Below are 47,261 nucleotides of genomic sequence, written 5' to 3'. Positions count from 1 at the left end.
GTTCACAATCTGTTGCGTTCACAATGTGAAGTCGGCCGGGTCGCAGAGACGTGCCCGGGCAAACTCGAAGAGGAGACGTCATGGCAAGGAAGCTGTGGGCCAAGCGCGGTCTGGCCGCGCTGGCAACGGGCGCGATGGCTGTTTCGCTCGCCGCATGCGGCGGCGAGGGTGCCGGCGGTGGCGCCGGTGGCGGTGGCGGGGACGGCGAGGAAGGCGGCCTCGTGGGTGTCGCCATGCCGACCCAGACCTACGAGCGCTGGATCGCTGACGGCGATGCCGTCAAGACGGGTCTCGAGGAGGCCGGGTACGACGTCGACCTGCAGTTCGCGGGCGACGACATCCCGACCCAGCAGTCGCAGATCGAGGCGATGATCAGCAAGGGCGCCGAGGCGCTCATCATCGCGTCCATCGACGGCACCGCGCTGGGCAGCCAGCTCGAGCAGGCTGCTGCCGCGGACATCCCCGTGATCTCGTACGACCGCCTCATCCGCGACTCGGAGAACGTCGACTTCTACGTCACGTTCGACAACTACGAGGTCGGCGTGCAGCAGGGCACCTCGCTGCTGACCGGGCTGGGCGTCCTGGACGAGAGCGGCGAGCCGGCCGCTGACGCGCCCGAGGGCCCGTTCAACATCGAGCTCTTCGCCGGTTCGCCCGACGACAACAACGCCGGGTTCTTCTTCGACGGCGCCATGTCCGTGCTCCAGCCGTACATCGACGACGAGACGCTTGTCGTGCCCTCGGAGCAGACCGAGTTCGGCACCGTCGCCATCCAGCGCTGGGAGCAGGAGGGCGCGCAGAGCCGCATGGAGGACCTGCTGACCTCCACGTACAGCGCGGGTGACACGAACGTCGACGGTGTGCTCGCGCCCGCCGACGTGCTGTCCCGCGGCATCATCACCGCGCTGGAGAACTCCGGCTACGGCAAGGGTGACCTGGACATGCCGATCATCACCGGCCAGGACGCCGAGGCGGCCTCGGCCAAGCTGATCGTGGACGGCAAGCAGTACTCGACGATCTTCAAGGACACCCGGCTCCTCGCCGAGCAGGCCGTCACCGCGGCGACGTCGTTCCTCGAGGGCAACGAGCCCGAGGCCAACGACACGGAGACGTACGAGAACGGCGTGAAGGTCGTGCCGTCGTACCTCCTCCCCACGGTGATCGTCACCGAGGACAACCTCGAGGCCGAGCTGGTCGAGTCCGGCTACCTCACCGAGGACGAGGTCGCTTCCGGCCAGGTCGACGAGTAGGACTGACCTGCTGACGAGACCGGTCCGACGTCGCTGACGTCACCGCGGTCAACCGGTGGTCGAGCGTGTGGGGACTCAGGTCCCGACACGCTCGACCACCGGTTGACCGCGGTGACCAGACCGGCGGCGTCGGTATCGGACACCCCGCAACATCACTATTGGCGACAAGTACGCGACAAGGACTGGCATGGCCGATTCGGCGCCGACCGACATCCTCGAGATGCGCGGCATCACCAAGACATTCCCTGGGGTCAAAGCGCTCCAGGACGTCAACCTCACTGTCCGTCGAGGCGAGATCCACGCGATCTGCGGCGAGAACGGGGCGGGCAAGTCCACCCTGATGAAGGTGCTGTCGGGGGTGTATCCGTTCGGCACCTATGACGGCGACATCGTGCTCGACGGCGAGAACGCCCAGTTCGGCAACATCAACGACTCCGAGGCACGGGGCGTCGTGATCATCCACCAGGAGCTCGCGCTCGTGCCTTACCTGTCGATCGCCGAGAACATCTTTCTCGGCAACGAGCGTCGCCGGCTCGGGGGCGCCATCGACTGGAACCGGACCAACGCCGAGGCCGCGGTGCTGCTCGAGCGGGTCGGGCTGAAGGAGTCGCCGACGACTCTTGTCTCCGCGCTCGGTGTGGGCAAGCAGCAGCTCCTGGAGATCGCCAAGGCGATCTCGAAGGACGTGCGCCTGCTCATCCTCGACGAGCCGACGGCGGCGCTGAACGACAACGACTCCGAGCACCTGCTCGACCTGCTCCGGCAGTTCAAGAGCCAGGGCATCACGTCGATCATGATCTCCCACAAGCTCGCCGAGATCGCCGAGATCGCCGACCGCACCACGATCATCCGGGACGGCCAGTCGATCGAGACGTTCGACATGGCCGAGGCGGGAGGTTCGTCCGAGGCGATCCAGAACCGCATCATCCGGGGCATGGTGGGCCGTGACCTCGACAACCGGTACCCCGACCGCGAGTCGCACCCGGGCGAGGAGGTGCTGCGCGTCGAGGACTGGACGGTGTACCACCCGACCCAGCCGGGGCGCGTCATCGTCGAGGGCGCGAACCTGAACGTCCGCGCCGGCGAGGTCGTCGGTATCGCCGGCCTCATGGGCGCCGGGCGCACGGAGCTCGCGATGTCGCTGTTCGGCCGCTCGTACGGCCGGGACATCTCCGGTACGGCCTACGTGCACGGTGAGGAGGTCGACGTCCACAGCGTGCCGGAGGCCATCAAGGCCGGTATCGCCTACGTGTCGGAGGACCGCAAGCAGTACGGGCTGAACCTCATCGAGGACATCCGGCGCAACATCTCGGCGGCGGGGCTCGGCAAGCTGTCGAAGCACGGCTTCGTGAACGAGAACGAGGAGCTCAAGGTCGCGGGCGAGTACCGCGAGTCGATGAACATCCGCACCCCCAACGTGCTCGTGGAGGTGGGCAAGCTCTCGGGCGGCAACCAGCAGAAGGTGGTGCTGTCCAAGTGGCTGTACACCGCGCCTGAGGTGCTGATCCTCGACGAGCCCACCCGGGGCATCGACGTCGGCGCCAAGTACGAGATCTACACCATCATCAACAAGCTGGTCGCGTCCGGGAAGGCCGTGCTGGTCATCTCCTCGGAGCTCCCCGAGCTCCTCGGGATCTGCGACCGCATCTACACCCTGGCCTTCGGCCGCATCACTGGCGAGGTCGACGTGGCCTCAGCCACCCAGGAAGGACTCATGGCTCTCATGACGCAGGAGACCGCACAGGAGACGAAGGCATGACCGGCATCGCCAACATCCGGGAGCTGTTCACCCGCAACATCCGCACCAGCGGCATCTACATCGCCTTCGTGCTGATCGTCGCGCTGTTCTCGGTGCTGACCAACGGACTGTTGCTCAGCGACCGGAACCTGACCACGCTCGTGCTGCAGTTCTCGTACATCCTCATCCTTGCCATCGGCATGGTGATCATCATCATCGGCGGGCACATCGACCTGTCGGTCGGGTCGGTGGTGGCGCTCACCGGCGCGGTCGCGGCAGTGCTCGTGATCCGGAACGGGATGCCCTGGTGGGTCGGCGTTCTCGCCGCCATCGGAACGGGCCTCCTGGTCGGGGCCTGGCAGGGGTTCTGGGTCGCGTACGTCGGTATCCCCGCGTTCATCGTGACGCTGGCGGGCATGCTGCTCTTCCGCGGCCTGACGCTCGAGGTGCTGAACAACGTCTCGCTCTCGCCGTTCCCCGCGGAGTACAGCTCGATCGCCACCGGATTCGTCCCCGCCCTCCTCGGCGGCTACGGCTACGACACGTTCACGCTCGTCATCTTCGCGATCGGCGTGCTGGGCTTCGCGTACAACTCGTGGCGTAACCGCCGTGCGCGCATCGCCTACAAGCAGACCGTCGAGGCGCCGGTGCTGTTCGTGCTGAAGCTCGTGGTGATCGCGTCCGTGGTCATGTGGTTCGCGTACAAGCTCGCCACGTACCGCGGCCTGCCTGCCGTGCTGATCATCCTGGCCGTACTGGTCATGGCGTACACCCTGGTCACCAAGCACAGCGTGTTCGGCCGGCACGTCTACGCCATCGGCGGCAACCTCGCCGCCGCGCAGCTGTCCGGTGTTCGCGTGAGGCGCGTGAACTTCTGGATGTTCGTGAACATGGGCTTCCTCGCCTCGATCGCGGGCATCGTGTTCTCCGCCCGGTCGAGCGCCGCGCAGCCCGCGGCGGGCAACATGTTCGAGCTCGACGCGATCGCGGCGTGCTTCATCGGTGGCGCCGCCGTGACCGGCGGCATCGGCACCGTGACCGGCGCGATGGTCGGTGGCCTGATCATGGCCGTCATGTCCAACGGCATGTCGCTCATGGGCATCGACCAGTCGACGCAGCAGATCGTCAAGGGCATCGTCCTGCTCCTGGCCGTCGCGTTCGACGTCTGGAACAAGAAGCGGGCCGCGGCCGCCCGCTGACCCGCCCGCCCCGCCGAGGTAGTCACTTGGCGAGGTAGTCACTTGGCGACGTAGACGTGCAGCGAGGTAGTCATCCAGTTCGCGCTGGACGACTACCTCGCTGCACGTCTACGTCGCCAGATGACTACCTCGGCGGGCTCGACCTGCGGAGCAGAGGGTTCAGCGGAGGCGGAGGGCCTTCGCGACGTCGCCCCAGTGGACGTACGAGAAGCCTGTGGCGTCCTCCTCGCGGTCCGGGTCCACGTCGGGGCCCGTCTCGGGCTCGTCATGGGTGACCAGCAGCCCTGACTCGTACTCGCCGACCGGCGCGTTGGAGACCGCGATCCCGTCCGACCCGTTGACGTCGTCCACGCCGTCCCCGGCCACCCGGAAGCTGCCGAGCGGGCGGTTGCGTCCGGTCAGGTCGTAGACGCCGTAGGTGTCGTCACCCTGGCTCGACACGAGCACGTAGCCGGTGCGTCCGGGCCCGTACCAGATGTCCACGCCCTCGGCGTCGGCCGTCAGGTTCCTGCCCCCGTACGACGGCGCCTCCAGGTCCACCGGGGCGCACTCCTCGGTCTCGGGGTCGTAGGCGTCATGCACGCCGAAGTCGGTGACCTTGTCGATCAGGCGCGGCGCGCCCGAACCCAGGGGGAGCGGCAACCGCCAGAGGCCGACGTCCTCCTGCGCCGCGTACAGCGTGCCGGTCCGCCGGTCCACGGCCAGGCCCTCCAGCTGCGGACCCACCCCGGGCTCCTCGCACGGCAGCCAGGTGGTGCCGTCGGGCAGGTTGAACTCGCTCGGCATCGCCAGGTGCTCGACGTCGGTGTATCCGACGCCGTCCGGGCCGGTCGTGAGCCGGGCGGTCGCGATGGTGGCGTTGCCCTCCTGCGTGACCACCGCGTAGGCCTCGTGATCGTTCGGCTGGTAGACCGCCAGGCCGTACACCGTCTGGTCCTCGGCAACCGTCTCCCGGTCCGGGCTGAACAGGAACTCCAGCTCGGGTACGGTGATCTCGGTCAGCGGTACGGCGGCGTCGGCCCCGGCCGGGTCGATGGCGAAGAAGCGGATCTGGTCGTTGTACCGGTCCGAGACGACGGCCACGTCCGTCGCCCTGCCGGCCACGTCCAGGCCGTAGGCGATGTCCACGTTGTTGTACCGGCCCGCGACGCCGTCCGCACGGGGTGCCGCCGTGGCCGCGACCGACTGCAGCTCGGTCGCGGCCACGGAGTAGACGCGCAGGCCACCCTCCTTGGCCGTGGCGACCACGAGCGACCGGCCGGAGTCCTCCGGGTGCACCCAGATGGCGGGGTCGTCGCCGGACGCGTTGCCGCCGGCCTCGTCGTCGTACAGCGGGGGCGTCTCCACCGACGTGGTGACGGTCGCCGGGCCGGGTGCCGGCCGACCGGGCCCGCCGCTCGCGGCGGCCGAGGCCGGGACCAGGGTGGACAGGAGCAGCAGGGCAGCCGGCAGGGCGGCGAAGCGACGTCGCATGGCCCAGAGATTCCCTGACGCGGATGTAACAGGGGTGAACGGAGCATGTACCCGCCAGGGTGATCGGTAGTCCGTCAGGTGGTCGGCATTCCGAGCTACCGACTACCTGACGAACTGCCGACCAGCCCGGGCCGGGGTCCCTCAATCCAGCAGCGGGTCCAGGCCCCAGTGGGGGAAGGCCGCCCTGCGGGTGGCCTGGACCGCGCGGTCCACGGCGTCCGCGGGGTCGTAGCCGTCGCGCCAGCTGCGGAACGGCACCTCACCGGAGCCGAGCGTCCGCGCCGCCTCCAGGCCCATCGCCTCGACCGCGGCGCGCCACTCCGCGGGCAGCTCGGAGCCCCGTTCCAGCGGCACGTGCGCCGCCTCGGCGACGAGGGCCGCCCAGGCGAGCGGGACGACGTCGGACACCGCGTACCCGCCACCGCCCAGGGCCAGCCAGCGGCCCTCGGCGTGCTCGTGCGCGAGGGCGTGCACCCACCGCTGCGCCGTCCACTGCGCGTCCACCGACACGTTCAGGTTCGAGAGGGGGTCGCGCCCATGAGCGTCGCAACCGTGCTGGGAGACGATCACCTGCGGCCGGTGCTCCCTGACCACCGCGGGGACGACCGCGTCGATCGCCCGCAGCCAGGCCGCGCCGGTGGTGCGCGCCGGTACCGGGATGTTGACGACGCTGCCCTCGGCGGCGCCCCGGCCGACGTCGGCGGACGCGCCCGTGCCCGGGAACAGGGTGCGGCCGTCCTCGTGGATCGAGACGGTGAGCACGCGGGGATCGTCCCAGAAGATCGCCTCGACACCGTCGCCGTGGTGGGCGTCGAGGTCCAGGTACGCCACTCGCTCCGCGCCCCGGTCCAGCAGGCGCCGGATCGCCGCCGCGGCGTCGTTGTAGACGCAGAAGCCTGACGCCGCCCCCGGCATCGCATGGTGCATACCGCCCGCGACGTTCACGCCGTGCGTGATCTCGCCGGTCCAGAGGGCGTCGGCGAGGTCGACGGATCCGCCGAGCTGCCGCGCGGCGGCCTCGTGCATCCCGGCGAACAGCGGGTCGTCGTCGGTGCCCAGCCCGCGCGCGACGTCGGGCTCCAGCGTGCTCCCGGCGTGCCGGACGGCGGCCACGTAGTCGGCGTCGTGCACCGTCTCGATCACGGCGTCGGAGGCCAGCTCGGCGTTCGCGAGCTCGAGCGTGGGCTGGTCCAGCAGGCCGAGCGCCTCGATGAGCCGCATCGTGAGGTCGAGCCGGGTCGGCGACATGGGATGCCCGGGTCCGAAGTCGTACTCGAGCAGTCGCGGACTCCAGACCAGCCGGGCGAGGTGCACCCGCCCACGGTAACGGACTGGCGGGCGCCCGAGGGTTTCTGCTCAGAACGGCCTCGGCGGCGTGGCAGAGTTAGGCGTCGATCGAAAGTCATCGTGGAGGGAGCAGGTCGGATGGCGCGGAGCTTGCGGCACCGGCTGTTCGGGCTCCGGGAGCTGGTCGATGACCTGGCCTTCCGGGCACCCGCGCGACTGGCCGTGACCGTCTTCGCCTGCGTGGTGGGGCTGTTCGCGCTGCTCCTGATGGTGCCCTTCGCGACGGCCGACGGTGAAGGCGCGCGCTTCGTCGACGCCCTGTTCACCGCGGTCTCCGCCGTGTGCGTGACGGGGCTCGTGGTCCAGGACACGGCCACCTACTGGTCCCTGTACGGGCAGATCGTCATCCTCACGGGCATCAAGGTGGGCGGCTTCGGCATCATGACCGTCGCCTCCCTGCTCGGCATGATCGTGTCGCGCAAGATCGGGCTGACGCAGAAGCTGCTCACGGCGTCCGAGACCAAGACGAGCCGGCTGGGCGACGTCGGCTCGCTGGTCCGGGTCATCATCATCACGGCGACCACGCTCGAGCTGTCGATCGCCCTGCTGATCTTCCCCCGGCTGGTGGTCATCGAGGACAACGTGGGTACGGCTGCCTGGCACGCGCTGTTCTACGGGATCTCCGCGTTCAACAACGCGGGGTTCGTGCCCACCGCCGAGGGCCTGATGCCGCACGTCGGCGACTGGACGCTCGTGCTGCCGATCGCCCTCGGCGTGTTCATCGGTGCGCTCGGCTTCCCGGTGATCCTCAACATCCAGCGGGCGCTGCCCCGCCCCGGCCAGCGGTGGCGCAACTGGACGAAGCGGCTGTCCCTGCACAGCAAGCTCACGCTGGTGACCAGCGGCGTGCTGTTCGTCGTCGGTGCGCTCCTGCTCCTGATCCTGGAGTGGTCCAACCCGGACACGTTCGGGCCGCTGAGCCTCGGCGACAAGGTGCTGGCGTCCGTCTTCGCCGGGATCATGCCGCGCTCCGGCGGGTTCAGCACCGTCGACGTCGGCGCCATGACCCAGTCGAGCTGGCTCATCCAGGACGCGCTGATGTTCGTGGGCGGCGGGTCCGCGTCGACCGCGGGCGGCATCAAGGTGACCACGCTCGCCGTCATGCTGCTCGCGATCGTGGCCGAGGCGCGCGGTGACCGCGACATCGAGGCGTTCGGCAGGCGTATCCCGCGTGACGTCCTCCGGCTCTCCATCGCAGTGGTGTTCACGGGGGCGAGCATCGTGCTCGTCTCGTGCATCGCACTGCTGGAGATCACGGACCTCCAGCTGTCCCAGGTGCTGTTCGAGGTGCTGTCGGCGTTCGCTACCGTCGGCCTGTCCACGGGGATCACACAGGGCCTGCCCGACTCCGGGAAGTACGTGCTGGCCCTCCTGATGTTCGTGGGGCGCACCGGAGCGGTGACGGTGGTGGCGGTGCTGGCGCTGCGCGACCGGCGGCGCATCGTACGCTTCCCCGAGGAACGACCCATCATCGGGTGAGGCTGGAGTGCAGTGCAGGGTGAGGGCCGAGGGACGAGGCGCTCGCCCGGAACGAAACGCAGGTCTCAGCCGACAGACAGCATCGAATGACGCACGTGCCGGACGTCAGGTCACTATCGTGACCCGTACGTCGGACGAGCAGCCAGAGAGGAATACCGTGCCGGAGAAGAAGCCCGAGCGGGATGCGGGTGTGCTGGTGATCGGCCTGGGCCGGTTCGGGTCGGCGATCGGCTCGACTCTTGATCGGCTGGGCCAGGACGTGCTCGCCGTCGAGCAGGACCCGGTGCTGGTGGCCCAGTGGTCCGGCCGGCTGCCGCTGGTCGAGGCCGACGCGTCCAACCCGGAGGCGCTGGAGCAGCTCGGTGCCAAGGACTTCGGCGTGGCGGTGGTCGGCGTCGGCTCGTCCCTCGAGGCGTCGGTGCTGATCACCGGCAACCTGGTCGACCTGGGTACGCCCCAGATCTGGGCCAAGGCGATCTCCGCGGAGCACGGGCGCATCCTGACCCGGATCGGCGCCCACCACGTCGTCTTCCCGGAGGCCGACGCCGGTTCGCGCGTGGCGCACCTGGTGAGCGGCAAGCTGCTCGACTACATCGAGGTCGAGGACGGGTTCACCATCGTCAAGATGCGCCCGCCCAAGGAGGCGCAGGGCTTCACGCTCGCGCAGTCGAACATCCGCAAGCGCTACGGCGTCACGGTGATCGGTGTGAAGTCCCCGGGCGTCGACTTCGTCTATGCGACGCCGGAGACCCGCGTCTCGGCCAACGACCTGCTCGTCTGCTCCGGTCACGCGGAGCTCCTGGAGCGGTTCGCCGCGCGGCCGTGACGTGGCCGTGACGCGGCCGCCAGGACCGGTTCGGCGCACCTCACACCGCCGTCGATTACGGGGCGCGCGTCAGACCAGGTAGCCTAGGGAGCGGACTCCCTTTCGTGTTGGTCGGCCATCGTCACTCTGGCGTCACTGTCCCGGACCAACCGTGGACCATTTCGCTGAGCGGCCCGTCGTCGGGCTGCCGCCGACCGATCGAACATTGCGAGGACCTATGGGCTCCGTCATCAAGAAGCGCCGCAAGCGTATGGCGAAGAAGAAGCACCGCAAGCTGCTTCGTAAGACGCGCCACCAGCGCCGCAACAAGAAGTGACGCCCGCGCCCTCTGGCGCGTGACGAGCAGGCCCGGCCCTTCGTGGGCCGGGCCTTCTTCGTGCCCGGGGTGGATCCGGCCGCCCCCTCTCCTTCGAGGTCTAACTTTCTCCTCTATGAATCGATTCAGAACAAAGAAACTTTGACCTCGAAGAAGATGGGGCCGGCTCCGGACGGGGCAGCCGGGGCAGCCCTGGCCCGAAGCGGCCGGGCTAGCGGCCCTGCAGCCGACGGCGCGCCGCCCGCAGCACCAGGCCCAGCACCCACGCGGCGCCGGCCCACGAGGCCGTCCGCACACTACGGCCCGCCGCACGCTGCGACCGCCCGCGGAACTCGCGGATGGGCCAGCCCACCTCCTGCGCGTGCCGGCGCAGCCGCAGGTCGGGGTTGATCGGGCAGGGGTGCCCCACCGCCCGCATCATCGGCAGGTCGTTCAGCGAGTCCCCGTACGCGTAGCTCTCGTCGAGGTCGATGTCGTTGATCTCCGCGAGCTCGACGATGGCGTCCGCCTTGGCCTGGCCGTGCATCAGGTCGCCGTTGAGCCGGCCCGTGTAGAAGCCGTCCTTGTGCTCCGCGATGGTGCCGAGCGCTCCCGTGGCACCCAGGCGGCGCGCGATGAGCTGCGCGATCTCCACCGGCGTGGCAGTGATGAGCCAGACCTGGTGGCCCGCCGCGATGTGCTCGTCGAGCAGGCGGCGCGTGCCCGGATAGATCCGCAGGGACAGCACGGCGTCCCACACCTCCTCGCCGAGTGTGGCGACCTCCGCGACGGTGCGGCCGGCGATGAGCGACAGGGCGCGGTTGCGCACCTCGTCGATCTGCTCCCGGTTCTCGCCCCACACCAGGTAGCGCGCCTGGATCAGGGCGAACCTCAGGATGTCCCGCGTGCCGAAGAACTTGCGCTGGTACGCGGACTTGGCCAGGTGAAAGGCGCTCGCACCGCGGATGATCGTGTTGTCGACGTCGAAGAACGCCGCGGTGGCGGACGAGGGGTGCGTCGACGGCATGGAGGTCACTCTATCCGCGTGCCACGTCGTGCAAGTCACACCAGGCACCCGGGGTCGGCCGGTGGTAGAACCAGGGCGTGACGCAAGAGAACAGCATGCGCGAGCGGGCCACCCTCGCACGATTCCTCCACCTGCTGGTGGCCGTGCTGGCACTCGGGGGCGTCGCCATCGAGCTCGTCACCGCTCTCGTCAGCGGCCCCGGCATCGCGCCGACGCACGCCGAGCGCATCGTCCGGCTCTTCAGCTACTTCACCATCGAGTCGAACCTGCTGATCGGCGGGGTCTCGCTCGCGCTCGCGGCCGACCCGCGCCGCGACGGCCCGGTCTTCCGCGTCCTGCGGCTGGACGCGCTGCTGTGCATCGCGGTCACCGGGATCGTCTACAACACGGTGCTGCGCGGTCTCACGACGCTGACGCCGTCGGGCGCCGTGGCGAACGCGATGCTGCACGACCTGGCGCCGCTCCTCGCCGTCGTCGTCTGGCTGTGGGTCGGACCGCGGCCTCGCGTGTCGGCGCGAACCGTGTGGTGGTCGGTCGTCTACCCGATCGCGTGGCTGGTCTACACCTTCCTCCGGGGCGCGGCCACCGGCTGGTACCCGTATCCGTTCCTCGACGTGAACGTGCTCGGCCTCGGCGGCGCGCTGCTGAACGCGACCCTCGTCGCCGTCGTCTTCCTCGTCCTGGCCTGGGGAGTGCGCTGGGCGGACGGACGGCTTCCGGACACCGGCCGTTCGGCAGCCCGCACGTGACGTAACCTCGGGTCGTGACAAGTCCTGCCGAAGCCCGGGTGGTCCTGTACACGCGCGCGGCGTGTCATCTGTGCGAGGACGCACGCGCCGTCGTCGTCCAGGTGTGTGCTGGTGCGGGAGCCGGATGGCGCGAGGTCGACATCGACAGCGCGCCCGCACTGCGGGAGAAGTACGGGGAGTACGTCCCCGTGCTCGAGGTGGACGGGGTCCAGCAAGGATTCTGGCGCGTGGACGGTGCGCGCCTGGCCCGCCTCCTGGCATGATCATCCCGGCAGTGTGTGCGTACGCCCGCGACACAGTGGTCGCGGGGAGGGGAGCAGCACGTGGTCGAACTCAGTGACGGGACAGTTCCGGCAGCAACCGTAGGGAGGTTGCCGTACTACCTGCGCGCCCTGCGGGACCTAGCGGCCGAGGGAGTCGCGCTGACCTCCTCGACGGAGCTCGCCGAACGGTCGGGCGTGAGCTCGGCGCAGCTGCGCAAGGATCTGTCGTACCTGGGTTCGTTCGGCACGCGCGGCGTGGGGTACGACGTCGAGTCGCTCGCCTCGTACATCACCGTCGCCCTGGGCCTCGAGACGGAGCACCGGCTCGCGATCGTCGGCATCGGCAACCTCGGGCACGCCCTGGCGAACTACTCCGGGTACGCGACGCGCGGCTTCCAGGTGGTCGCCCTGCTCGACGCCTCGCCCGACGTCGTGGGTACCCGTGTGGCCGGCGTGACCGTGGAGCACGTGCGCGGCGTTGCGGAGGTGATCCAGCGGGAGCGGGTCTCGATGGTGGTGCTCGCGCTGCCCGGTCACGTGGCCCAGGACGTCGCCGACGCCGTGGTGGCCACCGGGGTGCGCGAGATCCTCAGCTTTGCGCCCGTCGCGCTCCAGGTGCCCGACGACGTCGTGGTCCGCTCGGTCGACGTCGGCGGCGAGCTGCAGATCCTGGCTTTCCACGCGGCGACGCGAGCCGCGGCGCTCTGAGGTCTGCTGAGGCCTGCGCAGGTCTGCTGAGACAGGTTCAGCAGGCTCCAGGGTGCTGGAAGCCCCACGTGGGTGGTCTCCTGGAGCCTGCTGAACGAACGTCAGCCAGGGTCAGCCCTTGGCGATCGCGCTGACGTCGAGGGTGATCTTGACCTTCTCGCCCACCAGGAAGCCGCCGGTCTCCAGCGAGGCGTTCCAGGTCAGGCCGAACTCCTTGCGGTTGATCTCGAGCGAGGCCTCGAAACCGGCGCGGTCGTTGCCGAACGGGTCCTTGGCGGTGCCGGCGAACTCGGTCTCCAGCTCGACACCCTTGGTGACGCCGTTGATGGTCAGGTCGCCCGAGATGATGTAGGCGTCACCGTCGGGGCGGATCGCCGTGGACGAGAAGGTCCAGGCCGGGTTCTCGTCGGCGTGCCAGAAGTCGGCGCTCTTCAGGTGGCCGTCGCGACCGGCGTCGCCGGTGTTGACCGACTGCGCGTCCAGCTCGGCCGTGACGCTCGACGACTCGAGGTCATCGCCGACCGTGATGGTGCCGGAGGCGACGGCGATCGTGCCGCGCACCTTCGCGATGCCCGCGTGACGGACCGAGAAGGCGGCGGTGGTGTGCGAGGGGTCGATGTCGTAGGTGCCGGTGGTGAGTCCGGCGGGGAGCGGGGTGGCCATGAGAGAGGACTCCTTGTCGATACGGCGTTCAGGGCGGATAGTTGAGAGATCAACTAGTCACGGTCAGGTCCAACATAGCGGGTCCCGTAACGTATTCCCAGAGGTGTCGGAGCAGGCACGAAGGTGGTGGGCAGCATGGCAGTAGAGACGGTCGAGCAGCAGGACATCTGGTTGACCGAGGAGCAGCAGGGCTCATGGAGGCACTATCTGGAGGGCACCGCGCGCTTCGTGGAGGCGCTCGGCGCGGTTCACGACCGGACCCTCGACCTCTCCCTCGGCGAGTACAGCCTGCTGGTGCAGCTGTCGGAGGCGCCGGAGCTCACGATGCGGATGTCCACGCTCGCCGACGGCCTGGTGCTGTCGCGCAGCCGGCTCACCCACACCGTCGCGCGCATGGAGTCGCGCGGGCTGGTCGAACGCCGCGCCGCCGAGGGTGACCGGCGCGGAGTGAACTGCACGATGACCGACGCCGGCCGCGCGGCCCTGGAAGCCGCCGCACCCGGCCATGTCGCGGCGGTGCGCCGGATCATGGTCGAGGCGCTGGAGCCGGAGGAGTTCGCGGCACTCGGCCGCATCATGGCCAAGGTCGCGGAGTCCTCGAAGCTCTCGGGCGGCACGGAGGAGGGTCTGACGGCCCACTGCGACTGACGCCCGGGTCAGGTGGTGGCGACGCGGCCGAACATCGGTCGGTACGCGAGCCCGGCGAGCACGGCGCCGAGGATCGGGAACAGGATGAACACCCAGAGCTGGCCCCACGCCCAGCCGCCCGCGTAGATCGCCGTCGCCACGGAACGGGCCGGGTTCACCGAGGTGTTGGTCACAGGGATCGAGACCAGGTGGATCAGCGTCAGCGTGAGGCCGATCGCCAGCGGGGCGAACCCGGGGGCGGCGATCCGCGCCGTCGCGCCGAGGATGACGAAGAGGAACACGGCGGTCAGGACCGTCTCCACGAGGATCGCGGACCCCAGGCCGAACCCGTCCGGCGAGTGCTCGCCGAACCCGTTCGCGGCGAAGCCCGACTCGCGTGCGGCGTCGAAGTAGCCGCTCGGCCCGCCGAGCGCGATGAGCGCCAGCACGCTGGCGCCCAGCACGCCACCCACCAGCTGCGCCACGATGTATCCGCCCACGTCACCCCACGAGAACCGGCCTGCTGTCGCCAGTCCCAGGGTGACCGCGGGGTTGAAGTGGCCGCCCGAGATCGGGCCCAGGGCGAAGGCCGCGACGACCACGGTGAGCCCGAACGCCAGAGCGACACCGAGGAAACCCACACCGACGGTGTTGGTCTCGGCGTCGGGGAAGTTCGCGGCGAAGACCGCGGTGCCGCAGCCGCCCAGCACCAGCACGAAGGTGCCCAGTGTCTCGGCAAGCAGGCGGGCATACATGGCTGGGGATGCTTGCTCCGTCATGGTGGGGCTCCCTTGCTCAGTCCGAAAGTTTCCGGCGAGACCTCTCACCGACAGTAGGTCGGTGTCCCCGGATCGGCGCGAGATGACGTAATCCACACGCCCGAGGTCACGGGCACCCAGCCTCGGGTGCGAGACTGGGCGCCATGGTTTCCACGACGGTTCACCTGCTGCGTCACGGCGAGGTGTACAACCCCGACGGTGTCCTGTACGGGCGGCTGCCTGGCTACCGCCTCTCCGACCGTGGCCAGGCGATGGCCAAGATCGTCGCTGACCACCTCACCAGCACCGGCCGGGACGTGACCCGGGTGGTGGCCTCCCCGCTGCAGCGCGCGCAGGAGACCGCCGCCCCGGTGGCGCAGGCCTTCGGGCTGGAGCTCGCTACCGACGACCGCATCATCGAGGCAGGCAACCGGTTCGAGGGACTGCCCGTCGGCAACGGTGGCGGCGCGCTCAAGAGCCCGCGCAACTGGCCGTACATGTGGAACCCGTTCCGTCCCTCGTGGGGCGAGCCGTACACGCAGCAGGTCGAGCGCATGCGCGGCGCCGTCGAGGACGCACGCCGGGCGGCCGAGGGCCACGAGATCGTGCTGGTCAGCCACCAGCTCCCGGTGTGGCTCACGCGCCGGTCGTTCGAGGGCGGCCAGCTCTGGCACGACCCCCGCAACCGCCAGTGCAACCTCGCCTCCCTGACGTCCCTGCACTTCGAGGACGACCGGTTCGTCGGCCTCCACTACACGGAGCCCGCCGCGGAGCTCTATGACGGCGCGAGCAAGGTTGCCGGCGCGTGATGCGGGGTAAGACCTTCAGGGTCGTGCAGTGGGTAGTGGCAGTAGGCATCGTCATCGGCCTGGTGGCCGCCCTCGCCGGGTGCACACCTGAGGAGTCGGGGGCCGGCGACGTCGTCGGGCAGGGGTACGTCTCCGGCGACGGGTCGGTGCAGACGTACGACGTCGGTGAGCGCAAGGGTCCGGTGGCCATCGAGGGCACCGACTTCGAGGGCGAGGACGTCGACACCGCCGACTGGGCCGGTGACGTGGTCGTCGTGAACACCTGGTACGCCGCGTGCGCCCCGTGCCGCGCCGAGGCTCCCGACCTCGTGGACCTGGCCGGCGCCAAGGACGGCGTGCGGTTCGTCGGCATCAACACCGAGGACGACGCCGGCGCCGCCCAGGCGTTCCAGCGCACCTTCGAGGTGCCCTACCCGAGCATCGAGGACCGCACCGGCGTGGTGATCGCCGGCCTGAACGGCGTCGTGCCGCTGCAGGCGGTGCCGACCACCGTGGTGCTGGACCAGGAGGGCTACGTGGCCGCGCGGGTCATCGGTCAGGCCGAGGGCTCGACGCTCGAGGCGCTGATCGACGACGTCCTGGCGGAGGCCGCCTGATGCTGTCCGGCACCGTTGCGACCGCCGTCGGCGACGGGCTCGCCGTCACCGCGTTCAGCGGGTCGCTGCTGCTCGCGGTGCCCGTGGCGGCGCTGGCGGGCCTCGTGTCCTTCGCCTCGCCGTGCGTGCTGCCGCTCGTGCCGGGATACATCGGTTACGTGAGCGGCATGGCCGCCGCCTCCATGAACGCGACCGCCGAGGCCGGGGGCGTGGCGACGCGCGTCAAGCCTGCCCGCTCCCGCGTCGTCGGCGGCGTCGCCCTGTTCGTGCTCGGCTTCACCGCCGTGTTCGTCTCGTTCGGTGCCGTGTTCGGCAGCCTCGGCTCCTACCTGGTGCGCTGGGAGGACGTGATCACCCGGGTGCTCGGCGCGGTGGTCATCCTGCTCGGCCTCGGCTTCCTCGGCGCCCTCCCCTTCCTGCAGCGTGAGGCGCGGTTCCACCTGACGCCCCGGGCCGGTCTGTGGGGCGCACCGCTGCTCGGTGTCGTGTTCGGCCTGGGCTGGACCCCCTGCATCGGCCCCACCCTCGGCGCCGTGCAGGTGCTCGCGATCGACGAGGCGTCCGCCGGCCGGGGCGCGCTGCTCGGCGTCGCCTACTGCATCGGGCTCGGCGTGCCGTTCCTGCTCGTGGCGCTCGGGCTGCAGAGCTCCGAGCGGATGATGGACTTCCTGCGCCGGCACCGCCTCGCGGCTCTGCGCCTCGGCGGCGGGATGCTGGTTCTGGTCGGGCTGCTGCTGGTCACGGGGCTGTGGACGCGGCTCACCGGTGCCATGCAGCTCTGGATCGGCGGATTCGAGACGGTGATCTGATGGCCGGGCGTACGAGCAAGGACGGCACCTACGTCCCCGAGGGCATCGCGGACGAGTTCACGCAGGGTGAGCCCGCGCAGGGCGCGTCTGCACAGCGCGCGCCGTCGTCCGGCGACAAGGAGCAGAGGCCGAACCGCCCCGCCGCGCCCACGCTGGGCCTGGTGGGCACGCTGCGCTGGATGTGGCGGCAGCTCACGTCGATGCGCGTGGCGCTCATGCTGCTCATGCTGCTCGCCGTCGCCGCCGTGCCGGGGTCGGTGCTGCCGCAGCGCAATCAGGACGCGGCCGCCGTGATCGAGTACCTCGCCGATCACCCGACGGCGGGGGAGTGGCTCGACAGGGCCGGGTTCTTCGACGTCTACACGTCGGTCTGGTTCTCCGCGATCTACATCCTGCTGTTCGTGTCGCTGATCGGCTGCATCCTGCCGCGCTCCATGGCGCACTACCGCGCTCTGCGCGGCCGCCCACCGCGCGTGCCGTCGCGCTTCAACCGGTTCCCCGCCAAGGCGTTCGCGACCACCGACGCCTCGCCCGAGGAGGTGGCCGACGCCATCGCCACCCGCCTGCGCGGCAAGATCTCCTGGCTGCCCACGTTCCGCGTGGACCGGGGTGAGGAGCCCGCCCGGGGTGCGCGTGGGGCGTCGGGCCGGAGCGAGCCTGCGAGCACGGGGCCGGAGCGACCACCGGGACAGCCGTCGGCCACCGTGAGTGCCGAACGCGGCTACCTGCGCGAGACCGGCAACCTGGTGTTCCACCTGGCGCTGGTCGGCCTGCTCGTGTCGGTGGCGACGGGCCAGCTGCTGCACTACCGCGGCCAGGCGATCGTCACCGAGGGGCGCGGGTTCGCGAACGCCGTCGTGGACTACGACACGTTCGAGAAGGGCGCCTGGTTCCGGCCGGAGTCGCTGGTGCCGTTCTCCATGACCCTCGACCGGTTCGTGTCGGAGTTCGCGAGCGACACGGTGGCCTTCGCGCAGGCGCGCGACTTCACGGCGCATGTGACGGTGACCGAACCGTCCGGCGAGCAGCGGCCCGAGATCGTGAAGGTGAACCACCCCCTGGTCGTCGACGGCGCCAAGATCTACCTGCAGGGCAACGGCTTCGCACCGGACATCACCGTGCGGGACGCCGAGGGCGAGGTCGCCTTCTCCGGGCGCGTCACGTTCATCCCGCAGGACACGATGTACACGTCGCGCGGCGTGGTGAAGGTGCCGGACGTGGCACCGGGGCTCGACCAGATCGGGCTGGTGGGCTACTTCCTGCCGACCGCCGAGGTCGAACCCGACGGCTCCGCCCGCTCGGCGTTCCCGCAGCCCGTCGACCCGCTGCTCGTGCTGGAGGTGTACACGGGTGACCTGGGCCTCGACGAGGGCGCTCCGCAGAACGTGTACGAGCTCGACACCGCGTCGCTCACCCCTGCCGTCGAGGAGTCCGGCGAGCGGGTCAAGGTGCTGGCCCGACCGGGCGAGACGGTGGACCTGCCGGACGGGCTCGGCACCCTGACCCTCGGCGAGGAGCTGCCGCGTTACGTGGCGCTCGACCTGCGGCACGACCCCTCCCTCGGGTTCGTGCTGGCGTTCTCGCTGCTCGCGCTCGGCGGGCTCACCGTCTCGCTCTTCACGCCCCGGCGGCGCGTCTGGGCGCGAGCGTACGTGGCGCAGGATGGGGCTACCGTGGTCGAGGTCGCGGGGCTCGCCCGCGGGGACGACGCCGGCCTGCAGGCCGAGGTCGACCGCGCGCTGGCGGCGGTGCCCGGAGCAGTGGAACGGCCAGAAGAGGCGGACGTGTCCGCCGAGGCGTCGGCGGCCGCACGCCGACAGGCACGGGAACCACGTGTCGAGACCGGATCGGAAGAGGACTGAACATGGAGCTGGCAAACCTCAGTGTGCTGCTCGTCTGGGGCGCGGCGACGGCCCTCGCCGTCGCGCTCGTCGCGTTCGCGGTGGACCTGTCGCGCCTGTCAGGTGCCAAGGTCGACGCGCGGGACGCGACCCGGAGCCGGGACAAGGTGGCGGTGGGCGCCGGTGGACCCGTGGACGCGTCGGCCGACGCCCCCGCGGATGCCCCGGCGGCCGCCGCAGGACCGGTGAACCGCAGGCTCGCCGGCGTCGGGATGTCCGTGACCTGGCTGGCCGCCGCGCTGCTGCTCATCGCGATCGTCCTGCGCGGCATCGCCGCCGGCCGCACGCCGTGGGCGAACATGTACGAGTTCGCCCTGGTCGGCACGTTCGTCGCCGTCGCGGTGTTCGCCGGGGTGAACACCCGGCGTGACGTGCGGTTCCTCGGCGCCTTCGTGACCGGGATCAGCGTGCTCTTCCTCGTGCTGGCGCAGCAGCAGTTCTTCGTGGCGGCCACGGGCGTGCAGCCCGCCCTGCAGAAGTACTGGCTGGTGATCCACGTGGGCGTCGCAATCTGCGCGACGGGTATCTTCACGGTCGCCTTCGTGACGTCGGTGCTGCAGCTCCTGCGGGACGGCCGGGACAACGGCTCGGTGATGCTGGGCAGCCGGCACTGGGGCTGGCTCGACCACACGCTGACGCCCTCGGCCCTGGAGTCGCTGTCGTTCCGGCTGAACTCGGTCGCGTTCGTGCTGTGGACCTTCACGCTCATCGGCGGCGCCATCTGGGCCGAGGACGCCTGGGGCCGGTACTGGGGCTGGGACCCCAAGGAGGTCTGGACCTTCATCCCGTGGGTGGTCTATGCGGCCTACCTGCACGCGCGCACCACGCGCGGCTGGTCCGGGACCCGTGCCGCGTGGTTCGTCGTGGCCGGTTACGCGTGCGTGCTGTTCAACTTCACCGGCGTGAACCTGATTTTCAACGGAAAGCACTCGTACTCGGGCCTGTGAGCCCGACCCGCTCGTCGGAAAGGTTCTGCCCAGCGGTTGGGCCCACAACTCACGTGAGTTGTGGGCCCAACCGCTGGGCAGAAGCGGTCCTTGTGATCCCCCCGACGCGGGGCGACCGTCTTGGTCAGCTCTCCGCGTCGTCGTCCTTCGCCTCCTGGTGACCGCGCGCCTCACGCTCCCGCTTGCGCTTCTCCTGCTCGAGCCGCCAGAGGAACTCGGGGTCGTCGTCGGGCGCGACGGGGCCGGACGGGCGGCGCGGGCCGGGACGGGTCGGCGGCTTCGGGCGGCTGCCGCCGGGCCTGCCACCGGCCGACGGGCCGGCACCGGACCTGCGGGCCGCTACGCGCATGACGATCCACGAGATGGCGCCCAGCAGGGGCAGCAGCACGATCAGGAGCACCCAGAGCCAGCGGGGCAACCCGCCGCGTTCGTCCTCGTCCGCTCCCCAGACGTCGGCCAGGGCATACGCCATGAGTCCGACGACGACCAGGATCAGGAGTATGCGTGCCATCCCCCCAGCCTACGGCGGGTGAGCGGGCTCGCGTGAGCCTCGAGGGTGACCTTCGCCGCGTTGCCGACCGTCGGAGTGTGACCTGGCCCCGGCCTACCATGGGTAGGTGCCCCTTCTGATCTACTCCCTGCTCCGTCTCGCGCTGTTCGGCGCGGCTCTCGGCCTGCTCTACCTGGTCGGCCTGCGGGGCTGGCTGCTCCCGGTCGTGGCGGTGGTGGTGGCGCTGGCGCTGTCGTACCTGACGCTGTCCAAGCCGCGTGACGCCGCGACACGATGGATCGCCGCACGGGCCGACCGCCGTGCCGCCGAGCGGGCGGTCTTCCCGAAGGTCGACGCGGACGCGGCTCACGAGGACGCGCAGGTCGACCAGAAGTTCCGGACCGACTGAACTCCGGCCGGGCTCAGATCGCGAGCCCGAACCAGAGCAGCAGGCCGTAGCCCAGCTCGTACAGGCCGGTGCCGGCCAGGACGGGGATCAGCAGCTTGCCGCGCGCCCCGGCGAGCACCGGGATGGTCAGCAGCAGCGCCGGGCCGAGCAGGAACAGCACCACGAGCGTCCACGGCGCCCAGAACGCGCACACCGCGCCGAGGAGCACCGGGACCCACAGCATCGCGACGTAGGCCCGGCGGGCCCGGTGGTCGCCGAGACGCACGGCCAGGGTGCGCTTTCCGGCCAGCACGTCGGTCGGGATGTCGCGCAGGTTGTTCACCATGAGCAGTGCGCACGCGATGAGACCCACCCCGACGGCGCCGAGCACCGCCGGCCAGGTGATGCGGTCGGCCTGCGTGTACGTGGTGCCGAGCACCGCGACGAGGCCGAAGAAGACGAACACGGCGATCTCGCCCAGACCGCGGTACCCGTACGGCGTCTTGCCGCCCGTGTAGTACCAGGCGGCCGCGACGCACACCGCGCCCACCGCGAGCAGCCACCAGTGGCCCGAGACCGCGCTGAGCGCCAGCCCGAGCACCGCCGCGACACCGAATGCCGCGAACGCCGCGCCCTTCACGGCGCCCGGGGCGGCGGCGCCGGACGCGGTCAGCCGCATCGGGCCCACCCGGTCGAGGTCGGTCCCGCGCACGCCGTCCGAGTAGTCGTTGGCGAAGTTGACGCCGATCTGCAGCGCGAGGGCGACACCCAGCGCGAGCAGTGCGGGCAGCCAGGCGTACGAGTCGACCTGGGCGGCCGCACCGGTGCCGATCATGACCGGGGCCGCCGCCGCCGGCAACGTGCGGGGCCGGGCCCCGGAGATCCACTCGGCGGCAGTCGCCATCAGCGTGTCCTTCGTTCGTGGGGTGTGTCTGGTTGCTCAGGACGTCAGGTCCGGGCCTGTGCACGGTCCTGGCGGAGGAACGAAGTCATGGTCGCACGGGTTCCCCGGCTGCCTCCCGCTCGGCCCGCACGACGGCGTCCCGCACCGCCCGGCGGTCCGTCTTGCCGGGGCCACGGGTCGGCAGGGCCGTCGTGACGTACACGCGACGCGGTGCGCTCGGCGCCCCCAGCCTCCGCCCGACGGCGGAGCGCAGCCCGGCGAGCAGCTCACCGCCGCCGGCGACCAACGCACCGCCGTCGGCGAGGCTCGTGGCCGCCGACGGTTCGCGGCTGACCGGCGTCCGGCCGGCAGCCTCGATCGTGACGACCGCGACGACCGCCTGGCCCCACTCGGCATCGGGCACGCCGACGACGCAGGTCTCACCCGGGGTGCCGAACTCCGCGAGGTGCTCGGCCATCGCGTCCTCGACGGCCGCCGGGGCGACGTTGACCCCGCCGGTGAGGATGACGTCGTCCGCGCGGCCGAGGATCGTGAGCCGGCCGTCGTCCAGGCGGCCGAGGTCCGAGGTGCGGAACCAGCGGGTGCCGTCGGGGTCCGTGCGGAAGGCGGCTGCGGTCGCCTCGGAGTCGCCCACGTAGCCCTCGGCGAGCATCGGGCCGGACAGCTCGACGACGCCCGTGCCGGTCTTGGCCCCGGCCCTGGCCTCGGTGTCGGCGTCTGCCACGGCCTCGACGTCGGCACTGGCCCCGGCGTCAGCCAGCCGGACGCGCACGCCGTCGAGCGGCACGCCGTCGTACACGCAGCCGCCGCTCGTCTCGGACATGCCGTAGGTGGTGACCACGCGCACCCCGGCGGCCCGGGCCCGGGCCAGCAGCGGTGCCGGTGCGGCCGCGCCGCCGACGAGCACGGCGTCGAACCGGGCGAGGGCGTCGAGGCCGGCGCCGGCGCCGTCGTCGGCCGCCGCGACCAAGCGGTGCAGCTGCGTGGGGACGAGCGAGACGTACGCGCGCCCGCCGTGCGCGTGGAAGTCGGCGAAGTCGGTGGCGACGGCCGCGAACCCCGCCGCGGTGAAGTGGTCGAGCGTGTCCGGGTACACCCCGCGCCCCGTCACGAGGGAGCGGGTGATGACCTGCACCCCCGCGACGTGGGTGGGCGGCAGCACGAGCAGCCAGTGTCCGGGGCCGCCGAGCCGTGCGTGGGTGGCCTCCGCGGAGGCGCGCAGGGCGGCGGCGCTCAGCGCGACCTCACGAGGGTTTCCCGTGGAACCGGACGTCCGCAGCACGAGTGCGGTGCCGGCCGGCACGTCGGCGTCGGACAGCCGGGGCTGTGGTGCGTACGCCGGGCCGCCGTCGAGGGCGTCCCGGACGGCGCGCACGACGCTGTCCAGCGGGGCGGGCGAGGGGTCGGTCGGGGCCACCTCACGAGGGTAAGCGTGCCCCGCGGGTGCGGGACTACCGTGTCTGTAGGGTGTGCGCCACGCGGAACGACCCCGGGGATGGCCCAGGGCCGGGTGCCGGCGGAGGAGATCGCATGACGATGCGCTGGACGACGGCCGTGCGGGGCACAGCAGCGGTGCTGGCGATGGTGCTGACGCTGGCCGGCTGCGGACCCGACCGCCCCGCCGAACCGGAACCGACCCCCACCACCACCGTCGACGCCCCCGTCCGAGGCGACCGGGACAGACCGCCCCGACCTGACGAACCCGTCGTGTGGCCGCTCACCGGCGTGGAGACCATGAAGGTCAAGGCGCGCCCGGCGGTGTCGGTGAAGATCGAGAACGCGGTGGAGGCCCGCCCGCAGCGCGGGCTCGTGGAGGCCGACATCGTCTGGGAAGAGGTGGTCGAGGGCGGCATCACCCGGTTCGTCGCGACCTACCACTCGAACATCCCGGACGTCGTGGAGCCGGTGCGCTCCGTGCGGCCGATGGACCCCGCGATCGTCGCGCCGCTCGACGGCATCCTGGCGTTCTCGGGCGGGCAGGGCCCGTTCATCGCCGCGGTGAAGCGCCTGGGCACCCAGGCGATCATCATGGACGACGGCGACGGCGGCTTCAGCCGGGACCCGGGCCGGCGGGCGCCCCACAACGTGATCGGCCGGATGTCGTCGTTCATCGCGCAGGCCGACGGCAAACGGACAGCCCCGCCGCCGGCGCAGTTCGAGTACGCGCGGAAGCTGGGCGAGGGGTCCGCGCCCCAGGCCGGGAAGCCTGCGCGGGTGGTCGACGTGCGGCTGTCCCGCGCGCAGCGGACCGTGTGGACGTGGGACCGCACGAACAAGCGCTACCTCCGCAGCGAGGGCTCGGCGGCTTCGGTCGCGGCGGACGGCCGGCGGCACGCCGCGCGGAACGTGCTGGTGCTGTCCACCGAGGTGTTCAACACCAAGTGGAGGGACCCGGCCGGCGCGCCCGTGCCGGAGCACCGCCTCGCGGGCCGGAGCGGCACCGGCACACTGGCGTCGATGGGGCACCGGGTCGCCGTGCGCTGGTCGAAGCAGCACCTCAGGGCGCCGATCGTGCTCAAGACCCTCGACGGCCGGGAGGCGGAGCTCGACCCGGGCAACACGTGGATCGAGCTCGTCCCGCGCGGCACGGGGGACTGGTCGGTGCGCTGACCAGTGCCGACGGCGTCGGCCGGGTGATGACGGCGGTTCGGCGGGTGCCCGATGAGAGACCTTTCATCCGGGTCTCATCACGGGTTCATGGCGGCCTAGTTGAGTGACGGTGTTGCACCTCGCGTCCCTCGACAAGAAAGCGTGGCCGTCATGAGCATCCTCGACACGTCCCCGGACCTGCGCGGCTACGCCCCGCGCCCCGTCGCCACCCCGCGCCCCGTCGCCACCCCGCTCCGGGTCGACGCCGCCGCCGTCGCGGCGCGGACGCCCGACCCGCTCGTCCGCCGGCTGCTGCGGGCCAAGAAGGCCTACTCCACGCGGTTCGTCGCGGCGGCGATCGAGGCGGACCCGGGCGCCTTCGACCTGGTCACCGACCTGGCACGTGCGCCGCGGCCCGGCGACGTCGTCCTGGCCCGGGTGGTGACGATCGGCCAGCACAAGCGGCTCGAGTCGCCGGTGTCCCGCCGCCAGATCCTGTTCGAGGGTGACGAGATCATCGTGTCCTACGGATCGCGCTACGCCTCTGACCAGTTCCTCGCCGTCATCCCCGAGGACCTGGGGGAATGCCATCTCGCTGCCGCAGGCGGGCTCGCCTCGCGGGTGGTCGAGCAGCATGCCGCGACCGACGACGCCACGGTGATCGAGCCGGTCGGGCTGCTCTCCAGCGGGAACCGGGTGGTGAACCTCTCGACGTTCGCGCCGCACGTGGTGCGCGCGGCGTCGGCGGCGAGCGGTGCGGCGACGCGGGTCCCCGTCGTCGCCGTGGTCGGTACGTCGATGAACTCCGGCAAGTCCACGACGCTGGCCTGCCTCGCCCGAGGCCTCACGGCGGCCGGCCTCACCGTGCATGCGGGCAAGGCGACGGGCACGGGTGCGGGCAACGACGCGCACCGCTACACCGACGCGGGTGCGGACCGGGTCGTCGACTTCACCGACTTCGGCCTGCCCAGCACGTTCGGCCTCTCCTTCGAGGAGGTGCGGGACGTGTTCGCGACCATGACCGACGTGCTGGCGTCCCCGGCGGGGGACGGGGCACCCGACGTCGTGCTGATCGAGATCGCCGACGGCATCTTCCAGGGCGACACGAGCCGCCTGCTGACCGACGACGCGTTCCGCTCGGTGGTGGACCGCGTGGTGTTCGCCGCCGGGGACGCGCTGGGCGCGAGCGGCGGGATCGCCGCGCTCCGTGCGCTCGGCTGCGAGCCGTCCGTGGTGTCCGGGGTGCTCACCGCCTCGCCGCTCGCCACGGCTGAGGCACGTGCGGCGCTCGACGTCGCGGTGGTGCCGACCTTCGACCTCTGCCTGCCCGCCGTCGCGCTGACGGCGGCGGGCCTGGCTCCTGCCGGGGCGGGTGCTGGGCATGCGGTCGCCTGATCCGGGCGGCCTGCCGAAGATCTTCACCGGCGCCCGGCGGGGCTGGGTGCTCGGTCTGGTCGGCCTCGGCCTGGGCCAGGGCGCCCTCGGCGCGCTCAGCGCGTGGGCCCTCACGCAGCTCCGCGGGAGCGGCTCGTGGCCGATGGCAGCCGTGATCCTCAGCATCGTCGCGGCGGCCGTGGCGCTCGGGGGACTGCGCGTGGAGGAGCGGATCGCCGCGGAACGGCTCGGCCAGGACTACGTGCGGCACGTGCGCCGCGACCTGGTGGAGGCCGAGCTCACCCCGGGCAGCCGCACCCACCTCGGCATCACGGTCGCCCGGACCACCAACGACCTCTCCAGCGTGCGCAACTGGGTGTCGCAGGGCGTCGGACCGCTCGCGGCGGGGATCCCGCTCATCGTCGGCTCCGCCGTGGGCCTCACGATCATCGACCCGTTCCTCGGCCTCGGCTTCCTGCTGCCGCTCGGTGTGCTCGCCGCGGTCCTCGTGCCCTGGGCGCGGACCGCCTACCAGAAGTCGCGCAGTCTCCGGCGCGCCCGCGGTCGCATGGCCACGCGGATCGCCGACACCGTCGGCGCCTCGCAGGGGATCATCGCCGCACGCGGCGCCGGCCGGGAACTGGGCCACATCGACTCCGCCTCGGACGCGGTCGTCGACCGCGCTGTCGACCGTTCGGAGATCGTCGGCCTGATCCGGGCCGGGGGCACCGTGGCTGCGATGCTGGCCACGCTCGCCGTCGCGGCGATCGGCGTCGTCCGGGGCCTCGATCCCACCGTCACGATGGCCGCGATGGCCGTCGCGGGCATTGCGTCGACCCCGATCATCGACATCGGCCGGATCGTCGAGTACCGCCAGACCTATCTGGCCGCTCGCGCCGTGCTGGGCCCGGCGCTCGCCGACGCCGCACGCCGGCGCACCGCGTACGAGCGGTCGCGGGACGCCGCGGCGTCGGCCCCCGTGCCGGACGGCGCGGACGGGCCGGGCCTGGTGCACCTGGCGGTCCCCGGGCTCACCCCGGACGGCTCACCCCTGCGTGCGGCGCCCGGCGCCCGGATCCGCCTGACCAGCGACGACCCCGAGGCAGCCCTGCGCCTGATGCGCAGGGTCGTCGGGCTGGATGCCGCCCCACCGGGCATCGCCGACGAGGTCTGGGTGGGCGGCGAGAACCTGGGGGCCGTCGCGCCGGCACGCGGTCGCGCGCTCGTCGGGCTCGCGACGCGGGGCGCCGTGTTCGAGCGAGGGCCGCTGCGCCGCGCGCTGCGCTACCGGCGTCCCGACCTCGACGAGGAGACGGCCCTCGCCGTCCTGGAGACCGTCGGCCTCGCGGTCGGCCGCTTCCCGGACGGGCCGCGCACCGTGCTGCGTTCCGGCGGGGAGCCGCTGAGCACCGACGAACGTGCCCGGCTCGCCCTGGCGCGCGCCATCTACGGCGAGCCGCCGCTGCTCCTGGTCGCGGACCTGGACCGCGACCTGGACCAGGAGGGACGCGACCGGTTGGAGCGCATCCTGGCGCGGTACCCGGGGGTCGTGGTGCTCACCGGATCCGACGAGCTGGCGCGAGCGCTGGGTGCCGAGGAGTTCCGGGTCGACACGACGCCGGCCCCGGTCACCCCGGACGGTCGTGTGCCGGACGACGACTGACCCCGCCGTCACGTCGTTCGCCGAACCGTCACCTGTCCGTCGATCCGGGCTCCGGAGGACGTTCAGATCTCGGTCCGGCGGCCATGTGACGACTAGTAATAGTGACGACTAGTAATAGTGACGACTAGTAGTAGTAGGGGAAGGCCGACCAGTCCGGCTCGCGGCGCTCCAGGAACGCCTCCTTGCCCTCGACCGCCTCGTCCGTCATGTACGCCAGCCGCGTCGCCTCGCCGGCGAACACCTGCTGCCCCGCGATGCCGTCGTCGGCCGCGTTGAACGCGAACTTCAGCATCCGGATGGCCTGCGGCGACTTGGTGGCGATGATCCGCGCGTACTCGAGCGCGAGCCCTTCCAGGTCCTCGTGGGCCGCTACCTCGTTGACGGAGCCCCAGCGCTCGGCGTCGTCGGCGGAGTACTCACGGGCGAGGAAGAAGACCTCGCGGGCGCGCTTCTGCCCGATCTGGCGGGCGAAGTACGCGGACCCGTACCCGGCGTCGAACGAGCCGACGTCGGCGTCGGTCTGCTTGAACCTGCCGTGCTCGCGGCACGCGACGGTGAGGTCGGCGACGACGTGCAGGGAGTGCCCGCCGCCGGCAGCCCAGCCGTCCACGACCGCGACCACGACCTTGGGCATGGTCCGGATCAGGCGCTGCACCTCCAGGATGTGCAGGCGTCCGGCCTTGGCCGGGTCGATGGAGTCGGCGTTCTCACCCTCCGCGTAGCGGTAGCCGTCCCGCCCGCGGATGCGCTGGTCACCGCCGCTGCAGAACGCCCAGCCGCCGTCCTTGGGGGAGGGGCCGTTGCCGGTCAGCAGCACCGTGCCGACGTCGGACGTCATCCGCGCGTGGTCCATCACCCGGTACAGCTCGTCCACCGTGTGCGGGCGGAACGCGTTGCGGACCTCCGGCCGGTCGAACGCGACGCGGACCACCGGCAGGTCACGCGGCTCCGGACCGGTGCGGTCGACGCCGCGGTGGTACGTAAGGTCGGTCAGGTCGTCGAAGCCGGACACCGCGCGCCAGCGCTGCGGGTCGAACGTCTCGGAGACTTGCTGGGGCAGTTCGGTGCTCGTGCTCACGCGGCAAAGCCTAGTTCGGGGCGGGTGAGTCGATGGCGGGCCTTGTTTCATGAACCGGTCGCTACCGTTCGTTTTACGAAACAACCGCGGGCGCTCGATGTCGTGTGGGTGTCGGCGCTTAAGGTGACCGCGACGAGAGGAACCCTTACATGCTCATCCGCCATCGCGGTCTCGAACCCTCCATCGACCCGTCGGCCTACGTCGCCCCGTCGGCGACCGTCGTCGGTGACGCCCGCGTCGGGGCGGGCGCGAGGATCCTGCACGGAGCCGTGCTCACGGCCGAGGACGGCGCCGTGGTGATCGGCGAGGACACCGTCGTCATGGAGAACGCGCTCGTCCGCGGACGCCGGGACCACCCTGCACGCATCGGGTCCGCAGTCATGATCGGCCCGCACGCCCACGTCAACGGCAGCACCGTCGAGGACGAGGTCTTCATCGCCACCGGCGCCGCACTGTTCCCGGGGAGCGTCATCGGCACGGGCGCCGAGGTGCGCATCCACGGCGTCGTGCAGGTCAACACCGTGGTGGCGCCGGGAGCGGTCGTGCCGATCGGCTGGGTCGCGGTCGGCGACCCCGCCACGATCCTGCCGCCCGACCGGCACGAGGAGATCTGGGCGATCCAGCGTGAGCTCGACTTCCCCGGCACTGTGTACGGGGTTGGCAGGGACGTCTCGATGCGCGAGCTCATGCGCCGCCAGTCGGACTACTACGCCGCCCACTCCACTGACGGGCCGCTGCCCGGAGTGGACTGACCCGCGTTCAGCAGGCCGGATCCGACCATGCCGGCCTCGGTTCCGGCGCTCCAGAGCCTGCCGAACCAGCGTCAGAACCAGCGCCGGAACCAGCGTCAGGAGCCGGGAGGGCCCGGCCGGCTCGCGTGGGTCGTTAGCCTGAGCCTGTGCTGATCGGTGAACCCGTCGTCTGGTCGACGCCCCTACAAACCCGCTTTCGCGGTATCGACGTGCGCGACGGCGTCCTGCTGCACGGCCCTGCCGGCTGGGGCGAGCTGTCGCCGTTCTGGGACTACGACGACGCGGAGTCGGCGACGTGGCTGCGCGCGGCCCGCGAGGCCGCCTTCGTCGGCTGGCCCGAACCGGTCCGGCAGAGCGTCCCGGTGAACGTGACGGTCCCCGCCGTCGGGCCGGACCGGGCTCGGGAGATCGTCCTGGCGTCCGGCGGCTGCCGAACCGCCAAGGTCAAGGTCGCCCAGCGCGGGCCGGACGGCACGCTCGAACCCGTGTCCGCCGAGGTCGAACGGGTAGCGGCGGTCCGAGAGGCCCTCGGGCCCGACGGCGCCATCCGGATCGACGCCAACGCCGCCTGGACCACCGGCGAAGCCCTCGCCCACCTGGCCGAGATCGACCGCGCGGCGGGCGGGCTCGAGTACGTGGAACAGCCCTGCGCGGCCGTCGAGGACCTGGCTCTCGTCCGCCGCAAGCAGGACGTACCCGTCGCGGCCGACGAGTCCATCCGCCGCGCGTCCGACCCCCTGCGGGTGGTGCGCGAGGAGGCTGCCGACATAGTCGTCCTCAAGGTCCAGCCCCTCGGCGGCGTCCGCGCCTGCCTCGACCTCGCCGAACAGGTAGGGCTGCCCGTCGTCGTCTCGTCCGCGCTGGAGAGCTCGATCGGCCTCGCCGCCGGCGTCGCCCTCGCTGCCGCCCTGCCCGAGCTGCCCTACGCCTGCGGGCTCGCGACCTCCCAGCTCCTGGTGCACGACGTCGTCGCCGAGCCGCTGCTGCCCGTCGACGGCGCGCTCCCCGTCCGCCGCCCCGAACCCTCGCCCGGGGCGCTCGCGGCCGCCGCGGCCGACCATCTGACCGCAGAGCGCTGGCTCGCGCGGTACCACCGACTGACCCGGATCCTGGAGGACGCATGACGATCCCGCCCGCCGTCACCGCCGCTCGCGCACTGGTCGCGGACCTGGTCAGCCGGGGTGTGGAGGACATCGTGCTCGCCCCCGGCTCGCGCAGCGCCCCCCTTGCCTACGCCGCGGCGGAGGCCGCCGACGCCGGCCGGGTCACGCTGCACGTGCGGATCGACGAGCGGTCGGCGGGGTTCCTCGCGCTCGGCCTGTCGAAGGCCTCGGAGGGTGCACCGGTCGCCGTCGTCACGACGTCGGGGACCGCGGTCGCGAACCTGCACCCCGCCGTGCTGGAGGCGAGCCACACCGGGCTGCCGCTGATCCTGCTCACCGCCGACCGGCCGCACGAGCTGCGCGGCACCGGGGCGTCACAGACCACCGACCAGGTGGGCATCTTCGGCTCGGCGGTGCGGTTCGCCGTGGACGTGCCGGCGCCGTCGGGCAGCCAGGGCCTGGCGGGCGAGCCCGGCGCCGAGCCGGGCACCGCGAGCGCGCAGGAGCTGAGGGACCTGCGGAGCGTCACCGGGCGTGCGGTCAGCGCCGCCCTTGGGTTCCGGTCGGGGCATCCCGGCCCCGTGCACCTCAACCTGGCGTTCCGGGACCCGCTGGCGCCGTCGGCCCCGCTGCCGGGGCTGCCCGCGGACACCGCGCAGGAGGGTCACCCCGAGCCGGACCCGCCGCTCGTCGTGCCCGCGGTGCTGCAGCACGTCGCGTCGCCCGCGCTGCCGGGTGACCCGGCGCGGACGGTCGTCGTCGCGGGTGACGGTGCGGGCACCGATGCCAGGCAGCTCGCCGAGGTGCAGGGCTGGCCGCTGTTCGCGGAACCCTCGTCGGGCGCGACCGGCGGACCCAACGCGATCGCCGCGTACCGGGTGCTGCTCGGGTCGGACGAGCTCGCCGCGGGGATCGAGCAGGTGGTCGTCCTCGGCCGGCCCACGCTCTCGCGGCCGGTGCAGCGGCTGCTGGCCCGGCCCGACGTCACGGTCACCGTGGTCGCGCCGGGCGCCGGTCCGTGGCCGGACGCCGCCCGCAACGCCGCCGTCGTGCTACCGGGCGTGGCGCCCGCCTGGTTCGAGACATCCACGCCGCCGCCGTCCGCCTTCCTGGAGCGCTGGCGTGCCGCCGGGGCGCAGGCGTCCCGTGTGCTCGACGACGTCACCAGCGACGACGCCGTCCTCGGCGGGCCCACCGCGCTCTCCGTGGCCCGGGCCGTCGCCGCGGTGCTCGGGCCGGACGACCTGCTGGTGGTCGGCTCGTCCAACCCCGTGCGGGACCTCGAGCTGGTGCTCGGCCTCGACGGCCCGGGCCCGGCGGTCCTCGCCAACCGGGGTCTCGCGGGCATCGACGGCACCGTGTCGACGGCGGTCGGGGTCGCGCTCGCCGCCGCCCGGCGTGGCCTGCGCACACGCGCTCTCCTGGGCGACCTCACGTTCCTGCACGACGTCGGCGGTCTGCTCCGGGGGCCGGACGAGCCCCAGGTGGACCTCGAGATCGTCGTGGTGAACGACGACGGCGGATCGATCTTCGCGACGCTGGAGCACGGTGCGCTCGCCGACACGGGCAGTGCCGCGAGCGCCACGTTCGAGCGGGTCTTCGGTACGCCGCACGGGTCGAACCTGGCGCAGCTGTGCGCGGGGTACGGCGTGGACCACCAGCTGGTGAAGGACGTGCCGACCCTGCGTCATGCGCTGCAGGCGCCGAGTCACGGCATCCAGGTCATCGAGGTGCGGGTGCCGCGCGCGGACCGGCAGACGGAGACGACCGAGCTGGCGCGCCGCATGGTCGCTGCCGTCCAGCCGTGAGGGCATGCAGCAAACTCACAGACTCGTCCAAGGCTGGAGCAAGGAAGGGGGTGTCAACTGGTTCTGACTTCAAGGAGGGTCACGATGACCGACGAGAACAGCACTACTCCGCAGCCGGACCAGCAGCCGCCCGCGACGCAGCCCACCGAGCAGCTGCCGCCCGCGACGCAGCCGACCCAGCAGCTGCCGGTCGCCGCACCGGCACCCGCACCCGCACCGGCACACGACGCGGCACCTGAGCAGTCCTCGAACGCCGCGCAGCCCTCGAACCCTGCCCAGCCGTCGAACCCTGCGCAGCCCCCGGCGCCCCCGTCCGTACCCGTGGGCGGGCCGGTCCGGCACCCGCTGCCCGTGCAGCACGCGGCGCCTGCCGCCGGCGCGACGTCCGGATACGTCAACCCGTACGCGGTGCCGGCCACGGCGACCGCGACGGCGTCGGGCGAGCAGAGGACGAGGAACCGCACCTGGGTTCCCGTGGTCAGCGCGGCCGCGGCCGCCGCGCTGCTGGCCAGCCTGGGCACCGCCGGTGTCATGTCGCTCACCGACGACGACGGTGTCGGCTCCCTGGCCGACGTCGGGCAGACGGCCAGCCAGAACGTGCCCGTGCGGAGCTCGACCGTCGAGAACCCGAACTGGACGTCCGTCACCTCGGCGGTCCAGGAGTCCGTGGTGGCGATCCAGGTGGAGAGCCAGGGCGGCGGCGCGGAGGGTTCGGGCGTCGTGCTGGACTCCGAGGGCCGCATCCTCACCAACAACCACGTCGTCGCCGACGCGTCGACGGTCCAGGTGACGCTGAGCGACGGCCGCGTGTTCGAGGCCGACATCGTCGGCACCGACCCGGCCACCGACCTCGCCGTCGTGCAGCTGTCCGACCCGCCGTCCGACCTCAGGCCCGCGAAGTTCGGGGACTCGTCGGACGTCGTGGTGGGCGAGCCCGTGATGGCGCTCGGCAACCCGCTGGGGCTGGCGAACACCGCCACGACGGGCATCGTGTCCGCCCTGGACCGTCCCGTCACGGCCAGCGCCGAGGACGGCTCGGACCAGGTGGTCACCAACGCCATCCAGATCGACGCCGCGGTGAACCCGGGCAACTCGGGTGGACCGCTGTTCAACGCGTCGGGCGAGGTCATCGGCATCACGTCCTCGATCGCCACCCTGTCGAGCGGGATGGCGTCGGGCGGCTCCGGCTCGATCGGCCTGGGTTTCGCCATCCCGTCGAACCTGGCCACGCAGATCGGTGACCAGCTCAAGGAGGACGGCACCGCCGAGCACGCGTTCCTCGGCGTCTCGCTCCAGGACGCCACCGCCACGGCCGACGACGTCACCCGCCGCGGTGCGGGGGTCGTGGAGGTCACCCCGGACTCGCCGGCCGGCGAGGCGGGCATCGAGCAGGGCGACGTGATCGTCGCCATCGACGGTGACGCGGTCAACGGCTCGGCGTCCCTCACGGCGTTCGTCCGGGAGAAGCAGGCCGGAGACGAGTCGGTGCTGACCGTGGTGCGCGACGGCAGCACCGAGGAGGTCACCGTCACGCTCGCGGTCAAGGAGGAGTCGGCGACCCAGGACCAGGGCTCGCAGGACCAGGGCTCGCAGGGCGGGCAGCAGCCGGACTCCGGCTCGGACCAGAGCGCGCCGAACAACGTCCCGGACTGGATGCAGGAGTGGTTCGGCAACCAGGGCTGACGCCCTCACATCAGGTCTCACCTGAGGTCCCACATCAGGTCTCACATCAGGTAAGGAGCGGGGCGGCGCAGGACGCGAGCCGGCGTTCTGCTTCGCCCCGTTCCTACCTCGCCAGAGCTCTACCTCGCGTATTCGCGTTCAGCGGGTGAACCTGGGCCGTCCGGTCTAAGTTAGGCCGCGTGTCTGGGACGTTCACCGTGGTCAGGACCCTCGGCCGCTCGGATGCCGCGCACGACATCCTCGAGGAGCTGCCGGAGTGGTTCGGCATCGACCGGTTCACGCACGAGTACGTCGAGGCGGCGGCGAAGTTCCCCAACTACGTGGCGGTTCCCGCGCCCGAACCTCCGCCGCCGGGGGTGGCGCCGGGCGGATCGGCTCAAGGGATCGAGGCCGACGGCGGCAGGATCCCGTACGAGGACGTGCTCGGCGTGCTGCTCCTCGACCAGCGCTACCCGACGTCGGCGGAGGTGCACCTGCTGGCCGTCCGGCGCAAGCATCACCGCGCGGGAATCGGCCGGACCCTCCTGGAGCGCGTCGAGGACGACCTCCGCACCCAGGGCGTGCGCCTGCTGAGCGTCAAGACGCTCGGCCCGTCGGCGCACGACCCGGGATTCGACCAGACCCGCGCGTTCTACACAGCCTGTGGATTCCACCCGGTGGAGGAGTTCCCGGACCTCTGGGTCGACGACCCGTGCCTGCTGATGGTCAAGGCGCTCTGAGCCGGCCCCTGGCCGGCTTCGTCGGGCTCACAGGCCGCACGTGCGGCAGCTGGGCCGGGTGGCCCGGAACCGCGCGACGGACGCGACCGTGAGGCCGGCTCCCCACACCAGATACGCCGACACGGAGGTCCACAGGAACCCGGCGCTGCTGACCCCGTCGCCGTACACGGCCGCGCCGGAGACCAGCGCACCGACCATCTGCGCCAGGCCGAACCCGAAGTACAGGGTCATCATGCCGCCGAAGAGGAGGCCCGGGCCCAGTACCAGCCATCGCGGCACACGCCGACCGGCCAGCGGCAGCACCCAGGCGGGCCAGATGAGGCCGAAGCGATGCACCAGCGCCAACGGCAGCAGGGTGCCCGCCAGGATGAAGCCTGCTTCGAAGACGACCAGCGCTACCCCGGCGTCATCCACGATGTCGCCGAAGCCGACGGACAGCTGAGCCGCGACACGCACCAGGCACCCGGCGACGGCCAGATAGGCCGCCCACCAGGCCCACCGCGGGGTCCGCTCGTCCCGGACGGCGGGTCGGGCTCGTCCGCACCGCTGGCATCCGCCACGCATCTCGCGCTGGTAGGACAGGCTCGCCGCCGCCAGCAGGAGCGCGCCGGACAGCATTCCGGCGCGGCTCGCGAACGAGACCAGATCGATCGGAATGCCCAGGCCGGCGAGCAGTCCACCCACGATGTCCAGAAGAACCAGCGGACAGGCGACCAGGATCGCGGCGGTGACGGCCCAAGCGGCCGCCAGCACCGCTCGACTGCCTGTGGTCAGCCGCAACGCGACAGCTGCCAGGCCGGCGGCGGCACACAGCGCCACCGCTCCCCAGTACGGGTAGAGCATCAGGTCCTGCGGCAGCGGTGAGAACGTCGGCGCGTTTCCCAGCGCGAAGTAGATCCGTACCGATCCATACAGGACTGCCCACGCGACGATGACCGGTGTCAGTCTGCGCAGCACGGCCGGCCGGGATCGTGGAACTGACGTGACGTCGTCGGTGATCATGCCTGCAACTGTTGCGAACGCGGACCCCGAAAGCCTGGCGCGCTCGGGGGATACGGCTCCCCCGGCAGGGGGATCTTCGGGTCTGGCCGACCGGCCGGCCGGCCCGTGCCGGAGCCTGGCTCAGAGCGTGGACGGGGCCCCGAACAGCGCCTCAGAGGCGCCCGGCACGACGGCGGCGACGACGCCGCCGAGGCTGCGCTCGAGGTAGCCGACGAGCTCGTCGTCGGTGAGGTCCGAGTTGATGCCGCCGTCGACCAGCGCCTGCTCGGCGAGCGCCACCCACGAGCGGACCGCCACGCGCAGCAGCTCCGTCTCGGGCACCCCCAGCTCCAGGAGCACGGCGAGGGCGCGCTCCGTCTGCTGCCGCCGTGCGTCCTCGATGACGGCACGCACCTCCTCGTCGCCGCTGGCCGCGCCGCGGACGAGCGAGTAGAAGGTGGGGCCGTGCTCCTTGACGTACGCGACGAGCCTGGTCAGCGTGCTGACCAGGCGTTCGGCCGGCGGGAGCTCCGGGTGCGGCTCCGAGGCGTGCAGCATCGAGTCACGCGCACGGCGCACGATCTCGTGGTGCAGGCCGTTCTTGGAACCGAAGTAGTAGTAGACGAGACCTGTCGAGACACCGGCTTCGGCGGCGATCTCCTCGACGGTCACTTCGGCCAGCGGTCGGTCCGCAAGGGTGGCGACTCCCAGTGCCACAAGCTGGTTGCGGCGTTCCTCCGGGCGAAGTCGCGTGCGACGGGCTGTTGCCATGGTTCGAGCATATCCGGCATGCTTTGCGGCGCCGTCAGCGGGACAATTGACGCTGATTCAGTAATCGCGCTAACGTCGCGACGGGGCGACGGCGTAGTCGTCCACATTGGCATCGAGGGGAACACCAATGAAGCTCAGCAAGCTCACGGGGTCGCGCAAGGGTCGCGTGGCTCTCGCAGTCATTCCGGTCACGATCGCCGCCAGCGTCCTGCTTGGTGGGGTTGCTCAGGGCGCAGTGCCCGTCTCGTTCGCCATCTCCGGCAGCCAGTTCAAGATCGGCGCCGACCAGCTCGCGGGCACCGGCTTCTCCCAGTACGCGGGCGTGGCGACCGCCTCCGACGGCACGCAGCACCCCGCTGCCATCGCGAACATCAAGGACGCCCAGCTCTACAACCTGTGCCAGTCGGTCGTGCAGGACACACCGCTGGGCAAGGTCGGCCTGCTGATCTCGGCGGGTACCGGCAAGGAGCCCGCGAAGGCCACCGACCTGCAGATCGGCATGAACGACCTCTCGGGCACCGCCATCTTCAAGAACATCCGCATCGGCGTCGACGCCTCGACGGTGAACACCGCCAAGAAGGGTGACGCCGGCGACTTCGCGATGGACTCCGACTCCGTGGACATCTCGAACCTCGAGCAGGTCTCGTGGAGCACCCAGGCCGCCGTCTTCCAGCTGACGGACCTCAGCCTCAAGATCACGGACGGCACCGAGTGCTTCTGAGTCCGGGTGACGGCCAGGCCAACGCCGGCCGCCCCGGACTTCGTACGAAGCTTGCTGACTGGCGCCGGGACTTCCGTCCCTGGCGCAAGCAGCGGCCGTTCGTCGGGGGTGTGCTGGTAGCGCTCGCTGGCCTGGAGATGCTTCTGTCCGGCCCGATCAAGCTGGACCAGCTCGGCATGAACATCATGCTGCAGTTCGGGGTGGAGGGAGCTCAGGCGACGATCCTTCCGATCGCCCTGATCATGCTCGGGATCCTGTCGATCGCCCAGCCCGTCCATCGGATCTTCTACGGCGTCATCGCGCTGTCGATCTCCGTCTACTCGATCGCCGGGGTGAACCTCGGCGGCTGGGTCGTCGGGTTCCTGCTCGGCGTCGTCGGCGGCATCATCGTCGTGTCCTGGGCGCCGGCCGAGGCGGTCGCGGAGGCCGACGGCACCGACGCGGGGGACACGCAGGAGGGTGCCGAGGGCGACGTCCCGGACGGCGACGCCCCGGACGCGGACGGCGGCGCCACCGACGGCGGCCCCACGGACACGGGCTCCACGGACACCGGCTCCACGGACACGGACGACGACAGCCCGGACGCAGGGCGCGAGCCCGCGCCGGACACCGAGGCGATCCCGCGGGCCGAGTCGCTCAGCACCGCACTGCGCGCGCTGTCGCAGAAGTCGGCGGCGGTCGTGGTGGCGAGCGCGATGGCGCTCGGCGGCATGAGCATGCCCGCGTCGACATCGGGCGCCGAGGCCAAGCCGGACGACTCCTTCTGGTGCGTGGTCTTCGGCGCCTGCGACGAGGCCGAGGCGGACCCGTCTGCCTCGGCGACCCCGTCGCCGAGCGGGTCCGACCCGGGCACGTCCGAGCCCGGCGCCGGCGACACCGAGGATCCGGTCGGGGACGCCGTGGACGACGTCACCGACGGCGTGACCGGTCCCGCGGACGGCAGCGGCGGCGACAAGGACAAGAAGGACGACGCGGCGGACGGCGGCGCGGGCAAGGACGACGACAAGTCCGAGTGCAAGGAGCCGACACAGGACGGTGAGGTGCCGCCCGAGGCGGGGGACAGCGCGCCGTCGGACCCGTGCGGCGAGATCGACCCGCAGGAGACCATCGAGGAGGCGCTGCGGACCGAGCTCGGCACCTGCGTCAAGGTGAGCTTCGGCGGCAGGTACGACCTCAACGTCGATCTGCCCGGTCAGTGCGGGGCCACGGAGGACGGTTCCGTCTTCTCGCTCCCCGCCGACCTGGAGAGCCGCGACCTGACGATCCCGCTCACCGGCATCAACGGCATCGGCCTGGCGAACGTGCCGGTCAAGGGGGATGGTGGTGGCCGGAGGGACGCCATCAAGATCTCGGCCGACAAGGTCGTCGTCGACGGGTTCTGGCTCAAGTCGTACGCCTACGACCACGGCACGACGGCGGGCACGGACACCCGGGCGAACTTCGTCTCGCTCGAGGGCGACGCGCAGATGTACGTGTCGTCGATCCACGCCGACCTGCCCGACGGACAGGACCTTCTGGAGGTGGCCACCAAGGTCCTCGAGGGCGCCTCGCTCATCGAGCTCCTGCTGACCGCCACGGACGCGCGGATGGGCTTCCTCGGCGCGACGTCCGACGTCCAGGTGTGGGACGGCTTCCGCGAGCAGGTCTGGGGTGACCCGACCGACCCGATCGGGGAGGGTCCGACGGCCGGCACCCCCTGACACCGTTGAGCTGACACCGTTGAGTGCGGGGTATCTGCTGGATCAGCCGTAGCGATCCAGCAGATACCCCGCACTCAACGGTTGGGGATCAGGAGGCGCCCAGGGCGTAGCGCATCGGCTCCAGCTTCGCCTCGGACTCCGCCAGCTCCGCCTCGGGGTTCGACGCCGCGACGATGCCGCAGCCGGCGAACAGCCGGATGTGGCGGCTGTCCGTCGGCGAGATCTCGGCCGACCGCAGGGCGATGCCCCACTCGCCGTCCCCGTCGGCCCCCACCCAGCCCACCGGCCCGGCGTACCGGGCCCGGTCCAGTCCTTCGATCTCCCGGATGAGGCTGCGAGCGGCGGTGGTCGGCGTGCCGCACACCGCGGCGCTCGGGTGCAGCGCGGCCGCCAGCGACAGCGACGACGGCGGACGCCGGCCCGACGTCGGGCTCTGGCCCGTCAGCACGCCCGTCACGTCGGTCGCCAGGTGCATCACGTTCGGCAGGTGCAGCACGAACGGCGCCTCGGGCACGTTCATCGACGAGCAGAACGGTTCCAGGGCGGCGGCCACGGAGCGCACCGCGAACTCGTGCTCCTCCAGGTCCTTCGAGGAGCGGGCGAGCTGGGCGGCGTGCAGCAGGTCGGCGTCGGCGGGCGCCGCGGGCGAACCTGGCCCGTGCTCGCGGCGGATCGTGCCCGCGAGCACGCGCGAGGCGACCAGGCCCTTCTCGCTGCGGACCAGCAGCTCCGGCGTGGCGCCGACCATGCCGTCCACGCTGAACGCCCAGCAGGCGTCGTACGCGGACGCGAGCCGGCCGAGCACGTGGCGTGCGTCGACCGGGTGCTCGGCGGTGGCGACGACGTCGCGCGCGAGCACCACCTTCTCCAGCTCGCCGGTCTGGATCCGGGCGACGCCCTCCGCGACGACCGCGGGCCAGTCGGCGGCCCCGACGGCGCCGTCGGCCAGCACCACCCGGCCCGGCTCCCCGACCGGCTGGTGCGGGTACGCGGTCAGCAGGTCCTCGCCCACCGGGGCGGACCGGTCGCCCACCAGCGAGATGGTCGTCATCCAGGCGCGCTCGCCCCGCCGCCCGACGACGACCCGCGGCACGATCAGCACGCCGCTGGCCCGCGCGGGGTCCTCGGACTCGTCGCCGGGCGAGACGTCGTCGAAGGCGAAGCTCCCGAACGCGACGAGGCCGCTGCCGGGCAGGGACACGTCGTCGTGCACGACGGCGCGGTCGAGCACCTGGCGCCAGGCGTCGTCGGCGTCGGCGAAGCGGCCGGGGCCGAACGTCTCGAACCGCAGGGCCTCACCCCAGCCCACGAGGCCGTCACCGTGCCGGACCCAGGCGAGAGCGTGGGTGTCGGGGAGCCTGTCGATGAGCGCGGTCGGGCTGTCGGGGAGGTCGTCGACCGCGACGGTGCGGACGACGAGCTGCGGGCCCAGAGCTGCACCCGGCGGGGCGTCCGGCGAGGCCGGCGCGCGGGTTGCCCAGGTGCTGGACGCGGTGGTGCCGGTCGGCGCACCAGGGGTGCGTCCGGCAGGTGAAACGATCATCCGCTTCAGGATAAGGGCGTGCGACGCGCGCAGGTGCGGGCCGTAGCGGAGGTCACAGCGCGGGTGACCGTGTCCCGGCGACATGAAACGATGGCGGCATGTCCCGCGCAAGCCTGGAAAAGAAGCCGGCCGAGGTCGCGTCGATGTTCGACGGGATCGCCGCCCGCTACGACCTGACCAACGACCTGATCTCCATGGGCCAGGACCGGCGCTGGCGCCGGCTCACGGTCGAGGCGGTCGCGGCCATGCCGGGCGAGCGGGTGCTCGACCTCGCGGCGGGCACCGGGACCAGCAGCGAGCCCTTCGCCGCCGACGGCGCGTTCGTGGTCCCGTCCGACTTCTCCATCGGCATGCTGCAGGTCGGCAAGGACCGCCGGCCGGACCTGCCGTTCGTGGCGGGTGACGCCATGCGGCTGCCGTTCGCCGACGCGTCGTTCGACGCCGTGACCATCAGCTTCGGCCTGCGGAACGTCGCGGACACCAGCAAGGCGCTGCGCGAGATGCTCCGTGTGGTCCGGCCCGGGGGGCGCGTGGTGATCTGCGAGTTCTCGACACCCACGTGGGCGCCGTTCCGGGTGGTCTACCAGGAATACCTGATGCGGGCCCTGCCGGTGGTGGCGAACGTGGTGACGCGCGAGAAGGGGTCCTACGACTACCTGGCGGAGTCGATCCGCACCTGGCACACCCAGGTCGAGCTGGCGCACCTCCTGCTCGAGGCCGGCTGGGAGCACGCCGCCTACCGCAACGTGTCCGCCGGCATCGTTGCGCTGCACCGGGCGGTCCGGCCGGCCTGAGACCGTCCGCCCGGCCGACGCCGTCCGCCCGGCCTGACGCCGGACGGACGGCGATGTCCTACCGGGCCGAGCTCCTGGCGACCCGGTCCGCACGCTCCTTCTGCTGCCGCGCCTTGAGCTCCTGCTCCCCCTTGAGCGTGGTCGACTCGAACCAGTCGAGTGCGCCCGCCGTGGCGGGGTCGCGGAACACCTGGCCGTACCGGATGCGGCTGAACAGATCAGGCAGCCGGGCGGTCAGGTAGCCGATCGTGACCCGGCCCAGCAGCCACGCGGCGCCGAACCCGTTCGCGAGCCCGACGACGGCCGTGAGCGCTGCCAACCACACCGAGGGCGACACCGCGAGGAGCGCGACCATGACGGCGGTGGGTGCCACCGCTATCGAGATCAGCAGGATCACCACCCAGACGTGCAGGCTGATGTTCCCCACGGCGTCGTTGGGGCCCACCCGCTGCCGGGGGTCGACGCCCGGTGACACCCCCACGGCGGCCACGAGGACCGCCGCGCCGGAGGCGGCTCCGAACAGGGCGGGCAGGGCGGCCAACAGGATCGGGATCGCCCACCAGGCCTGGCTGAGCACCACGAAGAGGGCCGTGACCACCAGCACCTTGGGCAGGAACACCAGCACCGCGCCCCACTGCCGTCCGCGCACGTCCGACCGGACCGACGTCTCGTCCTGCCCGACGACGTCGAGCCACACCGCGCTGCCGTCCTGGCCGTACATGGTGCACGCGGCGATGCCGAGCATGAAGGCGACGAACAGGCCGGAGAACGCGGCGATGACCCGGAGGTCCTCGCTGGTCAGCGCGAGCGCTCCGATGAACACGCCGCCCCAGACGGCGGACTGCACCTCGACCATCCGCCAGCCGTCGCGGCTCCACTGCCGGAGCTCCTTGCTGATCACCGCGCCGGTCTGCGTGCGGGGCAGGAACCCGGCTCCCGCGACCAGGCCTGCGGACCGGCGGCGGCCACTACGGCGCCGGGTGCGAGGGCTGGTCGAGGGCACCAGGAGCGGCACGGCGGCCACGATCGCCGCGCCCGCGCACAGCGCGAGGGCACCCAGCAGCAGCAGGGCCCCGCCCCAGTCGCCGCGCACGGCGCGCTCGACCGCGAGCACCGACCAGGACGTGGGGCTCATGTCCAGACCGCTCGTCACGACGGGGTCGGTGATGCCCGTGGCCAGCAGGTCGGGCGTGCGCTGGATGGCGATCGTCACCGGGATCCAGCCGGCGAACATCCCCGCGAACATCAGGCCGAACTGGATCGACGCGATCTCGATGCCGATGCGCGAACCCATCGCGGCTCCGAGCAGGCCGTAGACCAGGCGGGACAGCGCGATGACGAGTACCCAGGTCAGCAAAGCTCCGGGGATCGCCACGACCAGGGTCACGGGGTCGAGCAGCGCGGCGTGCAGGCTCACGGCGAGCAGCGCGACGAGCACCAGCGCGGCGGCGATGCTCACGTACACGCTGACCAGGAGACCGCGGCCCAGCGTGCGCCGGGGAATCGGCAGCAACGCGAACCAGCTGGGCCGCAGCGTGCCCGCTCCGCTCATCAGTACCGGGCCGATGGCGGCCCCGAGACCCCAGAACAGCAGACCGAGGGTCAGGATCGAGTGCCGGGCGTCGTCACTGCCTGCGACGAACGTGGCCGCCCAGGTGGCCGCGGCCAGCAGGCTGCCGATCACCCAGCCCGCCGGGCGCATGCCCGGGGCGGTGTGGCGCAGCGTGGTCAGCTTGAGTGATATCAGCTCCCGATCCACGCCAGGTCCTCCTCTGCGAGATCGGTGGTGCCGACGAGCTCCACGAACCGGTCCTCGAGGCTGCCGCCACCGCGGACCTCGTCGAGGGTGCCGTCGGCGAGGACCTGGCCGCGGGCGATGATCGCCACCCGGTCGCACAGCTGCTCGACGAGGCTCATCACGTGGCTGGAGATGATCACGGAGCCGCCGGCGTCGGTGAACCGGCGCAGGATCGCCGTGAGTACGCGGGCCGAGACCGGGTCCACCGCCTCGTACGGCTCGTCGAGGACCAGGAGCCGTGGCGAGTGCAGCAGCGCGGTGGCCAGCCCGATCTTCTTGCGCATGCCCGTCGAGTACTCGCCCACGAGCGTGCCGAGCGCCTCGGCCTCCTCCAGCTCGAGGATGCGCAGCAGCTCGGCGGTGCGGTCCGCGACCGTCTGCGCGGGCAGCCGGCGGAACCGGCCCCAGAAGGTCAGGAGCTCACCGCCGGTCAGCCGCTCGGGCAGGGCCAGGCCGTCGGGGAGCACACCGAGCAGCCGCTTGGCCTCGGTCGGGTCGGCCCACACGTCGACGCCGTGCACGAGCGCCCGGCCGGCGCTCGGCCGCAGCAGACCGACCGCCATCGACAGTGCGGTGGTCTTGCCGGCGCCGTTGGGGCCGACCAGGCCGAAGAACGAGCCGGGCGGCACCCGGAGGTCGATGCTGTCCACCGCCACCTTGTCGGCGAACTCGCGGCGGAGGCCGGCGAGCTCGAGCGCGGGGACCGCGCCGCCCGGTGGCGCGCTGTTCAGGGTTGAGGGCTCTGGGGTCATGGAACCAACCTGCCGGGTGGGGACCGAACGCGCATCGGCTGATCGGCCATTGCGTGGCGCGGGGTCTGGCCGATCGGCCAGACCTGTCTCGATCCGTGGCCGCGGCACCCGGCGGGTACCTATTCTCGACGCATGGTCAGCGCGGCACTCCCGGTCGAGGGCGGACGGCGGTCCGTGCTCGCCGGGCTGAGCCCGCTGCGCCCCCGCCGGACCAGGTCCCAGTGGGTGGTGGACTGGCTCCTGTTCGCCTTCGCGCTCCTGGTCGGGGCGTCTTACTGGGACCCGGCCGGGGACGGGGCGGCAGGCATCCCGGACTGGTTCCAGCCCTGGGACTACGCCATGGGCATCCTGGCCTGCTGCGCGCTCTGGTGGAGCCGCAGCCACCCCCTGGCCGTCGGGCTCGTGGTGTTCGTGCCCGCGGCCCTGTCGGCGAGCGCCGCCTTCGCGGTGGTCGTCGTCATCTACCGGATGGGAGCCCGCCTGCGGCCGCGGGTGTCGGTCCCGCTGGTCGCCGGCTATCTCGCGGCGGCGATCCCGTACCACGCGCTGTTCCCCATCCCGGAGGTGGACTGGCCGTCGTACCTGATCGTGATCACGCTGCTGCATCTGCTGGTGCTCAGCTTCGGGCTGCTCACGCGGTCCAGGCGGCTCGTGCTGGAGGGTCTGCGCGCCGAGGCGGCACGCGAGCGGGAGGCCGCCGCCGCACGGTTGGACGGCGCTCGCCGCGCGGAGCGGGAGCGGATCGCCCGCGAGATGCACGACGTGCTGGCCCACCGGGTCTCGTTGCTCTCGGTGCACGCCGGGGCGCTGGAGTACCGCACGGCGGGTGAGGCGCCGCCCACGCTCGACGAGGTGCGCGCGGCGGCGGCGGTGATCCGGCACAACGCGCACCTGGCCGTCGAGGAGCTGCGGCAGGTGCTGGTGGTGCTGCGGGACACCGCGGCGACGGGCACCGCGCCCGAGGAGGTGCCGGACGCTCCACCGGAGCGCCCGCAGCCGCTGCTCCGGGACGTCCCTCAGCTGGTGGACGAGGCACGGGATGCCGGTCAGCGGGTCAGCGCGCAACTGGACCTCGAACCGCTCGCCGACCTCCCGGACAACGTGCAGCGCACGGTCTACCGGACGGTGCAGGAAGGGCTGACGAACGCCCGCAAGCACGCGGCCGGGGCGATCGTCACCGTCGACGTCGGTCCGGCGGACGGGCAGGTGCGCGTCGAGGTGGCCAACGTGCTGCCGGTCGGGGTGACCGCGAGCGAGATCCCCGGCATCGGGGCGGGACTAATCGGGCTGGCCGAACGGGTCCGGCTGGACGGTGGACGGTTCGAGCACGGCGTCCACGACGGTGAGTTCCGCCTGGCCGCGTACCTGCCGAGGGGCCGCGCATGACGCAGGTCCGGGTGGTGCTGGTGGACGACGACGCGCTCGTCCTCCAGGGGCTGCGCCTGATGCTCGCCGGAGCGGCGGGCATCGACGTGGTCGGGGACGCGGACGACGGTGACGGGCTGGTCGGCCTGGTGCGCGAGGCGACGCCGGACGTCGTGCTGCTGGACCTCCGTATGCCGCGGCTCGACGGCGTCGCCGCGCTCCGCGACCTCCGGGGGACTCCGGACGCGCCGCAACCCGCGGTGATCGTGCTGACCACGTTCGACGCGGAGCCGGTGGTGCTGGACGCCGTGCGCGCCGGTGCGTCGGGGTTCCTGCTCAAGCACACCCCGCCGGCCGACATCGTCCGGGCGATCCGTGCGGCGGCCGACGGCGAGCCGACCATGTCGCCCACCGTGCTGCGACGGCTGATCGAGCACGTGGCCGACACACCAGGGGGTGCCGGGGGCGTCCGGGCGGGCGTCGGCGCCCCGGGACCCCGTGCCGCGACGGAGTCCCGCGAGGACGGCCTGGCACCGCTCACGGACCGGGAGCGGCAGGTCGCGGCCGCCGTGGCCGAAGGGCTCGGCAACGCCGAGATCGCACGCAGGCTGTACCTGTCGCACGGTTCGGTCAAGGCGCACATCTCGAGCGCCCTGACCAAGCTGGGCCTGGAGAACCGCACCCAGCTGGCCATCGCCGCGCACACCGCGGGAATCGTCGGTACGCCACCGTCGCCGCCGCCCCGCCCCTGAGCGGACCCGTCATCCGGCGCCGACGGCAGCGGCCTCCCGGAACTGTCCGGGCGGCTGCCCCGTCCAGCGCCGGAACGTCCGCGAGAAGGAGGCGGCGTCCGAGAACCCGACGAGGTAGGCGACCTCGCCCACGGACGTCCGGCCTGCCCGCAGGTAGGCGGTCGCGAGCTCCCGGCGCACGTCGTCGACGACCTGCCGGAAACCGGTGCCCTCGGCACGGAGACGGCGGAACAGCGTCGAGCGGCTGCAGTGGAGCCGGGCGGCCACGGCGTCCGCGCTGACCTCTCCCTCGTGCACCACCGTGCGCACGAGGTCCGCCACGCGCTCGCGGAAGGTCTCCGGTGGCGGACGCCGGGCCAGCAGCGCGTCACCCTTCTCCCGCAGCACACCGAAGACGTAGCGGGGGTGCCGCGCCACCGGCCAGGAGCCGACCTCGGGGTGGAGCTCGATCTCGGTGCGCGGGGCGGCGAACCGGACAGGGCAGCCCAGTACGCGCTCGTACTCGTCCGGATGCTCCGGTGTCTCTCTGGTGAGCTCCACGCGGAGCACGTGCGGCCGGTCCAGGAAGCGTCGGGGGCCGCAGACCAGGCGGGCGACCGCCTCCTCGGAGAGCTCGGAACCGGGGCCCGGGGGCCGGTGCTCGACCAGCAGCAGCCGGTCCCCGGCACGTTCGACCTCGAACCGGGGGCCGTCGTCACCCTCGTCGATCTCCAGCGCGAGCCGTCCGTACCGCTGGAGCTGGCGCAGGGCGGTGGCCATGTCGGGGGCCGCCTCCATGATCAGACCCACTATCGACACGTCGGCCATCGCTATCTCCGCTCCGAGGTGGAGGGCGAGGGCCTCGTCGTCGAGGGCGAGGCCGGCCAGGCGCACGAGCTCCAGGTAGCGTGGCAGCGGGACGCGTTCGTCCGGGTCGTCCAGCCGTTCGCGGGACAGGCCCGAGGCCGTGGCGAGGGCGTCCGCGTCGGCGCCGTGCCGCTCCGCGTACGTGAGCAGGCCGATGACGATTCCGGCCGCGATCGTCGCTCGTCGCACCACGCCCCTCCTCGGGTCGGGACCTCGGGGACTCCTGACCCGCAGGATCAGGGATCCTGACACCGCAGATCATTCCGGTGGGGGCGCGCCGGGACAAGAGTGGCCGCATGAACACTTCGACCAGGTCGGCGACCACGACCGGCACGATCACACCTCTGCGGCGCAACCTGATGCGTGGCTGCTACCTGCTCATGGTGGTCGGGCTCGCTCTCGTCGCCTGGCCACGGCTGCTGACGTCCGGGTCCGACCGGCCCCTCATCGAGGGCACCTTCGACGCCGTGCTGTGCGCACTGCAGCTGCTCTCGGTCGTCGGGTTCTTCGCCCCGGTGCGCATGGCCGCGATGCTGGTCTTCGAGGTGCTGTGGAAGGCGATCTGGGTGCTCGTGGTCGCGGTGCCGCTGCTGTGGAGCGGCGGCATCACACCGGAGGTCTCCGAGACCCTGTTCGCCTTCTCGTTCGCGGTCCCGTTCGTCTTCATCATCCCCTGGCGCGCACTGGCCCGTGACCTGTTCCGGGGGCGTGAGCCCTGGCGCGCGGCACCGCCCGCAAAGTAAGGGGAACCTTCCTACACAATCCCCCCTAAGTGTGGCTAGGGTGTCGGTGTTGTGACAGGGTTCACAAGGGCTTGTCAGGAGTCCAAGTCGAACCCCGCACAGCGAGGTCAGCACCGACCGGCTGCGGGTTCCCAACGGGGGTGAACGTGCGAACTGCAAGACGCGACGACGCGGACGTCATCGTGGTGGGCGCCGGCCCGGCCGGGTCGTCCACCGCGCACTGGTGCGCTGCCGCGGGTCTCGACGTGCTCCTGCTGGAGAAGGGCGAGTTCCCGCGGGACAAGATCTGCGGCGACGGCCTGACCCCGCGCGCCGTGGCCGAGCTGGTCCGCATGGGCGTGCCCACCCGCGAGGAGGACGGCTGGATCCGCAACCGCGGCCTGCGCGTTCACGGCGGCGGCCGCTCCTACGAGCTGGACTGGCCGGCCCTCACGACCTACCCCGGCTACGGCATGGCCCGCGCCCGGATGACGCTGGACC

General features: G+C 71.9%; 46 protein-coding genes (1 of these 46 only partly in view). 31 read left to right on the top strand and 15 right to left on the bottom strand.

Annotated features, from left to right (window positions below; genetic code table 11):
- Positions 1-80 precede the first annotated feature (80 nt).
- The 3 genes from chvE (at position 81) to mmsB (ending at position 4,187) form a co-directional block, all read left to right on the top strand.
- Positions 81-1,250 carry a multiple monosaccharide ABC transporter substrate-binding protein gene (gene chvE / locus LUU90_RS23065; protein WP_275006298.1) on the top strand — a complete coding sequence of 390 codons (1,170 nt, stop codon included), beginning with the start codon at positions 81-83 and terminating at the stop codon, positions 1,248-1,250.
- Between the two features lie 187 nt (positions 1,251-1,437).
- The gene (gene mmsA / locus LUU90_RS23060) at positions 1,438-3,009 is read left to right on the top strand and encodes a multiple monosaccharide ABC transporter ATP-binding protein (protein WP_275006297.1); all 1,572 of its coding nucleotides are present in this window, start codon (positions 1,438-1,440) and stop codon (positions 3,007-3,009) included.
- Entirely contained in the window at positions 3,006-4,187 is a 1,182-nt protein-coding gene (mmsB, locus tag LUU90_RS23055; RefSeq protein ID WP_275006296.1) for a multiple monosaccharide ABC transporter permease, read from the top strand. Before mmsA ends, mmsB begins: the two co-directional genes overlap by 4 nt.
- A 159-nt stretch (positions 4,188-4,346) precedes the next feature.
- Here the strand turns inward: mmsB and LUU90_RS23050 are convergent, their stop codons facing one another.
- Both LUU90_RS23050 and LUU90_RS23045 read right to left on the bottom strand, forming a co-directional pair.
- A complete protein-coding gene (locus tag LUU90_RS23050; RefSeq protein ID WP_275006295.1) occupies positions 4,347-5,660 on the bottom strand; it encodes a phytase in 1,314 nt (437 codons plus the stop codon).
- 141 nt (positions 5,661-5,801) lie between these two features.
- Positions 5,802-6,974 (bottom strand): acetoin utilization protein AcuC, encoded by a 1,173-nt coding sequence (locus tag LUU90_RS23045; protein WP_275006294.1) that lies wholly within the window; start codon positions 6,972-6,974, stop codon positions 5,802-5,804.
- A gap of 111 nt (positions 6,975-7,085) precedes the next feature.
- Here LUU90_RS23045 and LUU90_RS23040 point away from each other — a divergent pair, with 111 nt between their 5' ends.
- From LUU90_RS23040 to LUU90_RS23030, 3 genes are all read left to right on the top strand, one after another.
- Positions 7,086-8,486: a TrkH family potassium uptake protein gene (locus LUU90_RS23040; protein WP_275006293.1), complete on the top strand. Its 1,401-nt coding sequence runs from the start codon at positions 7,086-7,088 to the stop codon at positions 8,484-8,486.
- A gap of 157 nt (positions 8,487-8,643) precedes the next feature.
- A complete protein-coding gene (locus tag LUU90_RS23035; RefSeq protein ID WP_274997755.1) occupies positions 8,644-9,312 on the top strand; it encodes a potassium channel family protein in 669 nt (222 codons plus the stop codon).
- A 217-nt stretch (positions 9,313-9,529) separates the two neighbouring features.
- Positions 9,530-9,628, top strand: a complete 99-nt coding sequence (locus LUU90_RS23030) for a 30S ribosomal protein bS22 (RefSeq protein ID WP_003792170.1) — start codon at positions 9,530-9,532, stop codon at positions 9,626-9,628.
- Positions 9,629-9,839: 211 nt separating this feature from the next.
- On the opposite strand, the gene LUU90_RS23025 is transcribed toward LUU90_RS23030, so the two are convergent.
- Positions 9,840-10,634 carry an HAD family hydrolase gene (locus tag LUU90_RS23025; RefSeq protein ID WP_275006292.1) on the bottom strand — a complete coding sequence of 265 codons (795 nt, stop codon included), beginning with the start codon at positions 10,632-10,634 and terminating at the stop codon, positions 9,840-9,842.
- 77 nt (positions 10,635-10,711) lie between these two features.
- On the opposite strand from LUU90_RS23025, the gene LUU90_RS23020 reads away from it, so the two are divergent.
- Genes LUU90_RS23020 through LUU90_RS23010 form a run of 3 tightly spaced genes read left to right on the top strand, consistent with a single transcriptional unit; the run spans position 10,712 to position 12,354 of the window.
- The gene (locus LUU90_RS23020) at positions 10,712-11,383 is read left to right on the top strand and encodes a Pr6Pr family membrane protein (protein WP_275006291.1); all 672 of its coding nucleotides are present in this window, start codon (positions 10,712-10,714) and stop codon (positions 11,381-11,383) included.
- A 14-nt stretch (positions 11,384-11,397) separates the two neighbouring features.
- Positions 11,398-11,646 (top strand): glutaredoxin family protein, encoded by a 249-nt coding sequence (locus LUU90_RS23015; protein WP_274997758.1) that lies wholly within the window; start codon positions 11,398-11,400, stop codon positions 11,644-11,646.
- 60 nt (positions 11,647-11,706) lie between these two features.
- The gene (locus LUU90_RS23010; RefSeq protein WP_275006290.1) at positions 11,707-12,354 is read left to right on the top strand and encodes a redox-sensing transcriptional repressor Rex; all 648 of its coding nucleotides are present in this window, start codon (positions 11,707-11,709) and stop codon (positions 12,352-12,354) included.
- Positions 12,355-12,465: 111 nt separating this feature from the next.
- Here LUU90_RS23010 and LUU90_RS23005 read toward each other — a convergent pair whose 3' ends face one another.
- Complete coding sequence (locus LUU90_RS23005) at positions 12,466-13,017, bottom strand: YceI family protein (RefSeq protein WP_275006289.1); 552 nt, start codon at positions 13,015-13,017, stop codon at positions 12,466-12,468.
- A gap of 135 nt (positions 13,018-13,152) precedes the next feature.
- Here LUU90_RS23005 and LUU90_RS23000 point away from each other — a divergent pair, with 135 nt between their 5' ends.
- Entirely contained in the window at positions 13,153-13,665 is a 513-nt protein-coding gene (locus tag LUU90_RS23000) for a MarR family winged helix-turn-helix transcriptional regulator (RefSeq protein WP_275006288.1), read from the top strand.
- 8 nt (positions 13,666-13,673) lie between these two features.
- On the opposite strand, the gene aqpZ is transcribed toward LUU90_RS23000, so the two are convergent.
- On the bottom strand, positions 13,674-14,423 hold the full coding sequence (gene aqpZ / locus LUU90_RS22995; protein ID WP_275006287.1) for an aquaporin Z: 750 nt from the start codon (positions 14,421-14,423) through the stop codon (positions 13,674-13,676).
- Between the two features lie 143 nt (positions 14,424-14,566).
- Between aqpZ and LUU90_RS22990 the strand changes: the two genes are divergently transcribed.
- From LUU90_RS22990 to ccsB, 5 genes are read left to right on the top strand one after another with little or no spacing between them, the layout of a single operon-like run.
- Positions 14,567-15,211 (top strand): histidine phosphatase family protein, encoded by a 645-nt coding sequence (locus LUU90_RS22990; protein ID WP_275006286.1) that lies wholly within the window; start codon positions 14,567-14,569, stop codon positions 15,209-15,211.
- The gene (locus tag LUU90_RS22985) at positions 15,211-15,807 is read left to right on the top strand and encodes a TlpA family protein disulfide reductase (protein ID WP_275006302.1); all 597 of its coding nucleotides are present in this window, start codon (positions 15,211-15,213) and stop codon (positions 15,805-15,807) included. Before LUU90_RS22990 ends, LUU90_RS22985 begins: the two co-directional genes overlap by 1 nt.
- The gene (locus tag LUU90_RS22980) at positions 15,807-16,616 is read left to right on the top strand and encodes a cytochrome c biogenesis CcdA family protein (protein ID WP_275006285.1); all 810 of its coding nucleotides are present in this window, start codon (positions 15,807-15,809) and stop codon (positions 16,614-16,616) included. The genes LUU90_RS22985 and LUU90_RS22980 overlap by 1 nt, the downstream gene beginning before the upstream one ends.
- Positions 16,616-18,478, top strand: a complete 1,863-nt coding sequence (gene resB, locus LUU90_RS22975) for a cytochrome c biogenesis protein ResB (RefSeq protein WP_275006284.1) — start codon at positions 16,616-16,618, stop codon at positions 18,476-18,478. Before LUU90_RS22980 ends, resB begins: the two co-directional genes overlap by 1 nt.
- A gap of 2 nt (positions 18,479-18,480) precedes the next feature.
- Positions 18,481-19,464: a c-type cytochrome biogenesis protein CcsB gene (ccsB, locus tag LUU90_RS22970; RefSeq protein ID WP_275006283.1), complete on the top strand. Its 984-nt coding sequence runs from the start codon at positions 18,481-18,483 to the stop codon at positions 19,462-19,464.
- A 124-nt stretch (positions 19,465-19,588) separates the two neighbouring features.
- Here the strand turns inward: ccsB and LUU90_RS22965 are convergent, their stop codons facing one another.
- Positions 19,589-19,975: a PLDc N-terminal domain-containing protein gene (locus LUU90_RS22965; RefSeq protein WP_275006282.1), complete on the bottom strand. Its 387-nt coding sequence runs from the start codon at positions 19,973-19,975 to the stop codon at positions 19,589-19,591.
- Positions 19,976-20,081: 106 nt separating this feature from the next.
- Between LUU90_RS22965 and LUU90_RS22960 the strand changes: the two genes are divergently transcribed.
- Positions 20,082-20,363, top strand: coding sequence for a DUF4229 domain-containing protein (locus LUU90_RS22960; protein WP_275006281.1), 282 nt, complete (start codon positions 20,082-20,084; stop codon positions 20,361-20,363).
- 13 nt (positions 20,364-20,376) lie between these two features.
- Here LUU90_RS22960 and LUU90_RS22955 read toward each other — a convergent pair whose 3' ends face one another.
- Complete coding sequence (locus LUU90_RS22955; protein WP_275006280.1) at positions 20,377-21,246, bottom strand: 1,4-dihydroxy-2-naphthoate polyprenyltransferase; 870 nt, start codon at positions 21,244-21,246, stop codon at positions 20,377-20,379.
- An 85-nt stretch (positions 21,247-21,331) separates the two neighbouring features.
- Positions 21,332-22,663, bottom strand: a complete 1,332-nt coding sequence (locus LUU90_RS22950) for an AMP-binding protein (RefSeq protein WP_275006279.1) — start codon at positions 22,661-22,663, stop codon at positions 21,332-21,334.
- A gap of 113 nt (positions 22,664-22,776) precedes the next feature.
- Here LUU90_RS22950 and LUU90_RS22945 point away from each other — a divergent pair, with 113 nt between their 5' ends.
- The 3 genes from LUU90_RS22945 (at position 22,777) to LUU90_RS22935 (ending at position 26,872) form a co-directional block, all read left to right on the top strand.
- Positions 22,777-23,856, top strand: a complete 1,080-nt coding sequence (locus LUU90_RS22945) for a DUF3048 domain-containing protein (protein WP_275006278.1) — start codon at positions 22,777-22,779, stop codon at positions 23,854-23,856.
- Between the two features lie 150 nt (positions 23,857-24,006).
- Positions 24,007-25,230, top strand: coding sequence for a DUF1611 domain-containing protein (locus LUU90_RS22940; RefSeq protein ID WP_275006277.1), 1,224 nt, complete (start codon positions 24,007-24,009; stop codon positions 25,228-25,230).
- On the top strand, positions 25,217-26,872 hold the full coding sequence (locus LUU90_RS22935; protein WP_275006276.1) for an ABC transporter ATP-binding protein: 1,656 nt from the start codon (positions 25,217-25,219) through the stop codon (positions 26,870-26,872). Before LUU90_RS22940 ends, LUU90_RS22935 begins: the two co-directional genes overlap by 14 nt.
- A 124-nt stretch (positions 26,873-26,996) precedes the next feature.
- Here the strand turns inward: LUU90_RS22935 and LUU90_RS22930 are convergent, their stop codons facing one another.
- Positions 26,997-28,001: a 1,4-dihydroxy-2-naphthoyl-CoA synthase gene (locus LUU90_RS22930; RefSeq protein WP_275006275.1), complete on the bottom strand. Its 1,005-nt coding sequence runs from the start codon at positions 27,999-28,001 to the stop codon at positions 26,997-26,999.
- A 98-nt stretch (positions 28,002-28,099) separates the two neighbouring features.
- On the opposite strand from LUU90_RS22930, the gene LUU90_RS22925 reads away from it, so the two are divergent.
- The 5 genes from LUU90_RS22925 (at position 28,100) to LUU90_RS22905 (ending at position 34,015) form a co-directional block, all read left to right on the top strand.
- Entirely contained in the window at positions 28,100-28,702 is a 603-nt protein-coding gene (locus LUU90_RS22925) for a gamma carbonic anhydrase family protein (protein ID WP_275006274.1), read from the top strand.
- A gap of 146 nt (positions 28,703-28,848) precedes the next feature.
- Positions 28,849-29,826, top strand: coding sequence for an o-succinylbenzoate synthase (locus tag LUU90_RS22920; RefSeq protein WP_275006273.1), 978 nt, complete (start codon positions 28,849-28,851; stop codon positions 29,824-29,826).
- Positions 29,823-31,613, top strand: coding sequence for a 2-succinyl-5-enolpyruvyl-6-hydroxy-3-cyclohexene-1-carboxylic-acid synthase (gene menD / locus LUU90_RS22915; protein WP_275006272.1), 1,791 nt, complete (start codon positions 29,823-29,825; stop codon positions 31,611-31,613). Before LUU90_RS22920 ends, menD begins: the two co-directional genes overlap by 4 nt.
- Positions 31,614-31,697: 84 nt before the next feature.
- Positions 31,698-33,296 carry a S1C family serine protease gene (locus LUU90_RS22910; RefSeq protein WP_275006271.1) on the top strand — a complete coding sequence of 533 codons (1,599 nt, stop codon included), beginning with the start codon at positions 31,698-31,700 and terminating at the stop codon, positions 33,294-33,296.
- Positions 33,297-33,475: 179 nt separating this feature from the next.
- Positions 33,476-34,015, top strand: a complete 540-nt coding sequence (locus tag LUU90_RS22905; protein ID WP_275006270.1) for a GNAT family N-acetyltransferase — start codon at positions 33,476-33,478, stop codon at positions 34,013-34,015.
- Between the two features lie 27 nt (positions 34,016-34,042).
- Here the strand turns inward: LUU90_RS22905 and LUU90_RS22900 are convergent, their stop codons facing one another.
- On the bottom strand, positions 34,043-35,017 hold the full coding sequence (locus LUU90_RS22900; RefSeq protein WP_275006269.1) for a hypothetical protein: 975 nt from the start codon (positions 35,015-35,017) through the stop codon (positions 34,043-34,045).
- A 120-nt stretch (positions 35,018-35,137) separates the two neighbouring features.
- Positions 35,138-35,767 (bottom strand): TetR/AcrR family transcriptional regulator, encoded by a 630-nt coding sequence (locus LUU90_RS22895; RefSeq protein ID WP_275006268.1) that lies wholly within the window; start codon positions 35,765-35,767, stop codon positions 35,138-35,140.
- Positions 35,768-35,894: 127 nt separating this feature from the next.
- On the opposite strand from LUU90_RS22895, the gene LUU90_RS22890 reads away from it, so the two are divergent.
- Positions 35,895-36,488: a DUF6230 family protein gene (locus LUU90_RS22890; protein WP_275006267.1), complete on the top strand. Its 594-nt coding sequence runs from the start codon at positions 35,895-35,897 to the stop codon at positions 36,486-36,488.
- Positions 36,479-38,188, top strand: coding sequence for a DUF6114 domain-containing protein (locus LUU90_RS22885; RefSeq protein ID WP_275006266.1), 1,710 nt, complete (start codon positions 36,479-36,481; stop codon positions 38,186-38,188). The genes LUU90_RS22890 and LUU90_RS22885 overlap by 10 nt, the downstream gene beginning before the upstream one ends.
- Positions 38,189-38,276: 88 nt before the next feature.
- On the opposite strand, the gene LUU90_RS22880 is transcribed toward LUU90_RS22885, so the two are convergent.
- Positions 38,277-39,731, bottom strand: coding sequence for an isochorismate synthase (locus LUU90_RS22880; RefSeq protein ID WP_275006265.1), 1,455 nt, complete (start codon positions 39,729-39,731; stop codon positions 38,277-38,279).
- A gap of 98 nt (positions 39,732-39,829) precedes the next feature.
- On the opposite strand from LUU90_RS22880, the gene LUU90_RS22875 reads away from it, so the two are divergent.
- Positions 39,830-40,525 carry a demethylmenaquinone methyltransferase gene (locus LUU90_RS22875; protein ID WP_275006264.1) on the top strand — a complete coding sequence of 232 codons (696 nt, stop codon included), beginning with the start codon at positions 39,830-39,832 and terminating at the stop codon, positions 40,523-40,525.
- Positions 40,526-40,583: 58 nt separating this feature from the next.
- Here LUU90_RS22875 and LUU90_RS22870 read toward each other — a convergent pair whose 3' ends face one another.
- Together LUU90_RS22870 and LUU90_RS22865 are read right to left on the bottom strand one after the other, a co-directional pair.
- Positions 40,584-42,284 carry a hypothetical protein gene (locus tag LUU90_RS22870; protein ID WP_275006263.1) on the bottom strand — a complete coding sequence of 567 codons (1,701 nt, stop codon included), beginning with the start codon at positions 42,282-42,284 and terminating at the stop codon, positions 40,584-40,586.
- Entirely contained in the window at positions 42,269-43,075 is an 807-nt protein-coding gene (locus tag LUU90_RS22865) for an ABC transporter ATP-binding protein (RefSeq protein WP_275006262.1), read from the bottom strand. The genes LUU90_RS22870 and LUU90_RS22865 overlap by 16 nt, the downstream gene beginning before the upstream one ends.
- A 132-nt stretch (positions 43,076-43,207) precedes the next feature.
- On the opposite strand from LUU90_RS22865, the gene LUU90_RS22860 reads away from it, so the two are divergent.
- Positions 43,208-44,461: a sensor histidine kinase gene (locus tag LUU90_RS22860; protein ID WP_275006261.1), complete on the top strand. Its 1,254-nt coding sequence runs from the start codon at positions 43,208-43,210 to the stop codon at positions 44,459-44,461.
- Positions 44,458-45,192, top strand: a complete 735-nt coding sequence (locus LUU90_RS22855) for a response regulator transcription factor (protein WP_275006260.1) — start codon at positions 44,458-44,460, stop codon at positions 45,190-45,192. Before LUU90_RS22860 ends, LUU90_RS22855 begins: the two co-directional genes overlap by 4 nt.
- Positions 45,193-45,201: 9 nt before the next feature.
- Here the strand turns inward: LUU90_RS22855 and LUU90_RS22850 are convergent, their stop codons facing one another.
- Complete coding sequence (locus tag LUU90_RS22850; RefSeq protein WP_275006259.1) at positions 45,202-46,227, bottom strand: AraC family transcriptional regulator; 1,026 nt, start codon at positions 46,225-46,227, stop codon at positions 45,202-45,204.
- Between the two features lie 107 nt (positions 46,228-46,334).
- Here LUU90_RS22850 and LUU90_RS22845 point away from each other — a divergent pair, with 107 nt between their 5' ends.
- Together LUU90_RS22845 and LUU90_RS22840 are read left to right on the top strand one after the other, a co-directional pair.
- Positions 46,335-46,781, top strand: a complete 447-nt coding sequence (locus tag LUU90_RS22845) for a hypothetical protein (RefSeq protein ID WP_275006258.1) — start codon at positions 46,335-46,337, stop codon at positions 46,779-46,781.
- A gap of 146 nt (positions 46,782-46,927) precedes the next feature.
- Positions 46,928-47,261, top strand: partial view of a geranylgeranyl reductase family protein gene (locus LUU90_RS22840; protein WP_275006257.1) — the beginning only. It continues 971 nt past the right edge of the window; only the first 334 of its 1,305 coding nucleotides appear in the window; its start codon is at positions 46,928-46,930; the stop codon falls past the right edge of the window.

Source organism: Promicromonospora iranensis, assembly GCF_028994775.1.
In the GTDB taxonomy this organism is placed as follows: domain Bacteria; phylum Actinomycetota; class Actinomycetes; order Actinomycetales; family Cellulomonadaceae; genus Promicromonospora; species Promicromonospora iranensis_A.
The sequence above is the reverse complement of the archived record's forward strand: the minus strand, read 5'-3'. Positions and strand labels throughout refer to the sequence as shown.

Bases quoted from the DNA above. Each gene is read 5' to 3' on its own strand.
- chvE (WP_275006298.1), top strand. From the start codon at position 81: ATGGCAAGGAAGCTGTGGGCCAAGCGCGGTCTGGCCGCGCTGGCAACG.
- mmsA (WP_275006297.1), top strand. From the start codon at position 1,438: ATGGCCGATTCGGCGCCGACCGACATCCTCGAGATGCGCGGCATCACC.
- mmsB (WP_275006296.1), top strand. From the start codon at position 3,006: ATGACCGGCATCGCCAACATCCGGGAGCTGTTCACCCGCAACATCCGC.
- LUU90_RS23050 (WP_275006295.1), bottom strand. From the start codon at position 5,660: ATGCGACGTCGCTTCGCCGCCCTGCCGGCTGCCCTGCTGCTCCTGTCC.
- LUU90_RS23040 (WP_275006293.1), top strand. From the start codon at position 7,086: ATGGCGCGGAGCTTGCGGCACCGGCTGTTCGGGCTCCGGGAGCTGGTC.
- LUU90_RS23030 (WP_003792170.1), top strand. From the start codon at position 9,530: ATGGGCTCCGTCATCAAGAAGCGCCGCAAGCGTATGGCGAAGAAGAAG.
- LUU90_RS23025 (WP_275006292.1), bottom strand. From the start codon at position 10,634: ATGCCGTCGACGCACCCCTCGTCCGCCACCGCGGCGTTCTTCGACGTC.
- LUU90_RS23005 (WP_275006289.1), bottom strand. From the start codon at position 13,017: ATGGCCACCCCGCTCCCCGCCGGACTCACCACCGGCACCTACGACATC.
- LUU90_RS23000 (WP_275006288.1), top strand. From the start codon at position 13,153: ATGGCAGTAGAGACGGTCGAGCAGCAGGACATCTGGTTGACCGAGGAG.
- aqpZ (WP_275006287.1), bottom strand. From the start codon at position 14,423: ATGACGGAGCAAGCATCCCCAGCCATGTATGCCCGCCTGCTTGCCGAG.
- LUU90_RS22990 (WP_275006286.1), top strand. From the start codon at position 14,567: ATGGTTTCCACGACGGTTCACCTGCTGCGTCACGGCGAGGTGTACAAC.
- LUU90_RS22985 (WP_275006302.1), top strand. From the start codon at position 15,211: ATGCGGGGTAAGACCTTCAGGGTCGTGCAGTGGGTAGTGGCAGTAGGC.
- LUU90_RS22980 (WP_275006285.1), top strand. From the start codon at position 15,807: ATGCTGTCCGGCACCGTTGCGACCGCCGTCGGCGACGGGCTCGCCGTC.
- resB (WP_275006284.1), top strand. From the start codon at position 16,616: ATGGCCGGGCGTACGAGCAAGGACGGCACCTACGTCCCCGAGGGCATC.
- ccsB (WP_275006283.1), top strand. From the start codon at position 18,481: ATGGAGCTGGCAAACCTCAGTGTGCTGCTCGTCTGGGGCGCGGCGACG.
- LUU90_RS22965 (WP_275006282.1), bottom strand. From the start codon at position 19,975: ATGGCACGCATACTCCTGATCCTGGTCGTCGTCGGACTCATGGCGTAT.
- LUU90_RS22955 (WP_275006280.1), bottom strand. From the start codon at position 21,246: ATGGCGACTGCCGCCGAGTGGATCTCCGGGGCCCGGCCCCGCACGTTG.
- LUU90_RS22945 (WP_275006278.1), top strand. From the start codon at position 22,777: ATGACGATGCGCTGGACGACGGCCGTGCGGGGCACAGCAGCGGTGCTG.
- LUU90_RS22940 (WP_275006277.1), top strand. From the start codon at position 24,007: ATGAGCATCCTCGACACGTCCCCGGACCTGCGCGGCTACGCCCCGCGC.
- LUU90_RS22935 (WP_275006276.1), top strand. From the start codon at position 25,217: ATGCGGTCGCCTGATCCGGGCGGCCTGCCGAAGATCTTCACCGGCGCC.
- LUU90_RS22930 (WP_275006275.1), bottom strand. From the start codon at position 28,001: ATGAAACAAGGCCCGCCATCGACTCACCCGCCCCGAACTAGGCTTTGC.
- LUU90_RS22925 (WP_275006274.1), top strand. From the start codon at position 28,100: ATGCTCATCCGCCATCGCGGTCTCGAACCCTCCATCGACCCGTCGGCC.
- menD (WP_275006272.1), top strand. From the start codon at position 29,823: ATGACGATCCCGCCCGCCGTCACCGCCGCTCGCGCACTGGTCGCGGAC.
- LUU90_RS22910 (WP_275006271.1), top strand. From the start codon at position 31,698: ATGACCGACGAGAACAGCACTACTCCGCAGCCGGACCAGCAGCCGCCC.
- LUU90_RS22900 (WP_275006269.1), bottom strand. From the start codon at position 35,017: ATGATCACCGACGACGTCACGTCAGTTCCACGATCCCGGCCGGCCGTG.
- LUU90_RS22895 (WP_275006268.1), bottom strand. From the start codon at position 35,767: ATGGCAACAGCCCGTCGCACGCGACTTCGCCCGGAGGAACGCCGCAAC.
- LUU90_RS22890 (WP_275006267.1), top strand. From the start codon at position 35,895: ATGAAGCTCAGCAAGCTCACGGGGTCGCGCAAGGGTCGCGTGGCTCTC.
- LUU90_RS22880 (WP_275006265.1), bottom strand. From the start codon at position 39,731: ATGATCGTTTCACCTGCCGGACGCACCCCTGGTGCGCCGACCGGCACC.
- LUU90_RS22875 (WP_275006264.1), top strand. From the start codon at position 39,830: ATGTCCCGCGCAAGCCTGGAAAAGAAGCCGGCCGAGGTCGCGTCGATG.
- LUU90_RS22865 (WP_275006262.1), bottom strand. From the start codon at position 43,075: ATGACCCCAGAGCCCTCAACCCTGAACAGCGCGCCACCGGGCGGCGCG.
- LUU90_RS22860 (WP_275006261.1), top strand. From the start codon at position 43,208: ATGGTCAGCGCGGCACTCCCGGTCGAGGGCGGACGGCGGTCCGTGCTC.
- LUU90_RS22855 (WP_275006260.1), top strand. From the start codon at position 44,458: ATGACGCAGGTCCGGGTGGTGCTGGTGGACGACGACGCGCTCGTCCTC.
- LUU90_RS22845 (WP_275006258.1), top strand. From the start codon at position 46,335: ATGAACACTTCGACCAGGTCGGCGACCACGACCGGCACGATCACACCT.